The organism is Deinococcus murrayi DSM 11303, from assembly GCF_000482805.1.
GTDB lineage: Bacteria > Deinococcota > Deinococci > Deinococcales > Deinococcaceae > Deinococcus > Deinococcus murrayi.
Genome location: NZ_AXWT01000026.1, coordinates 1 through 47,736 on the forward strand (window position 1 = coordinate 1; position 47,736 = coordinate 47,736).

Consider the following 47,736-nt stretch of genomic DNA (forward strand, 5'->3'; position numbering starts at 1 on the left):
AATGGTTCCAACAGCAGTCCGCACGCGGACTGCAAGTGGATTAGTGTTGACCCATGCCCGTTCGCATGGCTTGTTTGGTCCGCAGACCTTCACGAGTCTGGAGCCAGTCGGGGTGACCAGCCGCTCGTACCACCCTGTCAGGTGGCCCTGCTCTCGCTCTTCTTCGCCTGTCATGCTGCCCGCCTCGCTTGAGGCTCAGAAAAGATACACCCCTCCCCCAACTCTGTCAACTACCCCCCGCCCGCCTCCTGACCATGTCTGAAGAACCCGCGCCAGGACGGGCATACTGGGGCATGTTCAGCATCGAAGCTGCCGAAATCACACTGGTGCGGTTGCCGCTGAAGTTCCGCTTTGAGACCAGCTTCGGAGTGCAGAGCGAGAAGTGGGTGCCGCTGCTGACGCTGCATGGTGGGGGCGTGTCGGGCCTGAGCGAGGGCACGATGGAACCCGCCCCGCTGTACCGCGAAGAGACGATGGCCGGAGCGCTGGCGCTGCTGCGCGAGGTCTTCTTGCCCCGCGTGCTGGGCCGGACCTTTGCCAACCCGCAGGCGCTGGAGGCGGCCCTTGGCCCCTTTCGGGGCAACCGCATGGCCCGCGCGATGGTGGAGATGGCGGCCTGGGACCTGTGGGCGCGGACGCTGGGGCTGCCGCTGGGCACGCTGCTGGGGGGTACGAAGACGGAAGTCGAGGTGGGCGTGAGCCTGGGCATTCAGCCGGACGAGGCCGCAACCGTCGAGCTGGTGCGGCGACATGTCGAACAGGGGTATCGCCGCATCAAGCTGAAGGTGAAGCCGGGGTGGGACGTGGCCCCCGTGCGGGCGGTGCGCGAGACCTTTCCCGACATCCGCCTCACGGTGGACGCCAACAGTGCCTACACGCTGGCCGACTCCGGGCGGCTGGCCGCGCTGGACGCCTACGACCTGACCTATATCGAGCAGCCCCTCGCCTGGGACGACCTCATCGACCATGCCGAGTTACAGCGGCGGTTGCGCACGCCCCTGTGCCTCGACGAGAGCGTGACGAGCGCCGCCGACGCCCGCAAGGGGCTGGCGCTGGGGGCCGGGCGAGTCATCAACGTGAAGGTGGCGCGGGTGGGAGGGCACGCCGAGGCGCGGCGGGTGCACGACGTGGCCGCGAGTTTCGGTGCTCCGGTGTGGTGCGGCGGCATGTTGGAGAGCGGCGTGGGCCGAGCACACAACATCCACCTCTCGACGCTGCCGAACTTCGCACTGCCGGGCGACACCAGCTCGGCGAGCCGCTACTGGGACACGGACGTGGTGAACGAGGCGCTGGAGGCCAGGGACGGCCTGATGCCGGTGCCCGCCGGACCCGGCATCGGGGTGACGCTCAACCGCGACTTCGTGGCGAGCCGGGCCGAGTTGCACGAGGAGTGGCGGGCTTGAGGGGGCGGGCTTTCACCGTCCGGGACGTGACCGACCCCTGGGCGATGCGGGCGCTGGAGGCCGTGCAGGTGGCGGCCTGGGGCTACGCCGACCGCCAGGTGCTTCCCGCGACCATGTTCCGCATCGGGGCGCACACGGGAGCGGTGGTGCTGGGCGCGTACCCGGAGGACGACCCGGAGACGCCCTTCGGCCTGGCCTACGGCTTCCCGGCGCTGCGGGGCGGCGAGGTCTGGCACCACTCGCACCTGCTGGCGGTTCACCCCGACTGGCGCGGGAGCGGGGCTGCCGTCGCCCTGAAACTCGCGCAGCGGGAGCGGGTGCTCGCCCAGGGCCTCACCCGGATGACCTGGACCTTTGACCCCCTGGTCGCCCGCAATGCCCGGCTGAATCTGGGCAAGCTCGGCGCGCGGGCGGTGAGCTACCACCCGGACTGGTACGCCCTGGGAGAGTCGCGGGAGACGGCCTTTCCCGCCGACCGCCTGATGGTGGAGTGGGACCTCACCCGGCCCCCGCAGGAGCGGCCCGCGCCGGGGCCGGAGGGCGAGGTCGTGCTGGAGGGGCAGGGCGGCCTCCCCAGCACCCCGCGCCCCGACGCCGACGCCCCACGCCTGCTCGCGGAGGTGCCGACCCACACCGAGTGCTTGCCGGAAAGCGAGCGGCTGGCCTGGCGGCTCGCGCTGCGGGCGGCGCTGGGAACCTATCTGGAGCGCGGTTACGCGGTGACTGACCTGGCGCGGGAGGGCGAGCGGGCCTTTTACGTCCTGACCAAATAAAGACGGGCACCCCGCAGGATGCCCGCCCAGAAGCGCTGACCCTCAGCGCACGGCGTTGAAGAAGGCGACGTCGCTCACCCAGTCCTGCTGGGGAATGGGTTGGGTGACCGGGTTGACGACGATGCTCAGGGCCTGAGCGAGCTGTTGGCTGCCCTGGGGCTGCACGGTGGCGAAGGCCTGGCCTTCCTGGAAGGAGCTGAGTTCGGAGAGGTTGAGGGGACGGCGGCTGGCGATGACGAGGACCTTGTTCAGCCCGGCGGGACCGCCCACATTGAAGACGAAGTTGTCGTTCGCGGCGGGAAAGGTCCGCACCTCGCCCCGGCGGACAAAGTTGCTGCCGCCCAGGCGGTTGGGCAGAATCTGGTCAACCGTCCCGTCAGGGCTGAGGCAGAACAGGTAGACGTAGGCGTTCTCGTTCACGCTGACCGAGAGCCGAATACGCTCGCCGATGCGGTAGGTCGGGGTGCGAGTGCCGCTGGGGTCGCGGTCTACCCAGACGCGGGCCTCCAGGGTGGTGGGCACCGGGTTGACGATGATGCTTTGGGTGCTGAGACGCGGCGCAGCCTGCGCGGGCAGGGCCAGGCTGGAGAACACGGAAGCGGTCAGGGCGAGGAGCAAGGCGGGCTTCTTCATGGAGTCTCCTGGCAGGGAAAGCGGGGCGGAACTGTCCGTCCAGGTCGCGCTTTTCCAAGCTGCTGGCTTCAGCGTAGGCCCCCGCCGCTGACGGAGCGTGAACCCCCGCTGACGGAACGTGAGGAGGGTTGCCTTTGATTCTCATAGACTTCCGCAAATCAGCAAAAAGCCGCCCGGAGGCGGCTCTGGTGGCAGGGATACTAGGATTCGAACCTAGACAAACAGATCCAAAATCTGTTGTGCTGCCGTTACACCATATCCCTAGGTCTCGGCGCGGCCCCAGAGGTGGGGCGCAGTGAAGTATAGCCACGGCCAGCGCGAAGGGTCAACCGCCCGGCGCGGCGGAAGGCACCTTCTCCACCACGGTCAGCCCCGCGAACTTCAGCAGCAGCCGCTTTTGGCCCACACCGGGGAAATACACGAGCACCTCACGGCGGTCCCCGGCGTGGAAGCCTTGCAGGAACACGCCCTCCCCGAACTTGGCGTGGCGCAGCCGCAGTGGCTCGGTGCGGCTCACCGCCCGCTGTAGCTCGCGGCTGGGGATGCCCAGGCGAGCGCTGACTTCGGGGAGCGAGAGGCCGTGCAGGTCCAGCAGCTCGCGTGCTCGCAGCGGCCAAGAGGGGGGCAGGGCGGGCTGAGCCGGGAGGGTGACTGCATCGGGTACAGGGGCGGGGGCGGGCACCCGCTCGACGCCCAGCAAGGCTCCCAGAAAGGCGCGGGTGGCGGCCTTGTCGGTGGGCCGCCGCTCGCCGCTGGCGAGAAAGGGGCTAAAGCAGCGGCTCACGGCGATGCACTCGTAGCAGCCGTGCCCTTCCTGGCAGCAGGTCTTGGCGGCGAGGTCGAGCGAGCGCCGCAGCAGGTCGTCCATGCTCTCGAAAGCGCGGCGGCTGACGCCCAGCCCCCCGACCCAGTCGTCGTACAGGAAGAAATAGTTGTCGCGCTCCTGCCGGAAGGCCCCCGCGAGGTCGTTCTCGTCGCAGGCGACCCGTTCGGGCGTCACCTTGTGCAGCAGGTGCTTGAGGGTGTGGGCGACTGCCGTGGGCTTCTCGGTGGCGCGGGCGTCCACTCCGACTTCCAGCGCCGAGGTGCGAAAGGGGGGCAGTTCGAGGGGTTCGTCGTAGAGATGCTCGGAGAGCTTGTGGTCTTGCATGCGGTCCTGGATGCGGCCCCCGCAAGCGCGGCAGACCCGCTCGCTGGGGTCAGGCACCCGGTCGCAGCCGGTGCACACGCGCTCGAAGACCTGGCGCATCATCATGTAGCCCGCGTAACGCCGCCGAATGATGACCTCGCCGTGGCGGTAGGCGAGCGGCCCCCGGCGCACCCACTCCCCCATCTTCACCGGGCTGACCTCGATGGCGTACAGCCCGCGCGTGAAGAGGTTGGCAGCGTCGAACTTCTGCACCAGAATGGCGGTCCCGGCAGGGTGCGCCTCCCAACGGGTGACCTTGTAGCCCTGGCCGTCGAGGGTGAAGATGGCCCCCTCATGCTTTTCGGTGAGGGCGTAGTGCTGGCTGGGGGACTCCAGCGGGGTGTCGAAGGCGCGGGGTCCCTTTTGCGCCCAGTCGGTTTCCTCAATCACCGCGAACTTGGCGCTCCCCTCGCCGCGCAGGTTCCAGTAGCGCGGTCCCGGAGAGAGGTCCGCCGGAAGACCCGCCGCCCGGCATTCCTCGTTGGCGCGGGCGCGGTGGCGGGGGGCGAGGTAAGGATTCTCGGCCTCCACGACCGCTTTTTCGATAGGGCCGGTGACGAGTTCGCGGAAGTTCTCGGCGTTGGAATAAAAAGCGTCCACGGGTTGCGGCACCCCCTGCTCGTTGAGCGCGGGGAGATACAGCACCAGGCCCGGCGCGACCCGCCCGGCCCGCCCCGCCATCTGCCGAAAGGCCATGCGCGAGCCGGGATAGCCGTCGATGATGACGACCTCCAGGTCACCGATGTCCACCCCGGCCTCCAGCGCGTTGGTGGCGAACATCACCCCACTGCTCGCGCGGCGAAACTCGGTGAGGCGGCCTTCCCGGTCGGAGGTGCCCGCCATGTAGAGGTGGACATGCGAGCGGTTCAGCGGCTGCGCCCGGTAGGTCGAGTACAGCCGCGCCGCCCGCGAGCGGCCCCGGAAAAAGGCGAGTATTTTGAGGTTCCGCTGGATGCTCGCGCTGACCACCGCGTCCCAGAAGCGCCGGGGCTGCCCCCGGTGGTCGGCGAGGTAGTAGCGTTTGCCGTGGCGGGCCGCTCCCGACTCGCTGACTTGGGTGGCCTCCACGCCCACCAGCTCGCGGGCAAACTCGGCGGGGTTGCCGATGGTAGCGGTCGAGAGGACCACCTGCGGAGTGGCCCCCAGGGCGCGGGCCAGCCCCAACAGCCGCCGCAGCATCCCGGCGACCTCCGACCCAAAGCCGCCCCGGTAGGTGTGCGCCTCGTCCAGCACGAGGAAGGAGAGCCGCCGCAGGAAGTCGCGCACGCGGGGGTGGGTCAGCGACCAGTGCAGCTTGTCGGGCGTGGCCGTGACCATCCGCACGTCGTCGCGGAAGACCTCGCCGGGCTGCGCCGCGCCCTGAAAGGCGGCGATGTCCCACCCGAAGCCGCCGCGCTCGCGGAAGGCCGCCAGCTTGTCCCGCTGGTCCTGCCCCAGCGCCACCAGGGGGTAGACGAAGAGGGCGGTCGCCCCCGAATCACGCTCCAGCCGCTCGAAGACCGCCGGAAAAAAGGCCCCCGTCTTGCCGCTCGCGGTGGGCGTGGTCAGGATGACGTGCTCGCCATCCCGCATCCGGCGGTAGGTCTCGGCCTGGTGGCTGTAGACCTCCGGAAAGCCGAAGCCGCGCTGCACGGCGGGGGACCAGCCCAACGCGGTCGCCTTCACGGTGCGGGCGGGGGCGGGGTCCTCCTCGTGCAGCAACACCGCGCCGTCCCCCAGAATGTCGCGCAAGAACCCCTCCAGTCGGGCGTAGGGGGAGCGGACGGGCAACACGCTGTTCAGTGTAGGGCGGGGAGGGCCGCGCGTGGCAGCCGAGGTGACGATGTGGAGCCTGTGCGAGAAGACGCGCGGCCTAGGACGGGGCGCAGCAATGGTGGCGCGCAGTGGAGTGGACGCCTGAAACTTGCGGCAACGCAACGGAGCGCCGTCCTAGCATGGGGCATGGACCCCACCTCCCGCTCCTTCGACGACGCCAAACGCCTGGGTGATGCCGGGGAGGTCGCCGTCGCGCGGCTGCTCGCCCGGCACCGGGAGGCCCTGCCCTTCCGCGACGGCACGCCCCTCGCCTGCGTGGTAGTGCGGGTGGACCATAGGGTAGGCCGCGCCGTGAGCGAGCAGGTGCTGGGGGTGGAGGTGCGGCTGGAACCCCGCCCACAGCAGGAGCAGGTTTACGGCGATCTGGAACTCTGGAGTCAGGGGGGGGAGAAGCGCACGCTGGAGGTCAAATCCGAGCAGTACGCGCTGGCCGACTTTCCCGCGCCAGCAGGCAGCCGCCGGACAGAGAACGTCGCCTTCGAGACGCATGACCTGATCTCGCCGCAGGCCTACGAGCAGCTCTGGGTGCGCGGCGCGCGGCGGGGTGGGAGGCTGCCTCCTCCACCCGGCACGCTGGCGTTCGGCACTCCGGCGGTCCCGGAGTGGTTCACCCGCGAGGGCGGCCACCTGCGCACCCGGGCCGACTGGCTGCTGCACCATTTCCAGCCCAGCGGCCTGGGCGTGATGCTCTCGCTGGGCCGCATCCGGCAGGCCCTGCACGCGGGGGAGCTGCCTGCGCCCTGGTACGCCTCCTGCACGCTGACGCGCGGCAGCCAGGCCCGCTGCCTCACGCCCGGCGGCGAGGGCATCAAGTACTATACGGTCGGCAAACTGCTGAACGTGGCGGAGCTGGAGCGGCGCGAATATGCGCGGTTGTACGTGTAGGCCCGCCTTTCCGGATCGCATCACCCGCCCTACATCACGCTGTCACTGTCCCGGATTAGCAGCGGCGCGTCAAAGGCCGCCGGAAGCCACTCGCGCTGGGGGTGCATCGCCCCCGGCGGGCAGGAGCGCACGCAGGCCATGCAGCCCGTGCAGGCGGCGAGGTCGAGCAGGAGCCGTGCGCCGCCCTCCGGCTTGAACTCGCGGGTGATGGCTTCGGTCGGGCAGACGTTGGCGCAGACCGGGCAGTCGATGCACTTCTCGTCCACCAGGGGCGCGGGCCAGACGACGGGCGCGTCAGAGGCGGGCGCGGGCACCAGCGAGCGCCGCCGCCAGCGCCACTCCTCCGGCACGCGCTCTTGCGGGACGCTCCAGTCCACGAAGGGCAGCGGGCGCTGGGGCAGGAGGCCCGCGACCTCCTGCCGCCCGGCCCGGAACAGGGCAGCAAAAGCCCCCCGGCGGCTCACCCGGCCCGCCCGGTCGCGGTCACCAGGGGTGGCGGGGCGCACGGTGACCACGGCGGGGCGTCCGGTGGATTGGCGCAGGACCTGGGCTTCCTCGACCACGCGGGTGAGGCGCTCCGGCACGTCGGGCGCACCCACCGGGCAGCCCGTGCAGTTGCCGTGCAGCAGGGTCAGCGGGGTGCCCCAGGCCCCGGCGGCGGCGACTACAGCGGGGGTGACCCGGCCCAGGCAGGTGAGCGCCGGACCGCCCGCCCCGCTCTGCGAACAGGTGAGGGTGGCCTCACCGTCCGGACTCTGCCCCCCCTCGCGCACGCTGCCCAGCGGCGGGGTGAGGTCGTATTCCAGCGCTCCCGACGGGCAGACCTGCACGCACAGGCCGCAGCCCGTGCACCGGGCAGGGTCGATGGTGATGCGGTGCTCCTCCAAGGCAATCGCCCCATGTGGGCAGATCGCGTGGCAGGCGTCGCAGCCCCCCACCGCTTGCCGTTCCAGCAAGCAGCGCGGGGCCGTGTAGCGCGGCAGTTGGTCGCCGTACTCGCCCAGCCGCTCCAGCACCCCGCTTAACATGCGCGGAGTCTAGCGGGGGGAAGCCGGGACAAGTGGGGCGGGAGTCTCGGTGAGCCGCTCGCTCACCGCCCGCACGACCTCGGCGGGATGGGTCCAGTGCAGCTGGTGGCCGCCGTCGGGGAGGAGGTGGAGCTGCGCTTGCGGCAACGAAGCCGCGAGGGGGACCGCGTGGCTCTCCGCCGGGGTGAGACGGTCATGCGCCCCCGCAAGGACGGCGGCAGGCACGTGCAGCGCCGGGTAGCTCGGCTTCAGCGCCGCGAGTTCGCGGGCCAGGGTGCGGTTTTCCCAGGCGAGGGCGTGCACCTGTCCCCGGCGGCGCGAAAAGGCCAGCATCATCGCGTGCCACTCTGGGGGGATGGGTGCGGGATGAAAGGCCCGGCCTCCCTCCAGCCACGCCACCGCCCGGCCCAGCGGCAGCAGCAGCACCCGCGTGAGCAACGTCTCCAGCACCGGAATGAGCGGCACGTAGGCCAGGGGCCGGGTCAGGCCGGGCACCGGGTAGGCCGTGGGCGACACCAGCACCAGCCCGCGCACCCGCCCCGGAAAGCGGGCCGCGAACGCCAGCGCCACCGCCGCCCCGTAGGAGTGGCCCAGCAGCAGGGCGGGTTCGCGCACCTCCAACGCGTCCAGCACCGCCGCGAGCCGCCGCACATTGACCTCCACGGTCACGGGCGTGCCGGGGCGAGCGGGCGTGTGGCCGTGGCCGGGGCGGTCGGGGGCGATGAGGCGGGCATGGGGCGCGAGCTGGTCCCACAGCGGCGAGACAGGCCAGTCGAGCGCCACCCCGTCGCTGCCGTGAATCAGGACAACCGGGGGCGCGTCCCCTCCCCCGCCCTCGATGACGTGGGTGGGGCCGTCCGCGAGCGGCAGCACCCGCCCGCGCGGGGGATAGCGCCGCTCATGGTGCCGGGTCCGCAGGGCGGTCAGGACCGCGCCCAGCGCCAGCCCCGCCGCGAGCAGGCCGCGGCTCATGCCCGCCGGGTGGGCACGCGCAGGGTGATGTAGAGGATGCCCGCCAGCCCCACGAGCACCCACGTCACCTGCCCCACGAGGACCGGAATGCGCGTCAGGCTGAAGCCCACCGCGAGCGCGATGGAGACGCTGGCCACCCACTTGGCCCGCAGCGGCATCCCCCGGCCCGCCCGGTAGTCGCGCACGAGGTCGCCGACTACGGGCCGCGAGAGCAGCCACGCTTCCCACTTCGGATTTCCACGGGCGAAGCTGGCCGCCGCGAGCACGAACCACACCGTGCCGGGCAACCCCGGCAGCACCAATCCCAGAAAACCCAGGCCCGTGAGCACGAAGCCCAGCGCCACCCACAGGGGCCGAACCGGGGATACGGGCGGAGGCGTCATGAGACCTAGGGTAGGACAAAGGGGCGGGAAGCGGTTGTGGCCTCCCTTCAGATTCACCGCTGTGGGAACGGCCCGCGCCGGGCAGGGAGGAGCGAGCAAGGGCCAAGCCCGGCTGACCTCCCCCTCACCCCAGCCCCACCCCTGGGGATGGACAATGGGGCCATGCTCGACAACATCTTTGACACCGTGCGCCGCGGGGCCGAGCGGGTGCAGCGGCGGGGCGAGGAAGTCGCCCAGAGTGCGCGGCTGCGGGTAGAAGTCTTTACCCTCACCCGCGAACTCGACACCCTGTATGCCCGGTTGGGCCGCGCCTACCACGCCGGGGCGGACGCCGCCATCCTCGCCGGGATTCAGGAGGAGCTGCGCCGGGTCGACGAGGAAATCAGCGCTCGCGAACGTCTCATCGCCGAACTCTCGGCCCAGGACGAGGAAAGCGTTGAGGCGGGGCGAGTTCCCCGTGAGGAAGCGGAAGCCCCCGCCACGAATCCCAGCCCCGCGAGCGGCGAGGCGGGGTCCGGCCCCGACAACCGCCCCGACTTCACGACCGACCGTGCGGGCGCAGCAGAGCCGACCATTCCCGACGCGATGCCCCGGCCCGACGAACCCTCCCGCCCGTCCTGAAGCCCGCAAGGAGGCTGCCCACGCTTGGAAGGTGGGCGGCTTTTTCTTGGGACGACTACAGGTCACGCCGACTGAAGCGCCACATCGCCAGCCCGATTGCCAGCGCCGCGTAGAGGGCCGCCCACAGCACCATGCCGGGCGCGATGGGGTCGGTGCTGAACAGAGGATTGGCCCCGCGGCTGGCCGCGCCGAGCTGGCGCAGCACCTCTGGCTGGAGGTGGTAGGTCGCCCCCAGCCACAACGAGTTGGTGGGCATCAGCACCGAGGCGACCCGTCCCAGCGTGAGCAGGGTGGGGCTGTCGGAAAAAGAGCCGATGGCCGTCAGAATGCCCCCCGCGAAGCCCGCCCCGTACAGCACGAACACGCCGATGCCGTTGGCGAGCGTGGTAAAGAGGGTGCTCCCCAGAACGGTCAGCGCGGTCAGCAGCGCGACCGCGAGCAGAATCAGCCCCACGGCGGGCAGGGCGTCGGGCGGCACGTAGCCGGTGAGGGCCGCGATGCCGCCCAGCAGCGCCGCGCTGACGAGGGCCACGTACCCCACATTGACGAGCGTAAAGCCCAGCCAGCGCCCCGCGACCAGCTCGGCGCGGCGGATGGGCCGGGCCAGCACCGACTGCATCACCCCGTTTTCCACGTCGGCGCTAACCGCCCCCACCGTCGAGAGCACCGCCATCAGCGACCCCAGGAAGAAGACGAGGTACATCCCGAACAGCGCCGCGTACATGATGGGGATATTCGCCGCGCCCGTCGACGAGCGGCTCTCTAGCCCCGCGTCGATGGCCCGCTGCGCGAGGGTCCCCTCCAGCCGCCACACCCCGTAGAGGTAAAAGCCCACAAAGGCGGCGGTGAGCAAGAGCAGCACGACGACCAGCCGCTTGCGCACCGCCTCGCGCAGCGAGAGTTCGGCGATGAGAAGGGCCTTACGCACGGGCCACCTCTGGGGCGGACGCCGGGTGGTCCATCAGGTCGAGGAACATCGTCTCCAGGTCGGGGCGACGGGGGTTCAGGGTGTAGAGCCGCGCCCCGTGCTCGTGAATGGCGTCCGCGAGAGCGGGGAGGATGTCCTCGCGCCCCACCCACAGCTCCAGCGCAGCGCGGCCCGGCACGTTCTCATCGATGTGGCGCACCTCCGCGAGCCGCGCGAGGGCCGCGCGCAACTCGGCGCTGAGGGTGTCCACGACCACCTCCACCGGAACCACCCCCCCGGTCAGCTCGCGCAGGGTGCCCTGGCGCAGCACCCGTCCGGCCTTGACAAAAGCGACCCGGTCGCAGACTTGTTCGACCTCCGCGAGCAGGTGCGAGTTCAGGAAGACGGCCACCCCCTCGCCGCGCAGCGCCTCGATGATTTCGCGCACCTCCACCCGCCCGATGGGGTCGAGGGCGGAGGTCGGCTCGTCGAGAAAGACCAGCCGGGGCCGCGCCAGGATGGCCGCCGCCAGCCCTGCCCGCTGAAGCATCCCCTTGGAGTAGCCCCCCAGCGCCTCGCGCCCGCGCCCGGCGAGGCCTACCCGTGCCAGGACCTCCGGCACCCGCGTCCGCACCTCCGCCGCCGCCAGCCCCGCGAGCCGCCCGTGGAAGGTCAGGAACTCCTCGCCGGTCATCCAGGTCTGAAAGCGGAACTGTTCAGGCAAGAAGCCCAGCTGCGCCCGTACGCCGGGGTCATCGGGCGAACCGCCCAGGACGCGAACCTCGCCCCCGCTGGGCCGCACCAGCCCCAGCAGCATCTTGACGGTGGTGCTCTTGCCCGCCCCGTTGGGGCCGAGAAAGCCGAAGACCTCGCCCTCCCCCACCGTCAGGCTCAGGCCGTCCACGACCGCCCGGCCCCGGTAGACCTTGCGCAGTTCCCGCGTTTCGATGGTGGCGCTCACGGCCCCAGCATAGGGGTGCCCGGCGCGCCCACGCGTGCGCCGAAAGACGGACCTCCCCCGCCGCTTCCCCCAAGGGGACGCAGCAGCGTGGTGAGAATGTGAGGTCTCAGCAAGAGGGAGTGAGGCAAACTACTCCATATGAAACCGTCTTCTGCTCTTCCCGCGCTGCCGGACGCGCCCGCGCCGTTACGCGCGGCGCTGGAAGAGGCGCATGACGAACCAGCGCGGGCCGCGGCCCTTCTCGCGCTCGCCCGGCACTACCGCGAGCACACGCTGGATACGGCCCAGCAGCTCGCGCAGGCGGCCCTGGAGCTGGCCTTGCCGCTGGACGACCCCGCCCTCGTGGTGGACACACTGTCGGTGCTGGCCTCGATTGAGGAGGGCCAGGGCCTCCACGAATCCGCCTTTGACCACCTCGCCCTCGCCCTCGATCTCGCCCGCACCCACGGCCTCGACGACTTGCGCTCGCGCGTGCACAACGTGCGGGCCATCGTGCGCCTGACCGCCGGGGACCTGACCGGAGCCAGGCGCGACTTCTTGGAAGCCCAAACCCTCGCCCGCGCCTCCGGCGACCCGCTCGACCTGGCCAATATTCACGTCAACCTCGCCTTTTTGGAGCAGCACGCGGGCCGCGCTGCCGAAGCGCTGCACCAGCTCAACCTGCTTGAAGAGCTGCTGAGCACGGCCCCAACGGACGTGCGGCAGTTGATGGCCCCCTACCTCCACGAGAACCGGGCAGCGACCTACCTGGGGCTGGCCCGCCGCGCCCACCTGCGGGGCCGCGCCGACGCGGGGGCCGAGGCCCGTGGGCGGGCGTGGGCCGCGCTGGCCGCGACCTGGGCGGCCCTGGAAGAAACCCCCTCGCGCATGATGTCCCTGGTGCTGGAGGCCCATACAGCGCGGCTGCACGTGCTCGAAGGCGACCTTGACCGGGCGCTGACCCACGCCCAAGCCGCCATGCGCCACCACCGGGAAGCTCGGCAGCGCTCCTACCTCGACGCGCTGCTGGCGATGGCAGAGGTGCAGGCGGCCAGGGAACAGCTCGGTGCCGCGCACGAATCTTACCGCGAGGCCCTCGGCATCGCCCGCGAGCAGGGACGACACCGCGATATCCAGCATCTGCTGCGGGCCATCGCCGAGCTGCACGAGCGGGGCGGCGACCTCGGCTCGGCCCTCGCCGTCACCCGCGAGGCGCTCGCCGAAGCCGACACCACTCTGGAGCGGCTGGCAGCCATCGAGCAGCGCCACGACGACCTCTTCCGCGAGCTGCGCCTGGCCCGCGCTCAGGCCCGTGACTGGAAAGAAAGCGTGCGCCACGCCGAAGAGCAGGCCCGGCACGACGTGCTGACGGGCCTGCTCAACCGCCGGGGCCTCCACGACCGCCTCCTCGCTCTGCCGGAGGGAAGCGGACCACTGCTCGTGGTCTTGATGGATATCGACGACTTCAAGGGCATCAATGACCGCCACTCTCACGCCGCCGGCGACGAGGCGCTGCGGGCGGTCGCGGCCCGGCTGAGAGAAGCCGCCCCCCCAAATAGCTTGCTGGTGCGCTGGGGCGGCGAGGAGTTTCTGCTGCTTCAGCCCAACGCCGACCCCAGCGGGGCCTACGCGATCGTCGAGGGCCTGCGCCGTGCCGTCGCCGAGCACGACTGGCCCACCCTGCCGCCGGGCTTGCGCCTGACCCTCAGCGCCGGGTACGCCTTTGCGCCCACCCCCGCCGAGGCCGACGTGCGGGCCGCGACCGAGCAGGCCGACGAGTTCCAGTACCGGGCCAAACGTGCCGGGCGCAACCGGGTCTGCCCCGCGCCCTCCTCCTCCATTCCGGCATAGGCCAGCGCCCGAACTCAGCGGCTCAGAATCTCGTCGATGCGCGTGACGACGTCCTCCGGGAGGCGCACGCCCGCCGCCTTGACGGTGTCTTCAATCTGGCTGACGCGGGTCGCTCCGGTGATGACGCTGCTGACCCCCGGCTGGCGCAGAATCCAGGCCAGCGCGAGCTGCGCCCGCGTGAGGCCGAGGTCATCCGCAATGGGCTTCAGCTCGCGGACCTTTTGAATGTTCTCGTCGGTCAGGAAGTTCTTGCCCCAGTTTTCGTTCTCGGTAAGGCGTGCGCCCTCCGGGCGGCCCTCGTCGTACTTGCCTGTCAGCAGGCCCATCGCCAGCGGACTCCAGACCACCAGGCCGATGCCCGCTCCCTCGGTGTAGGGCAGAATCTCGCCCTCGACCCGCTCGCGCCGGAGCATGGAGTATTCGGGCTGCTCGGTGACGGGCGCGTGCAGGCCGTGCGCCCTGGCAAACTCGACCGCCTGGGCGATGCGGGCGGCGGGCCACATCGAGGTGCCCCAGTACAGCGCCTTGCCGTCGCGGATGACCTGGTCAAAAGCCATCACGATTTCTTCCATGGGCACGCTGGCGTCATAGCGGTGGGCGAAGTAGATGTCGAGGTGGTCGGTGCCCAGGCGCTTCAGGCTGCCGTCGATGGAGTGCAGGATGTGCTTGCGCGACAGCCCCCGGTCATTCACGTCGTCGCTCATGGGCCAATAGACCTTCGACGAAATGACCAGCGTATGCCGGGGAAACTCGCGCAGCACGGCCCCCATCAGCTCCTCCGAGCGGCCCCGCGCGTACACGTCGGCCTGGTCGAAGAAGTTCACGCCTTCCTCGTAGGCTTTGGTCACGATGTCCCGCACCATCGTCTCGTCGTGGACCGAGTGCCCGAAGGTGACCCAGCCGCCCAGCGAGACTTCGGAAACCTTGAGGCCGCTTTTGCCGAGATTGCGGTATTCCATGCCGGGTACTTTACGGTGTAAAGCGGAACGTCCCCCTAAGATGGAGACGCGGTTAAGAAGACCCCCGTCGTCGCCGCTGGTCCGCGTACCACTGCGGCTGCGTGCCATCGAGGTCGGTGAAACCGTAGAGGTCCGCGAGTTCGCCCACATCCAGAATCTGGCCGGTGTGACGCATGACCTCTGGGTCAGCGGCCAGAGCGACTATCCCCCGCGCCGCATAATGCGGCGTCTCGGTCTGCCCGGCGAGTTCCTGCTCGGTGTGGTGCTGAAGCATCAGCTCGGTCCGCATCCACCCCGGCGCGACGCCCACCACCACGATGCCCTTTTCGCGCAGCTTGTGGGCCAGCGCGTACACCAGACGGTTTTTCGCCGCTTTGCTCACCTCGTAAGGGAGCCAGCCGGGCGGTTCGTCGGTGTGCCAGGTCGTGGAGACGATCAGTCCGTAGCCCTGGGTCCCCATGACGAGCTTCAGCGCCAGCAGGCTGGTCAGGAAATCGCTGTACGCCCCCGCCAGCAGCATGGTACACAGTGGCTCCAGGGGTTCGTCCCAGACCTCCGGGCCGCCGCCCGGTGCCGCTCCGCCCTCGTGCGCTCCCCAGGCGTTGTTGACAAGCAGGTCGAGCCGTCCGTGCTGCCCCGCGATGTGGCGAATCACCGACTCCACCTGTGTGGGGTCGGTATGGTCGCACCTGAGCGGAGTGACTGCACCGCCCGCCACGCGGATAGCATCGGCGGTGTCGTCCACGGTGGTCTGCGGCAAGGCAGGCTGGGTGCTGTGCCTGCGGGTGCTGCGGGCGGTGACGATGACGTGGGCACCCGCTGCCGCGAGTTCCAGCGCGACCGCCCGGCCCAGCCCACGTGATGCGCCAGTGACGAGCGCCACCCGGCCCGCCAGCGGTTGGCTCACCCCTGTCGCCGCGTGTCCCCAGTGCCCCCCGCGCCCTCCTCCAAGGAGATGCTGGCCGAGAGCACCACCTGGTCACCGCGCTGCTCGACCTCCACGTTGCTGCTCCCCGCCGGGAAGTAGCGCTTCACGACCTCCAGCAGGTCGTTTCTCAGCGCATCCACCTTGCCGGGGGGAATCTGGGCGCGGTCGTAGGCGAGCACGAGTTCAAGGCGGTCTTTGAGGGTCTCCTTGGAGCGGCGGCCCTTCATCCAGGAAAACATTTCAGGCCCCCCCGAACAGGCGGCGCAGCACCGCCAGGAAACCCCGGTCTTGCTCCAGCTTGGGGTAGGGCACGTCCTCGCCCCTCATGCGCCGGGCGGTGTCCATAAACGCCTGCCCCGCCTGCGACTTGCCCAGCACGGCGGGTTCACCCACGTTGGTGCTGACCAGGATGCCGTCGTCTTCGGGGATGATGCCGATGGGCTTGACCCCCAGGATTTCGAGAACGTCGGCCTCCGAGAGCATGTTGCCGCTCGCGACCATCTTGGGGCGCAGGCGGTTGATGACGAGGCGAATCTCGCGGACCTGCTGGGCTTCGAGGAGGCCGATGATGCGGTCGGCGTCGCGCACGCTGGAGACTTCGGGGTTTACGACGACGAGCGCGCCCTCGGCGGGGGCAGCGGCGGTCTTGAAGCCCGACTCGATGCCCGCGGGCGAGTCGATGAGAACGCGGGTAAAGCCCTCCTCTTCCAGGAGCTGCCGCACGACGCCCTTAAAGACCTCCGGGTCAAGGGCGTCCTTGTCGCGGGTCTGGGAGGCGGGGAGGAGGTGCAGCGACTCGACGCGCTTGTCGCGGATGATCGCCTGCGAGAGGCGGCACTTGCCCTCCAGCACGTCGACGAGGTCAAAGACCACGCGGGACTCTAAGCCCATCACCACGTCGAGGTTGCGCAGCCCCACATCCACGTCAATGACGACGACCTTCTCTCCGAGTTTGGCGAGGGCCGCCCCGATGTTGGCGGTGGTGGTGGTTTTGCCCACTCCCCCCTTGCCCGATGTCACGACGATAACCTTGGCGTTCATTGGGGCCGAGTCTAGCAACTCTGCCCCCGCGTACCCGGCGGTGTGACGTCTGCCCTACCCTCCGGGGAGGCGGCCCTGTACACTGCCCGGTTGAGTCTTGCGCCCGGCGTGCCCCCACGCAGCGGCGCGCCCCCGCGTGGAGGAACCCCCGATGACCGTACTCAACCCGCTGCCCGACGCGGCAGCCCCCCAAGTCACGCCGCCGAAAGTCGGCTTTATCAGCCTGGGCTGCCCCAAGGCTTTGGTCGATTCCGAGCGCATCCTGACCCAACTGCGCGCCGAGGGCTACGAGGTGGCCCCCAGCTATGAGGACGCGCAGGCCGTCATCGTGAACACCTGCGGCTTTATCACGCCCGCCGTCGAGGAATCCCTGAGCGCGATTGGCGAGGCGCTCGACGCCACGGGCAAGGTCATCGTGACCGGGTGCTTGGGCGAGCGCCCCGAAAAGATTCTGGAGCGCCATCCCAAGGTGGCCGCCATCACCGGGTCGGAGGCGGTGGACGACGTAATGGCGCACGTGCGCGAGCTGCTGCCCCTCACGCAAGACGCCTTTACCGGGTTGCTGCCCGTCGCCGCGCCGGGGATGCGCCCACAGGTGCCCCTGCCAGAGCGCGAGGCCACCCGCCACGGCGACGTGTTTGCCCCCTCAGTGCGGCTGACGCCCCGGCACTACGCCTACGTGAAGATTGCGGAGGGCTGCAACCACACCTGTGCCTTTTGCATCATTCCCAAGCTGCGCGGGCGGCAGGTGAGCCGCGACGCGGGGGCCGTGTTGTACGAGGCGTTCCGCCTGGTCGCAGGCGGCACCAAGGAAATCATGGTGATTTCGCAGGACACCTCTGCCTACGGGGTGGACCTGCGCTTCCGCGAATCGGAGTTTCAGGGGCAGCAGGTGCGGGCGCACCTCACCGACCTCGCCGTGAAGCTCGGCGAGATGGGTGCGTGGGTGCGGATGCATTACGTCTACCCGTACCCGCACGTCGACAACATCGTGAGGCTGATGGCCGAGGGCAAGATTCTGCCCTACCTCGACGTGCCCCTTCAGCACGCTTCGCCCAAGATTCTGCGGCTGATGCGGCGGCCCGGCGGGGGCAAGCAGCTCGACACCATTCGGCGCTGGCGCGAGATTTGCCCGGACCTCGTCATCCGCTCGACCTTTATCGTGGGCTTTCCCGGCGAGACGGAAGAAGACTTTGAGGAGCTGCTGACCTTCCTCGAAGAGGCGCGGCTTGACCGGGTGGGGGCTTTTCCCTATTCCGACGTGGAGGAGGCGGACGCGAACGGGCTGCCGCAGCCGGTGCCGGAAGAAATCAAGCAGGAGCGCCTCTCCCGCTTCATGGAAGTCGCCCAGCGCATCAGCCGGGAGAAGCTCGCCGAGAAGGTGGGCCGGGTGATGGACGTCATCATTGACGACTTCAACGACGACGAGGGTGACGCCCCCGGAACGAAGCTCATCGGGCGCACGAAGGGCGACGCCCCCGGCATCGACGGCCAGGTCTACCTGTACGCGGGCGACTTTGCCGGGCAGGTGAAGGTAGGCGACATCGTGCAGGCCCGTATCGAGGACAGCGATGAATACGACCTCTACGGCGAGGTCGTCGCCCGCCCGGAGTGGAGGCCCAACGTGCCGCAACTGGGGCACGTTGGGCGTCATTGAGGGGGCCACCCCGCAACTTCAGCCCGGCATCCCCTCCCCCAGCAGGTACCGAATCACGTCCTGGGCGGTATAGCCCGGCCTCCACCCGCTGAGCTTGACGAGGTCGTCGCCGCTCGTGAGCAGGGGCCGCTCGACCTCACCGCCCTTCTGAATCTGGGCGTAGCCCGCGTCCGCCATCAGCGCGTTGCACAGGCACTTGCGGCCCACCGTCTCTTGCGGCTGCCCGCCCTTGCGAACGTAGTCCGCGACGGGTTCGGCGGCGCAGCGCAGGCCCACCCTGTCGCCGTCCCAGTAGGCTTCGCGCAGGTAGCCGATGTCGCAGACCCGCCGCCGGGCCACGTATTCCTCCGGCTCGGAGAGGGTGCCTTCCAGGCGCACCACCTTGAAGGGAAACCCGGTGGGCGAGGCGAGGGGGTCGGTGTACACGCTGGCCTGGCCCTCCCGCACGGCAGCCAGGGCTTGGGCGCGGGTTTCCGGGCGCAGGCCGCTCTCGGCGCAATAGGCGAAGAGGGTGCCCACCTGAATCCCGGCAGCCCCCTCGTCCAGCGCCCGCCGCAGCGCTTCCGGGGAGCCGCTGCCCCCCGCCAGCCAGAACGGGAGGCCGATTTTGCGCATTTCAGCGAGGTCAGCGAGGTCGCGCTCGCCGTAAATCGGCTGCCCGGTCTCGTCGTAGGTGACCTGGCCCCGCGGCGGCGCGTTATGGCCCCCGGCGGTCGGCCCCTCAATCACGAAGCCCTGGATGCTCCCGGTCGCCTTGCGGGTCAGCACCCCGGCGAGCACGTGCGAGGAGATGATGGGGTAGAAGTTCGGGCGCTTCAGCCTCACGCCCCCGAAGCCGTAGTCGGCGGGGTCGAGGGAGAGGGGCACGCTGGGGGAGGGGCCGTCGCCCTTCACGTCCACCCGGAAAGCCCCCGCTTTTCCCTCTGCAAAGGCGTCGAGCACCCCCGGAATCTCGCGGGGAATCCCGGCCCCCATGATGACGGTATCCACCCCTGCGAGCATCGCCCCGTACAGGGCGGGCATGGTGTGCAGGTGCAGCTTGGTGAGCAGGTTAAGGCCAACCGGGTTGCCGTGCCCCTCGCGGGCCAGCCAGACTTCCGCGAAGCTGCCCAGAATGGCGAGTTCCCAGGCGGGCTGCTGGTGGCGCAGGGTGGGCAGCGGCACGCGGGCATAGGGCTGGCCGGGCGCTCGCCCCCCCTCCAGGAAATACTTGGCGATGGCCTTTTGTGCCCGCTCCTGGTCGGGAAACTGAGCGAGCGCCCGGCGAATGTGGCCGCCGGGGTCGCCGTCTTGAAGGCGGCGCACGAGCAGGTTGTCGATGCCCGTACCCGACACCACGCCGAGCTGTCCGGTGCGCGACACGGCCCGTGCGAGTTCCCAGTTCGAGATGGCGACGCCCATTCCCCCCTGGATGATGCGGGGGAGGGCGGGGGGCGGCGAGGGAGAGACGGCAGAGGGGAGGGGCAGAGTGGTCATGGGCATCTCCAGGGAGAAAAAAGGCAACAAAGGGGGCAGAATCTCCGCCCCACTCTGCACCGGAAGTGCCCCCCACCCGCCCCGGTCTGAACGCGGTCAAAGGGCCGGAGCCGGGGCGGGTGCAGACTCCTGTCATACCCCGGCCCCTAGACTTCCGGGGTGAGTCTCGACCTCCTCTTCGTGGTGTTTGCTGGCGTGTTCGGCCTGCTGGTGGGGTCGTTTTCCAATGTGCTGATTCATCGGCTGCCGCGGGGGGAGAATGTCGCCTTTCCGCCCAGCCACTGCCCCGCGTGTGCCCACCGCCTCGCGCCCCGCGACCTCGTGCCGGTAGGGTCGTGGCTCAGCCTGGGCGGGAAGTGCCGATATTGCCGCGCTCCCATCAAAGCCCGCTATCCGGTGGTCGAGGGGCTGACGGGCGTGGGGTACGCGACCATCGCCGCGCTCTACCCTCCCGCGCTGTACGGCGGGGCCACGCTGGGCCTCTGCGTACTGTTCACGCTGCTGCTGGTGGCGAGTGCCATCGACCTCGACACCTTTACCATCCCCGACGAGCTGACGCTGCCGGGGGTGGCGCTGGGCGTGGGCTTCAGCTTTCTGAATGCGCGGGTGGGGGCGGGCGGGGGCCTGGGCCTGCCGACCCCCGCCGAGGCCGTGCAGGGGGCGCTGCTGGGCGCGGGCCTGCTGGTGACCATCGACCTGCTGGGGTCGTGGGTGCTGCGGCGCTTCCGCGAGCGGCGCTACCCGGAAATGCCGGTCGGCTACCAGCAGATTGCCCTCGCCCTGCTCGTGGGGGCGTGGGCGGGGCCAGGGTGGGGGGGGGCGGCGGCGGTGCTCTCGTCAACCGCGAATCTACTCGCGCGGCGGGCCATTCGGGTGCCGGAGCTGCTCACGCTGGGGGGCCTGCTCGTCAGCGTGCTCCTGGGGGGGTCTGGCTTTGGCCCCGGCCTCATCGTGATGGTGCAGGGTGCCCTGGCCGCCGGGGGTGCGGCAGCCCTCCTCGCGGGTGTGTACTGGTGGCTGCGCGGGGACGATGCCGACGAGGACGCCCCCTTCGACCCCGCCGCGATGGGCTTCGGGGACGTGAAGCTGGCCGCCGTGATTGGGGCCTTCCTGGGCTGGGAGCGGCTGCTGGTCGCCGTCGTGGTCGCCGTGGTCGCGGGGGCGCTGCTGGGGCTGGTGCAGCTCGCCCTCCAGCGCGAGAACCGCCTCAAGTTCGGCCCTTACCTGGCGCTGGGCGCGGTGGTCGCCTTGATTTGGGGCGGGGCGGTCGTAGAGGGTTACCGCACGATGCTGGGCCTGTAGCTGGAGGGGTGAGAAAGGCTCAGCCGCGCCGGGGAGGCGTCACCAGCGCCTCTTCTTCCTCTCTGGGGGGCTGGGCCTGCGCTCCGCCTCGGCGGGGGCGCGGCCCGGTGGGCACGGGAACGCCGGGGCCTTCTTCGCCCTCGTCACGGCGGCGGGGTGGGCCAGGGCGCAGTTTCCCGCGCCGGAGTCCACCGAGTCTGTCCAGCAGTGCCCGAATCGAGAATCTGGTCATGGACCACCGTACCTGGCCCCGTCCCCCGGCGTCTCCCCCTCCCCTTCCATTTGCCCCTGTGCGGTGGGAAGTTGTGGACGGGCCACCACCGTCACCCGCTGGCGCTGGCGCAGGCCCACGAAGCCCACGTCGGCGCTCGCCGTGACCGTGACCCCGGCGGCGTTTGCGGCGTCCTGCGCGGCCACCTGCACAAAGACCTCCATGTCGCGCACGACCGGGTGCCCCACGAAGGCATCGACGTAATGGTCGAGGCTAAACAGCTCCAGCAACCGCTCTCCCGCCACGTAGCGCAGGGAGAGGGTCGAGCCGGGAGCCGGATTGCGCGTCTTCGGGCAGAGTTCGGGCAGCTCCAGCACGTGCTCGACGACCGTGGGGAGGCTCGGCCTCGCGTTGGCGATGGTCCGCAGCCGCTCGGCGGGGTGCTCCATCAGGCTGGGGCGCGGACGAGGAAGCGCACCCGCAACGCAAAGAGGGCCGCAATCGCGTACTTAGCGAGGATGTCCGCGAAGATAATCTGCGCGATGTCACGGCTGCTCAGGTCGCCGTAAAAGGCCAGCAACGTGAACAGGACCGAATCCAGCGGCACGCTGACCGCGTTGCTGGCGAGGACACGGGTCCACCAACTCTGCCGCAGCAGGCGCTGGTAGACGGCGGTGTCGGCCAGCTCGCCCACCAGAATGGCGAGAAAGGACGCGCCCACGAAGCGCCACGGCGTGTCGGTGAGGACTGCCGCCCCCGTGTTGACGAGCAGGGCGAGCGCGATGGCGACATAGACGGCCCGTAGGCCCCCCGCCCGGTGAATCCGGTCGCGCAGGGTGAACACGGCGGCGAAGAAGATGGTCCCCACGCTGAGCAGCCCGAACACGGGCAGGGGGATGAACTGATTCAAGGTCAGGTTGGCGAGCAGGATGCTCAGGGCATACAGCGCGGTCAGGATGATGACCGGGCGGCCAACGACGGGATAGGTCATGGCATTCCTCCAGCCGCAGCGACAGGACAGGTCACGGGCCAGCGCCCAGGGTAGCAGTTCCGCCCGCTGTCAAAAGGCCGCCGAACGCTCCAGCGGCGGCGTCAGCGGTCTGGCCCCCAGCGCCCGCACCAGCCGGAAAAAGGCCAGGTCGTGTGCCGGACTCGTCCAGGCGGGCGACTGCACGAGCAGCAGGGCCGTGACCTCGGCGGGGTCGGGCCAGCGCAGGCCCCGCGCCAGGGTCACCCGCTCGCGCACGTCCGGGGGCAGCAGCGGCGTGACCTCACCCCAGGTGCGCTCCAGGTCGTACCCCTCCGCGACGGGCAGCCCCGCGTGCCAGTCGGGGTAGAGGCAGGTGTACCCCCCCGCCCGCCCCGCCGCCAGCGCCAGCCCCGCCCAGTTGCCGGGCCGCACCCGCGCCCGGTCCCCGCTGAGGCTGGCGAGGTCGTGGTGACTGTCCACGTTCAGGACCTGGGCACCGGGAAAACCCGCGAGCCAGTTCCAGGCGTCTGCGTGGGTCAGGGTGACGTGGGTCGGAATCCCGGCATACCGTTCCAGCGCCTCCCAGCCGGGATACAGCGGAAAGTCAGCGGCCAACGCGGCCCAGCCCCCGCCGCCGCGCCTCTGGGCACGCGCTCGCCACGCCTCCACCCGGTCTTCCTCGCGGTCGCGACTTCCCCAGATTGGCGCGTCGAAAACGAGTTCGCGGGTGCCGGAAAAGGCGTCCCAGTCGACCGAGAGCAGCAGGGGCGCGGCGGGCATGGGCTGAGGGTACCGTGCTGCTCTCTCCTGGGCCGCCCTATCCTGGGCCGCATGAGTCACCCCCTTAAGCTGCTCCTCATCGTGCCCCACCCCGACGACGAGGTGTACGGGGCCGCCGGAACCCTGATGGACTTTCTGGAAGAAGGCCACCCCTGCGGGTTGGTCACCCTCACCCGCGGCGAGGCGGGGCGCACCCTGGGGCTGGCCGCAGGACCCGAAGAACTCGCCCGAATGCGGGCCGCCGAACTGCGGGCCTGCCTCGACGAGATTGGCCTGACCACCCACCCCGGCAGCGTCCACGAGGGGCACGCCTTTCCCGACAAGGCCCTACAGGGCCAGCCCCTGGGGACACTCGTGGAAGTCGCGCGGGAGGCGCTGACCCGTTTGCGGCCCGAAATCGTGCTGACCTTTCCCCCCAACGGCAGCAACGGCCACCCCGACCACGTGACCACCCACCGGGCGGTGAGGGCCGCGTGGGAGAGCCTGCCGCCCGGCGAGCGCCCCCGCCTGTGGTACTACGCCAGCCCCACCCCCCCGGAACGCGAGGACCTGCGGGCAGCGTGGCTCGCGCCCAACGTGCGCCGGGACGTCACGCGGCACGTGACCCGCAAGCTGCGGGCCATCGGGTGCCACCGCAGCCAAGCGCTCAGCACGGTGGATTTCCTGCGCAAGTTTCCAGAGCGCATCACCGAAGAGACGTTTTACGAGGTAGGCGCGTAGGCCCAGGGAGGGCAAGGGCACTCGTGCGGATTTCCTCCAGAGAGTCGCCCCCGCAAGGAGCAAGAAGGGTCAGATTGAGAGAACCCCGCACTTCGCTCAGGGTGACCTGGGGACGTCTCAGGGGGCGAAGGTGCGGGGGTCGGGGGCCTCGGCGCAGGTGGCCGGGGTGAGGTCGTACCAGCCCAGAGGCCGCAGGCTACGGCCACAGGCGGCGAGGTAGGCCTCGGCATAACGCTCTGGCCACTGCTCCCACAGTTGACGGTGGTAGGCGCTCAGGCCTTCGAGGGACGAAGCCCCCAACTGGAGATACAAGCCCGCTGCGCAGTGGCCGTACTCGTGGGCCGCGACCCGCACGAGGTCGTGCCGCGACAGCGCCGGGTCGATGTCCACCACGCAGCCCCAGGCAAAGGGCGCGGTCAGGGTGTACCCCGCGTAGGGCGTGTCCCCCCGCCGCGCCAACGCCCCCGGTGTTACCCAGCGCCAAGTGACGGTGACCCCGTGGACGGCGGTGCTCCACTGGGCAGCGTCGCGCGGAGTGCTCACGAAGGTGCAGCCCGATAGCAGCGGGGTCAGCAGGGACAGGGACAGGAGCCAGCGCCTCACGCGAACGTCACCGCAGTGTCTTGCTGATGAGGCTGTTGGTGTAGAAAGTGCTCGCCTTGGTTCCGGCGGGGAGGCTGCCCTGTGCGACGAGGGCGGCGACCGCCTTGGCCCAAGCGGCGGGGTCGCTCGCGCCCAGGCCGTTCGCCCGCGTGTAGGCGCTTTGCATCAGCGGCACGCTGGCCCGCAGCACCTCCAGGCTGCCGCCCCCGGTGCCAAAGACGGGCTGGGCGACCCGAAAGGCCCGCGCCGGGTCGCCCACCGTGAACTTCAGCCCCCGCTGCGAGGCCCGCACGACCCGGCGGGCGAGGTCGCCCCTCAGGGTCTTGTCCAGGGTGATGAGGCCCACCCCCACCATCGGGTAGGCCGCCGAGAGGTCGAGGGTATAGACCCGTTCGCCGGACTGCCGCAGCCCCACCACCTCGTTGTTGAGGTATCCCACGGCGGCATCCACCCGCCCCGCCCGCACCGCTTCGAGCTGGGTAAAACCGATGGAGGCCAGCCGCACGTCCCGGCCCTCGCGCAAGCCTGCCTCGGCCAGCAGGGCGCGGGTGGCGGCGTAGCTGCTGCCAAAGGTGCCGGGAATGCCCAGCGTCTTGCCCCGGAGGTCCGCCGGGCGGCTCAGGGGCTTCGTGCTAAAAATCGTCACGGGCGACTTCTGATACATCGCCATGACGTAGCGCACCGGGGCGCCCTGGTTGCGGGCAAAGACCGCGTCCTCCGGGTCGCCCACCACAAAATCCAGTTTGCCCTGAAGGAGCAGCGGCATCAGTTCGGAGACGTAGCCGTGCTGAAACTTCACGTTCAGGCCCTCGGCGCGGTAGTAGCCCAGCTTGTCGGCCACATAAAAGGGCGTGAACTGCACGTTGGGGATATACCCCAGCCCGATGGTGACGCTTCGGGAAGCCCCCTGCGCCGACGCCCCACCAGCGGCGAGCAGCGGGAGCAGGAGGAGGAGGGCACGGGCACGCTTCATGGAGGCGAGTATAGGGCGGCGCTCCGCTCGGCTCAGAAACAGAGCCGACGTTTCTGAGGGCTGCCCCCCCGGCCCACCTCCACACGCCACGCCGCCCCGACGGGACACCCCGGCAGGGCCGACTATGGCAGCATACGTGCATGGATTTGAACGCCTGGCGGCCTGAGGACACGGCGCGGCGCCTCTCGATCATGGGCGCGAGCAGCCTGGGAACGTTCTTGTGGGTGGGCTTGTGGCTGGGGTCGGGCTTTAACCCGCTGCTGGCCCTGCTGCTCGGCGCGGCAGCGGGGGTCATCATTCACCTCATCGCCTACCCGATTTTGCGAGCGCTGCTGCGGCGCGGCGGCTAAGGGCGACACAGAACGAGGCACCGCTGGGGTGCTAGACTGCGGGGTACGCCTGCGGAACGCGGCGGAGGCAGCCGACTTCCGGCTCCCCCGCGACCCAGGGAAAGGACCCCCATGACCGACGACACCAAGCCGCAGCTCACGGAAGGCGCGGCCACGACCGAGACCGCTGACCAGCTCTCCGCCGACCAGACCCCCGCCGAACTGCGCGATATCCTCCCCGAACTCGCGGGCGAACCCGACGAGGACCCGGTGCTTGACGCCCAGGAAGCCCAGCAAGAAGGCTGGAGCGCTGAGGCCGACAGCGCCGAAGACGATGAGGAAGAGTACATCGACGCGGACGACCTGCTGGAGCTGCTCGCCGAGATGAAGGAAATGCTCGAGACCCAGAGCAAGGAAATCCGTGGTCTACGCCGCGAGATGCGCGAACTGCGCGAAAGTCAGGGCTTCCAGGGCGGTCAGGGCGGCTTCCGGCCCCGCGAGGACCGCGGCGGCTACCAGGGCGGCGACCGGGGCTTCCGGCCCCGCGAGGACCGTGGCGGCTACCAGGGCGGCGGCGACCGGGGCTTCCGGCCTCGCGAAGACCGCGGCGGCTACCAGGGCGGCGGCGACCGGGGCTTCCGGCCTCGCGAAGACCGCGGCGGCTACCAGGGCGGCGGCGACCGGGGCTTCCGGCCTCGCGAGGACCGTGGCGGCTACCAGGGCGGCGGTGACCGGGGCTTCCGGCCTCGCGAGGAGGGCGAGCAGACCTTCCGCCCGCGCCCCCGCGTCGACCGCGGCTGGGGCAACAAACGCCGCGATGAGGAATAAGACGGACTGACAGCAAAAAGGGCCGGGAGGAGCTTCCCGGCCCTTCCCCTTATGAGGGGTCAGCTTCCCTACGCCAGCCAGCGTTCCAGCCAGTTCAGGTACTCCTCCAGCCTCTTGACCCGGCGGTCGGGGCGGCCAGAGCGCGAGAGTTCGTGGTCCTCGCCGGGAAAGCGCACGAAGCGGGTGGGCACCCCGTGCAGGTGCAGGGCGGCGTACCACTGCTCGGCTTGCTCTATCGGGCAGCGGTGGTCGAGGACCGAGTGGACAATCAAGGTGGGCGTCCGCACGGCCTCCACGTACTTCAGCGGACTCATCTCCCACAACTGCCCCGCGTCTGCCGAACGGTGAAAGTTCAGGCCGAGTTCGTCGTCCCAGAAACGAAGCCCAATGTCCGAGGTGCCGCCAAAGGAAAGCAAGTTGCAAATCGAGCGGTCGGTGACCGCCGCCCGGAAGCGGTTCGTGTGTCCGGTGAGCCAGTTCGTCATGTAGCCGCCGTAGCTGCCGCCCATCACGGCGCTGCGTTCGCCGTCGAGCCGGGGGGACGCCTCCAGGCAGCGGTCAAAAAAGGCCAGCAGGTCGGCCATATCCACGCTGCCCCAGCGCCCGTAAATCGCAGAGGCCCACGCCTGCCCGTAGCCCGCGCTGCCGCGGGGGTTGCTGTAGCACACCCCGTAGCCCCGCGCCGCCAGCAGTTGAAACTCGTGGGTAAAGGCGTGCCCGTAGGCGGTGTGCGGCCCCCCGTGAATGCTGAGCAGGGCGGGCACCCGCGCCTCGCCGTCCGGAAGCAGCACCCAGCCTTCGCCCTCCTGCCCCTCCTCGGTGGTGAAGGTCACCCGCTGCGGAGCGCGGGGGGCAAAGGGCAGCGCCGCGCCGAGGTCGGTCACGGGCTGCCCGTTCAGCTCGACTTCCGGAAAGCGGTCGGCCCGCTCGCGGATGAGGGCCACGCCGCCCCCCCGCGCGGTAAAGGCGGGAATGACCCCTTCCGGGTCGTGGTCCTGCGGCGTGACCGCTCCGTCTAGCCCCACCCGGAAGAGGCCACATGAGCCGCCCACCGTGCTGCTGAAGAGGAGGGTCTGGTCGTCCACCCAGGTGGGCAGTGTGGGGAAGGCCCCCACGTGGACATCGCCCCCCACGAGGTTGCCGACCGGGAAATCCCAGCCCTCGTCCAATCGCCGCCACTCGCCCCCCGGCCCGCAGAGGAAGAGGTGGGCGTCTTCGGGACTGCCCTTGCCCTGGGGGCGGCCCACGATCACGAAGCGCTCGCCGTCCGGGTGCGGCACGACCGCCCCCACCGCCGAGTTCCAGCGGGTGAGCTGCTCGCGCTCGCCGCTGTGGGCGAGGCGGTAGACCTCCTGCCGCCACTGGGCCGCGTCCATCTCGCCCTGAGAGGAAATCAGCAGCACGCCGGAGCTGTCGGGCAGCCAGGCGTAGCCCGCAATCTCTACCTCCGGGGCGTGCCATTCCTCCAGCCGCTCGGCGGCCACGTCGTAGCGCCACAGCCGCGCGGGCCGTTCGGGCAGCCAGTCGCGCCCGTTAAAGCGGTAGCGCGGGCGGGTGAGCACGCGGGCTTCGCCGCGCTCGTCTCTGAGGTCCTCGTCGTCGGCAGTGCTCAGGAACGACAGAAAACGCCCGTCCGGACTCCACTGCACGTCCTGCACGGGATTTTTGAAGTGGGTGAGCCGCCGGGCTTCCCCGCCCCCCAGCGGGAGCCAAAAGAGCTGGCCCTTCTCGCCGCCGCCCGCGCGCACGAAGGCGAGCGCCCTGCCGTCCGGCGACCAGCGGGGCGAGGAGTCGCGGGTTCCCTCCGCGTGGGTGACCCGCCACGCCGCCTCGCCCTCCCCCGCGAGCCACAGCGCCGAGCGGTAGCGCGGTTTGGGAAAGTCAGGGTCGGGGTTGCGGGGGTCTTCTTCCTCCACCCGCGTGAGGACGTAAGCCACCCGCCGCCCGTCCGGGCTGACCTGGGGGTCCGAAGGAAACTGGAGGGCAAGCAGGCTGTCGGGACCGGGAAGCGCCGGCGTGGGTGGGGTCATGCCGCAGTCAAGCACAGCCCGCGCCCGCCCGTGCAAAGGGATGCTTCTCCTCATGAGACCGCCCTCAAGGCTCTGCTGAGTGCCCGGCATCGTCCGTCTCAGGTCGCCCGGCTACGCTACCCATACCGGACGTTCCGGGATGTTGTCCATCCGCCCTTCCCCGGCGGAGGCTGTTGCCGTCTTCTTCTCTAGGAGGCTCTCCATGCAGGAACTGTCATGCACCTGGGTGCCGGGCACCCTCGATGTCGTGCGGGTGCGCCTGCGCCCCGGACGGCCCGCACAAACGGCGAGTGCTGGCTCTGCGGCTGCCCCCAGCAGCACCACCACCACCACCATCGAACTCACGAGCACCCGGCTGGCCCGTATCTTCGGGCCGCGGGCACTTGATGACCTGTATCTCAAGGGCCGCGCCACCGTGCAGGCAAGTCCGCAGCAGCTCGCGGCGCTGACCTGAAGCTGCCGTGATACAGAGCGGGCGCTATAGCATGGGCCGCATGGTGTCCCTGCCTCCGGCCCCGGACCTCGCCGCCCTGCTGGAGGACCTGCGGGTCCTCACCGAGCTGGAATCGCCCTCCACCGACCCCGGCGCCATTGCCCGCGTGATGGACGTGGCTGAAGCCTGGGCGCTGGAGCTGGGCGGCACGGTGCAGCACCTTTCCGGCGGCACCCGGCGCTTTGCCTTTGGGGAGACGGGCGCGGCCCGGCCCCTGCTGCTGCTCGCACACGCCGACACGGTGTGGCCGCATGGCACCCTGCGGGCAATGCCCTGGCGGGTGGAAGGCGACCGCGCCTACGGCCCCGGCACCTACGACATGAAAGCGGGGCTGGTGGGGGCCTTTCATGCCTTGCGGACGCTGGCGGGCGGCTGGCCCCGCGGCGGGGTGGTCCTGTTGCTGACGCCCGACGAGGAAACGGGCAGCGCGAGCAGCCGGGAGCACATCGAGGCCGCCGCACGGGAGAGCCGCGCGGCCCTGGTCCTGGAGCCGCCCGTGGCCGACACCCACGCCCTGAAGGTGGGCCGCAAAGGGGTCGGCGACCTGCACTTGCACTTCCGGGGGGTCGCCTCACACGCGGGCAACAAGCCGGAGGAGGGCGCGAGCGCGATTACCGAGGCCGCTCACGCGGTCCTCGCGGTGCAGGCGCTTGCCCGCCCGGAGCTGGGCACCACCGTCAGCGTGGGGCGCATCGCCGGGGGCGGGGCCATCAACGTGATTCCGGCAGAGTGCTCCCTCGACGCCGACGTGCGGGTCGCGACCCTGGCTGAGGCCGACCGGGTGATGGCGGCCCTGGAGGGCCTGGAGCCGCGTGACCCCCGCGTGACCCTGACAGTGACGGGGGGCCTCAACCGCCCGCCCTTCGAGCGTGGCCCCGGCACCCAGGTCCTGTTCGAGCAGGCGCAGGCAGCGGCCCGCGAGCTGGGCTTCGAGGTCACGGGCGAGGTCGTCGGAGGCGGCAGCGACGGCAACTTCACCGCGCCGCTGTGCCCCACCCTCGACGGGCTGGGTGCCCCCGGCGACGGGGCACACGCCGCCCACGAGCACGTTCGCCTCGACCGCTGGCCCGCCCACGTGCAGCTCCTGACCCGGCTGATGCAGGGGCTGTGATGTTCGGCTTTCTGCGCCGCTCTTCCGCCGGGCATCCCCTGGTGCGGCAAGACGACCCCAGCACCTTCCGGGTGCGGGTCCGCACGCACCGGCACGGCGAGGTCGTCGAGGTCCGCTTGACCAAGGCCGCCCACATCGGCGCGGACGACGGGGGCGGCTACGTCTTTCGCAAGGCCGTGGTCAGCCCGCAGCACTTCGACCGGGGCGAACTCGTCGTGCGCTTTGATGGCCGCTACCGGGTCATCGGGACCGAGGCCGAGGGCCTGGACTTCATCCCGGTCGCCGAGTGGGAGGACTGACCCTCCTCCCGCGTTTGTGCTCCGCCGACTCCCCCCACATCCCCTAACCCCCCTGGCACCGGAACGCCCCCGAAAGGCTGTGCCCCCACCGTCACGGACATGAAGTTCCCCACCGGCGGCCCCCGCACCGCGCCGCGCCGCGCCCTGGAACCGGGAGCGCCGCGGCTCCTGCGGCTCCTGCTGCCATAAGCACACTCAGCCGGAGTGCTGGCCGCTGGCCGCTGGCCGCTGGTCGCTGGCGGCTGGCCGCTCTAGGCTGCCCCCATGCGCGCCCTAGAAACCTGCCTTTACGTCGACGACCTGGACCGGGCGGAAGCCTTTTATTCGGGGGTGCTCGGCCTCCCGCTTTACAGCAAGGTCGCCGAGCGGCACCTCTTTTACCGGTTGGAGGAGAGCATGCTGCTGCTGTTTCATCCCCAGGCGAGCGCCCAACCCGGCGACGTACCGCCGCACGCGGGAAAACCGGGCGGACACGCCTGCTTCGCCGTGGCGCGGGAGGAAACGGACGCCTGGCAAGCGCGGCTGGAAGCTGGCGGCCTCACGATCACCCGCTACGCTTGGGGCGACCGGGGCGAGAGCTTGTACTTTCATGACCCCGCCGGAAACGTGCTTGAACTGGCCCCCGCGAGCATCTGGGGCTTCCCGGCGTGACCCTGCCACCACGAGCTGGAACGGCTGCCCAGCGCGTGTCAGCCGTTGCAGGTACCCTCCGGCAGCGCCGTGGGTGGCGCCACGGCCACGTTGCCGTTCGCATCGACCGCTACATCGAGCTTCAGCTTGAAGCTGAAGTTATCGGTTGGCCCCTGACTGATAAGCCGCACATGGACCTGGCCGCTGGCCTGAGCGGGGAGACCCCCCGCCGCGAGATCCAGGGTCGCTTTGCCGTTGAGCGCGGCGCGGTAGAGGCGTCCGGCTTCGGTGCGGCCCCCGAAGTTCTGGAGGTTGACGTTCAGCCGCGCGGTTGTCCCGGAAGCGTCGGTCCGGACCTGTCCGACGAGGTGCACGGTGCCGCTCAGGACCACGGTCTCGCCGGGGGCACAGGGGTTGGGCACGCCCAAGGTGACGGGGACCCGCAGGTTGACGTGGGTGGGGGCCACCGCCGAAGCGGCGCCGAGCGAAGCGAGGGCCAGCACAGCGAATCGGTGGGACATGGAAAGTCTCCTCCCTTGTTGCAGGGGATGGACCGCGCGGCGTTGTGGGGATATCCACCTGTCAGCGTAGGCTCCACGGTTCCCCGCCGCGTGATGGACACTCCAAGCCCGTACGCTCCCTTTCCTCATCCTGCCGTCAGCCTCAGCGGGGGGGACGCCATAATCGGAGCCATGCCCCGCCCCCTGCGCTTTTTGCTGGTCCTCCTCCCCTTCCTCTTGGCGTCGAGCGCGGCGCAGCCCCGTCCTCAGGAGGCCGGGCGTGAGGCTTAGGCCCTGGCGCTCGGTGCTGTACGTACCCGGCGACCAGCCCCGCGCCCTCGAAAAAGCCCGCACCCTGGGGGCCGACGCGGTGATTCTGGACCTAGAGGACGCCGTCGCGCCCGAACACAAGGACGCGGCCCGCGAGAACGTGACTGGGGCGCTGCGGACCCCGTGGCCCAGTCCGGTGCTCGTGCGGGTCAACGGCCCCGGCACCCCCTGGGCCGAGACTGACCTCGCGTGGGTGCGGGGGGCGGGGGCAGACGGCCTGGTCCTCCCCAAGGTGGAGGACACCGCCGCCCTGCAGGGCCTCCCGCCCGGCCTGCCCCTCTGGGCGATGGTCGAAACCCCCCTGGGCGTGCTGCGGGCCGCCGAGATTGCCGCCGCTCCCGGCGTGGCGGGCCTCATCGCGGGGGCGAACGACCTTGCCCGCGCCCTGCGGACCCGCCCCGACCCCGCCCGAACGCCCCTGCTGCCCGCCCTCTCAGCGGTGGTGCTCGCCGCCCGCGCCTTTGGCAAGGTGCCGCTGGACGCCGTTTACAACGACGTCCGCAACCTGGAGGGCTTTGAGCGCGAGTGCGAGCAGGGCCGCACCCTGGGCTTTGCGGGCAAGACCGTCATTCACCCCCAGCAGGTTGCCGCCGCCAACCGCGCTTTTGGGGTGTCGGAGGCGGACGCGCAAGCGGCGCGGGACCTCATCGCGGCCTGGACCGCAGCCAGGGCAGAAGGCCGCAGCGTGGCCACCTATCGGGGCGCTTTGGTCGAGGCCATGCACGTCGAGGAGGCTCAAGAAACGCTCGCCCTCTGGGAGGCGACCCGACAGGACCAACCCCTCGCCTAGCGCCGCGGACAAGCAGGGGCCTGCCGAAAGATTGCTTCATCTCAATAAAAAAGCTTACTATGATTAAGCCATGCCTCCCTCCCTGACTGACCGCGAACGCGAGTTGCTCGCGCTGATACGGGAAGCCCCGCTGAGCACCCCGGAAGAACTCGCTCGGCGGCTGGGCACCTCGCGGGGGGCGGTCAATGTGCACGTCAGCAACCTCATTCGCAAGGGGGCGCTGCTGGGGCGCGGGTACGTGCTCGCGCCGGACGCCTCTCCCTGGGTGGCGGTGGTCGGAGGGGCAAATGTGGACCTCAAGGCCCGTACCCTCGCGCCCGCCATGCCCGGCACCAGCAACCCCGGCACGGTCACGCAGGCCCCCGGCGGCGTGGCCCGCAACGTCGCGGAGAACCTGGCGCGGCTGGGCGTAGACACTCGCCTGGTTGCGGCGGTGGGCCGCGACCCCCAGGGTGAGTGGCTGCTGGCCGAAACCGAGCGGGCTGGGGTGGACGTCCGCTCGGTGCTGCGCGCCGACGGACCAACCGGGACATATGCGGCGGTCCTCGACGACCAGGGCGAGCTGCTGCTGGCCGTCGCCGCGATGGGAAGCATGGACGCTTTGACGCCTGCCGCCCTGCGGGAGCGCCGGGGCGTGCTGCGCGGGGCCGCTTGGGTCGTCGCGGACGGCAACCTGAGTCCGGAGACCCTCACGCACCTCCTCGCCCTGTGTGCCGAGGCAAGCGTGCCCGCAGTCTTTGAACCCGTCAGCGAACCCAAAGCGGCGCGGTTGCTGCCGGCGCTGGAGGCGGGGCTGGCCCCCCACATGGTCACCCCGAATGTCGGGGAACTGGGGGTGCTGCTGGGCCAAGCGGTGCCGAACACGGCGCAAGCCCTGCGGGAGGCCGCGCAGGCACTGCACGCCCGCGGCATTCACACCGTGTGGGTGCGCCGGGGCGAACGCGGCAGCCTGCTCTCCTCGCCGGACGGGGTGGCCGAACTCCCCGCTCTGCCCGCTGCCGTCACCGACGTGACGGGCGCGGGCGACGCGATGCTTGCCGCCTTCCTCGCGGCGCGGTTGAGCGGGGCGGGACCGGAGGAAGCCGCGCGGCACGGCCACGCCGCCGCCGCCCTCACCATCGAAAGTCCGCACACCGTCTCCCCCACCCTCACGCCCGCCGCGGTGCGCTCGCGCCTCGCCGGGGCCTGACCCCCTCCTCAGGAGTTTCCATGCCCAGCTCTTTTTCCCTGCGTCCCGCCGTCGCCGCCCACACCGACCTCCACCCCGAAGTGGCGGACGCCCTGGCGAGCGGTCAAGCCGTCGTCGCCCTGGAAAGCACCATCATCAGCCACGGGATGCCCTATCCCCAGAATGTCGAGATGGCGCGGGGGGTGGAAGCGGTTGTGCGCGAACACGGGGCGGTGCCCGCCACGATTGCCGTGCTGGGCGGACGGCTCAAGGTGGGCTTGACCCCCGACGAGCTGGAACTGCTCGCCACGGACCAGAACGTGCAAAAAATCAGCACCCGCGACCTGCCCGTTACCGTGGCGCTGGGGCAGCACGGGGCGACCACGGTGGCGTCCACCATGCGCGTCGCGTCACTGGTGGGCATTCGGGTCTTTGCCACCGGGGGCACGGGCGGCGTGCACCGGGGGGCGGGCGAGACGATGGACATCAGCGCCGACCTCACCGAACTCGCCCGCACCGACGTCTGCGTCGTCAGCGCCGGGGTCAAGAGCATCCTCGACATCGGCCTCACGCTGGAGGTCCTCGAAACCCAAGGGGTGCCCGCCATCACGCTGGGGGCAAGCGAGTTCCCCGCCTTCTACTCACGCCGCAGCGGATTTGCCTCGCCCCTCACCGTCGCCTCGGAAGCCGAGGCCGCCCGCGTCCTGCACGCCAAGTGGTCCCTGGGCCTGACGGGGGGCGTGCTGCTCGCCAACCCCATTCCCCAGGAGGCCGAGATTCCCACGGAGGAGATTGCGCCCCACATCGAGCGGGCGCTCGCGGACATGGCCGCCCTGGGGCTGACGGGCAAGGAGACGACCCCCTACCTGCTGGGCCGCCTGGTGGACATCACCGGGGGCCGCAGCCTCGCCGCCAACATCGCCCTGGTGCGCCACAACGCGGCGGTGGCCGCACGGGTGGCTTCGGCTTACGCAGCGTTGCAGGAGTAGCTGCCCCCCCCTGGCGGCTGTCCTTGCCTCAGGAACGCGCTGCCATTCGCCTCGAAGGGGGGTGGTAGGCTCGGAAGCGGTATGGACGCATATGACGTGTTGGTGATTGGGGGCGGTCCTGCCGGGTACGTGGCCGCGATTCGGGCCGCGCAGCTCGGCTTCCGGGTGGCCTGCGTGGACGCCTTCGAGCGCGGCGGCAAGGCCAGCCTCGGCGGCACCTGCCTCAACGTGGGCTGCATTCCCAGCAAAGCGCTGCTGGACTCCAGCGAACGCTTCGAGATGATTCGGCACGACGCCGCCGAGCACGGCATTCAGGTGGAGGGTGCCCGCCTGGACCTGGCCAAGATGCTGGGCCGCAAGGAGAGCGTGGTCGACAAGCTCACGGGGGGCATCGCCTATCTCTTCAAGAAAAACAAGGTGACGAGCTTTCACGGCCTGGGCCGCCTGGTCCGCCAGGACGAGGGCGGCTGGGTCGTCGACGCCGCCGGGACCGAAGTCGTCGCCCGGCATGTCATCGTGGCGACGGGGAGCAGCCCCCGCGAACTGCCGCTGGCCCCCTTTGGCGGGCACGTCGTGGAAAACAGCGGAGCGCTCGCATTTGAGGCGGTGCCCGGCCAGCTCGGCATCATCGGCGCGGGCGTTATCGGTGTCGAACTCGGCAGCGTGTGGCGCCGCCTGGGGGCGCAGGTCACCATCCTCGAAGCCCTTCCCGGCTTCCTGATGGCCGCCGACGAAGCGGTCAGCAAAGAGGCCCTCAAGCAGTTCCAGAAGCAGGGCTTGGAGTTCCACTTCGGCGTTCAAATCACTGCCGTCACGCCCGACGAGTCCGGCGTAACCGTCACCTACACCGAAAAGGAACAGGAGGTGACCGCCCGCTTCGACAAGCTGATTGTGTCCATCGGGCGGGTGCCCAATACGGCGGGGCTGGGTGCTGAGGCAGTCGGCCTGGAACTCGACGAGCGCGGCTTCGTGAAGGTAGACAGCCACTACCGCACCAACCTGCCCGGCGTGTATGCGATTGGGGACGTCATCGGGGGGGCCATGCTCGCACACAAGGCCGAGGAAGAGGGCGTGGCCCTCGCCGAGACCCTCGCGGGGCAGGCCGGGCACGTCAACTACGACGTCATCCCCTGGGTGATTTATACCTCGCCGGAAATCGCCTGGGCAGGCCTCACCGAACAGCAGGCGAGGGACAAGGGCCACACGGTCAAAACCGGGCAGTTCCCTTTCAGCGCCAATGGGCGGGCGCTGGGACACGGTGACCCCCGCGGCTTCGTGAAGGTCGTCGCCGACGCCGACACCGACCGGATTTTGGGCGTCCACATGGTCGGCCCCAACGTCTCCGAGCTGATGGGCGAGGTGGTCGCCATCATGGAGTTTGGTGGCAGCGCCGAGGACCTCGCCCGCACCGTGCACGCCCACCCCACCCTCTCGGAAGTGGTCAAGGAAGCCGCCCTGGCCGTCGACAAACGCGCCCTGCATCTGTAAGCCGCTGGGGGGGTGGGCGCGGCATCACCCCCCCCGCTTGACGAATGTGGCCGCGCCCGTTATTCTCCTGTGCGTGCCGGAAACGGCGCCCCTTGAAAGGCAGCGAGCGGAGGCCACCAGCCAAAGCGAACTGAAGTGGTGTGGCCCCATCGTCTAACGGTTAGGACACTACCCTTTCAAGGTAGCGATACGGGTTCGAATCCCGTTGGGGTCACCACAAACGAAAGCTCCCGCCCTTTGCGGCGGGGGTTTTTGTTTCGTTATGGCCCGTCTCGGCGCACATTCCTGCACTTTTTCTCAAGTCGTCGCCGCGGGGCGCGTGGAATCATCGGGGCATGAAAGCCATCATCCCCGCCGCAGGCCTGGGCACCCGCCTGCGTCCCCTCACCTATACCCGCCCCAAGCCGGTGCTGCCGGTGGCGGGAGCGCCCATCATCGTGCACGCGCTGCGGACCCTGCTGGCCGCCGGAATCACGGACATCGGCATCATCGTCTCGGACGCCACCCGCACCGAAATCGAGCAGACACTGGAACAGGCCCCCGGTGCTGGCGTCACCCTCATTGACCAGCACCAGCAGCTGGGGCTGGGGCACGCTGTCCTCACCGCCCGCGAGTGGGTGGGGACCGATGACTTCTGCGTGTACCTGGGCGATAACCTCTTTGAACACGGGGTGCGGCCCTTTATCGAGCGCTTCGAGGCCGAGCGGCCCGCCGCCGTGATTGCCCTGGTCGAGGTGGCCGACCCCACCGCTTTCGGGGTGGCCGAACTCGATGGCGACCGCATCATCCGGCTCGTCGAAAAACCCAAAAATCCCCCCAGCAAGATGGCAGTGGCGGGTCTGTACTGCTTTACCCCGCAGGTCTTCGAGGTGCTGGACGGGATGCCCCCCTCGGCCCGCGGCGAATACGAAATCACCGACGCCATTCAGGGCCTCGTGGAGCGCGGCGAGCGGGTGCTGGGGCAGCGGGTGGAGGGCTGGTGGAAGGACACGGGCCGCCCCGCCGACCTGCTGGACGCCAACCGCCTGCTGCTGGAGCAAATCACCGCCGACATCCAGGGCGAGGTGGAGGATTCGCGCCTCACCGGACGGGTCATTGTGCCCGCCTCGGCGCGGGTGGTGCGCAGCAAGATTGTGGGTCCGGTGCTGCTCGGCGAGGGCGTGGTCATCGAGGACGCCTACATCGGCCCCTTCACCAGCGTGGGGCCGGGCAGCGTCATCGCACGGGCCGAGGTCGAACACAGCGTGGTCGATGCCGAGGCCCGCATTGAGGGCGTGCATACCCGACTGCAAGACTGCCTGATAGGGGTGCGGGCGCAGGTCCGCGGCGGACGCACCGTGCCCAGCACCCACAAGCTGACCCTCTCGGACGCCAGCATCGTCGAACTGGCCTGATACCTGACCGTGCCCCGCCCCCCGTGCCGCGCTGAGGGCGGGCCTATCATGGGCCGATGAACGACACCCCCCGCATTCACCTGGGGACCCTGCTGCGCCGCGAGGCCGACGCGCACGCCGAGGGTCAACTCGACCACCTCACCTACGAGCAGGGCGGCGAAGAGCAGCGCCTGAACTTTGCTGAACCTGCCCCCTACGAGATTGACGTCAATCCGCTGGGCGGCGGCGAGATGTACCTTCAGGGCGAGTTTTCGCCCACATTGGTCATGGAGTGCGCCCGCTGCCTGCGCGAGATGCCCGTGCCGCTCGAGCTGCGGCTGGGCACCCTGCTGCGCTACGACCCCGCCGTCACCGTGCCGCACCTGGAAGAAGCCGAGAGCGGCGAGGAGGTGCTCGTCTTTGGCGACCCCGACCTCGACCTCAGCGCCTACCTCGCCGAGACGGCGCTGCTCGCGGCCCCGCTGACCGTGCTGCACGCCCCCGACTGCCTGGGCCTGTGCCAGGTGTGCGGCCACGACCTCAACGAGGGGCCGTGCGAGCACAGCGCCCGCGTGCCCGTCGAAGCCATCGATGACCTGCTGGGCACCCCGGAAGGCACCGTCCACGCCCGGCAAAACCCCTTTGCCGAGCTGCGTGACCTGAAGCTGCCGGAGGGGCACGAGTGACCGAGGAGCGGAAAGCCCCCGCCCTCACCCACTTCCAGGGCGGCAATGCCCACCTCGTAGACGTGACCGCCAAGCCGCTGACCGTCCGCACCGCCACCGCCGAGGGCTGGGTGCGCCTGCCGCCGGAGGCCCGCGCCGCCCTGGAAGGGGGCCGCACCCCCAAGGGTGACCCCCTCGCGGTCGCGCAGCTGGCGGGGCTGGCGGGCAGCAAGCGCACCGCCGACCTCGTCCTGCTGTGCCACCCCATCCCCCTCACCGGGGCAGAGGTGAAGGTCACCCTAGAGCCGCCGGGAGTGCGGGTCGTGGCGACCGTCCGCACGACCGCCCCGACGGGGGTCGAGATGGAAGCCCTGACCGCCGTCACCGTGGCGGCCCTCAACGTCTACGACATGCTCAAGTCGAGCAGCCAAGCGCTGAGCATCGAGGGAGTGCGCCTGCTGCGCAAGACCGGGGGAAAGAGCGGCGACTACTTCGCCCCCGGTTTCCTCCCCGACACGGAAACCGGAACGGTCCCCCCCGCGTAAGGAGAAGCAGATGGGGACGGCAGAGCGCCCAGAGTGGCTTGACCTGCTGCGCCGCGAGGCCGACGGTGAACTCACCGGGGCCGAGCGGGCGCAGGTCGCCGCCTTGTCGCGGGACCCTGAGTTCAGGCGGCTGCGTGCTCACCTGACCCGCACCGAGACGCTGCTGCGCTCCCTAGAGCCGCCCCCTCCCGCCCGCCCCCTGGCCCCCGGCCTCGCGGCGGACATCGCCTGGAGTGCGGCGCTGTCTGCACCTCCCTCACCCGCCCTGCCTCGCCCCATCGCCGCCGAAGTCGCCTCGGCGGTGGCGCTGTCGGCCCGCTTGGAGACCCCTCCCCCCTCCCCCCACCCCCGGTCGGTGGCCGCTGCCGTCGCGAACGAGGTGGCCTGGAGCGCGGCCCTGCGCGCTGACCCGGCCTTGCCCGTTTCGCCCGGCAAGGTGGCGGCGGCAGTGACGGCCCGCATCGCAGCGGAGCGGCGGGGGGCGGAACCCACCCCGCCCTCACCCCGTCCCCACAACCCGGCGCCCACCCTGCTGGTGGGGGGCTTGCTGCTGGGGCTGACCCTGCTGGGGGTCACCGAAGCATGGCCGGGCCTCGCGGCGGGGGCCGACGTGCTGCGGGGGCTGGTGGCGGGCCTCTCGCCCCTGGTGGGGCTGGGGCTAGGGCTGCTGCTGCTTGTCAGCGCCCTGGTGGTCTGGAAGCCCACCCCCGCCGTGCAGCGGCTGGGGGCCGGGGGCTTTGTACTCTCGGCGGCGCTGACCCTGCCGCCCCTCTACCAGGCGGCGCAGCACAGCGGGGTGACCCTGGGCCAGACCCGCACGGTGGCCGGACCCGTGGCGGGCAACGTCATCGTGGTCGGCGGGGACGTACAGCTTCTGCCCAGCGCCCGCGTGGGGGGCGAGGTCGTGACCCTGTTTGGGGACGTGCGCCGCGCTCCTGGGGCCGAGGTGCGTGGCCAGGTGCATGCCCTGCTGGGACGAGTCCCCGGCGACGCGACCGCCCAGCAGACCCCGCCCCCCACCGGGCTGGGGCTGGCCACCGCCTCCGCCTTCCGGCCCCTGCTGGGCTGGCTCGGCGGGGCGGCATGGGGACCCATCTTCCTGGCGCTGACGGCAGGAGCACTTGGCCTGCTGTTTGCTACCGGAGCCGCGCCCCTGCTCGCCCGGCGGCAGCGCCACGCCCCGCTGCGGACCCTGGCCCTGGGGGTGCTGGCCCTGGCCGCCCTGCTTGGCCCGGCCCTCGCCCTGGCGCTGAGCGGGCTGCTCGTGCCGGGGCTGTTTGCCGTCGCCGCCGCGTTCCTGCTGGTGGCCACAGGCCTCAGCGTCAGCGCCTATGACGCTGGGCGAGCGGTGGCCTGCCGCCTCCGGCTCCCCCAGCCCGACGCGCTGGGCAGCGTGCTCGGCCTGGGGGGAGTAGCCCTGTGCCTCACCCTGCCGCCGCTGGTACTGGTGGTCGCTCTGGTGGGCGGGGCCTGGGGCGCGGGAACCTTGCTCCTTACCCGCGGCGGCGCGGACGCCGGGCACAGCCTGACCGCCTAGCCCACTGACCAAAACCCAAAAGGTGTGGCCCCAGCGCCGCGAGTTAGGACAACAGCGGAGCCGGGGCGCTGCTTGCCCCGGCCCGGCGTTGTTGAGCTGGGCGTCAGCCCAGGATGCGCTTGAGGTGCAGATAAATCTCGTACCAGTCGCCCTTGTCGCGGGGCCGCTTGCCACGCAGCTCGATGCGCGACAGGGTTCGAATCCAGTCGGGCGTGAGCTGGGCACCCAGCGTGGGGTCAGCGACCAGGTCGGCCAGGCCCTTGGGCAACGCTCCCTCCGTCGAGTCGCCGTAGAACTCGACACCCTCCAGCAGGTCGTGGACCGTGATGGCATACGCGCTCGCCAGCGTCTGAAGGGTCTCCAGACTGGGGTTGGTGCGGCCCCGCTCTAGGTCGCTGAGATAAGGCACGCTGATGCCCGCGCTCTCAGCGACGTCCTTGAGCCGCAGCCCGCGTTCGCTGCGCAGTTCGCGGAGCCGTTCATGCAGTTTCATCGTTCACCTCCTTGGCTGCGGCGGCGCACCCCCCTGGCCGGGCGGCGGTCTCGCCTGGAACGCCCCCCGCTTCCGGGCAGGCGGGTGGCCCGTGCACAGAACCGGACGTTCCCAGCCGGAGTGTAACACCGCCCCCCGATACGGTCAATACAGAATGAAGGCACGCTCTTCTTGCCTCTGCCGAGGGGGACTGCTAACATCAGGGCCACTGTTTGGCTGCCGTCCGAGCCTGCCTCGCCCCTGTTTCGCCCACCCGCCCCAGGAGGGCCTCATGCGTGCACTTGACATCATCGCCGCGAGCATTCGCAGCGGCCAGGCCCATCCCACCACCGTTCTCAACACCCTGATTGAGGCCGAAAATGAAGGAGGCCTGGGAGCCATTCGGCAGATTGAGCGGCACCTGGCGGTGGGCTTGCAAGCGCTGGAGGAGCGCCAGCATCCCCACAGTCCCCTGGCCCAAGCGTGGCTCAAAGCCACCCGCGCCTACCTGGTCACCCAGGCCGAGCGCCGACACGCCGTCTGACCCCCTTTTCCCTGCCGCTGCCCCCCGGCCCGGCCTGGGGGGGTTGTGGGGAAGCCCCTTGGCTACTGCCAACGCTCCCGCTCTTCGGGGGCCTCGCCGGGCAGCCCCAACAGCAGGGGCCGCACCTCTCCAATGAGGTAGAGGCTGCCGCAGACGGCAGCGCTGCTGCCCGGCGGCAACAGGGCGAGGGCCTCAGCGGGCGACCCAGCGAAGCGCACGGGGAGGCCGGTAAAGTGGGGGGCCAGCTCCTGCGGCGAAAGCGCCCGTGGGCTGAGGCGAGCGCGGGTCAAAATCACCTCCGCGGCGACCTCCCGCAGCGCCGAGGCCACCCCAGCCACGTCCTTGCCGGAGGACGCTCCGAAAACCAGCGGCAGGGGCGCGGCCCCCAGGCTGCGGAGCGCGGCAGCGAGGGCCTGCGCTCCTGCCGGGTTGTGTGCCCCGTCCAGCAGCACCCGCCCACCCCGCCACGGCACCACCTCCAAGCGCCCCGGCCAGACCACCCCAGCCGCCCCCGCCCGAATGGCCGCTTCGCCCACCCCCAACCGCCAAGCTGCCGCCGCCGCGAGCGCCGCGTTCGCGGCCCCGTGTTCGCCGAGCAGCGGCGTTTGAAGGTCCAAAGCCGCGCCGGGCAGCTCGACCCGGAGCGTCCAGCCCGCCCAACCCTGCGAGCGGGCCTCCACCTGCACCTCGCGGCCCAGCGCCCACAGGGCGGCTCCCTGGCCCTCCAGCTGGGGCCACAGGGCGGGCGGCACCCCGGTGACCGCCGGGCGACCGGGCCGCAGGATGCCCGCCTTTTCCGCGGCTATGGCTTCTAGGGTCTCCCCCAGAATCTCGGTGTGGTCGAGCGCCACCGTTGTGATGACGCTCAGGACCGGCTCCAAGGCATTGGTGGCGTCGAGCCGCCCCCCCAGCCCCACTTCCATCACGGCGACTTCGACTCCGGCCTCCGCAAAAAGGAGTGCTCCCAACGCGGTGACAATCTCGAAGAAGGTCGCCCCCACCGCCTCAGCGTGGGGCCGCACCCGCCCCAAGGCTTCCTCAATCTGCGGCGCGGGGCACTCCTGTCCGCCCACCACAAACCGCTCCGAAAAGCGGGTGAGATGCGGACTCGTAAAGAGACCCGTGCGGGTGCCGGAGGCCGTCAGCATGGCCGCGAGCGACGCTGCCGTACTGCCCTTGCCGTTGGTGCCCCCCACGAGCACGGTTTGAAAACCCCGCTGGGGAGAGTCCAGCCGGGCCAGCAGCGCCCGCACCCGCTCTAAGCCGGGATGCATTCCAAAGCGCTGCTGTGCGAACAGCCAATCGAGTTCATTCATTCCGGCAGCATAGGCTCACGCCGTCGCCAGGCTTAGCTCTGCGGGGTGAAGTAGGCTTCCAGAACGGGCACAATCTGCTTTTTGCGGCTGATGCGGTCTCCGAGGTCAGCCCGGTTGCCCTGCGTCTCCACGCCAAAGGCGTCCCTAAGGACCTTCGCCTCGGTCGCCGAAAGCACCAGTGTGGTGTTGTGCTCGCGCAGGATGTCCACCACCGAGAGCAGCACCCCGCTGAGGCCATCTTCGGCCCGCGCCCGGTCCATCGCCTCCAGCAACTCGGCCTGACGGCCCAGCACGTAGCCGGGGTTGGTGGTCTCCACCACACCGATGCCCCAGGTCTGCACGCCCTGGGGATGCGTCGCCTCACCAAAGGGGAACACCTTGTAGTCCATTCGCAGCAGCGTCTCGGCGGGCGTGTCGCCCAGGTCGCTCTTGGCCGCGAACATTGCCAGGGCGTAGGCTTCCACGTCCTCTATCCCCGCCACGGGAGCCAGCACCTCCACCGCCTGGCGGTCACGGTCGGTGGTGGTAGGGCTGCGGAAGTGGAGGGTGTCGCTCAGAATCGCACTCAGCATCAGCCGGGCGTCTACAGCTTCCACCTCCAGCCCCGCTTCTCGGTGCAGCGCCAGCAGGATGGTCGCCGCGCAGCCCACCGGCTCGAAGCGCAGGTAGGCGGGCTGGGCCGTCGTCAGGTCCCCCAGCTTGTGATGGTCAATCACCCGCGTCACCGTCAACTCGTGCAGGTTGGCCACCGACTGAGCGCTCTCGTTGTGGTCCACCAGCGCCACTGCGGTCCCGGCGGGCAGCTCTGGCAGCAGCTCCGGGGCCTCTACCCCCGCTTCCCGCAGCACGTAGGGCGTCTCGCGGTTTAGCTCGCCGAGGCGGTACGCCCGCGCCTCTACGCCCAGCCGGGTCAGCAGCCGGGCATACACCAGGGCCGAGGTGATGGCGTCGGTATCGGGGTTGGTATGTCCGAACACAGGCAACATGAGCCGATTCTAGCGGGCAGCACAACAAAAAGAGGACCCCGAAGGGTCCCCTTGTTCCTGCGCGGGCAGGCTTAGAAGTTGAAGTTGTAGCTGACGCGGAAGCCCTGGGCGACCGAGGTCTGGTTGGTCGTGGTCTGGTTGGGGGTCAGGTTGGTGTAGCGGAACAGACCGTAGTTGGCGGTCAGGCCGCTGAAACCAAGCTGCGCGTAGATGCCGTCGGTCTTGCCGCTCGCCCCACCGCGACCAGCGTAGATGTTGTTGGAAGCGGCGTTGAAGGCGTTGTCCGCAACACCCACGTTGACAGAAGCCACATTGTAGCCCTGGTAGTACGAGTAACCAACTCGGGCCGTCGCACTGGGAGCCAGGAACTGGTTAAAGGCCACGCCCACCTGACCCAGCAGCTCGGTGGTGGACCCATTCTGAACGCCGAAAGCCGTGCCAGTGTTGGTGATGCGGTTAACCGCGTTGGCGTACAGGCTGGGCTGCAGGGGCAACTCCGTCAGGGTCGCCGTGCTGAGGCGGATGCCGTACTTGACGGTGTTCTCCGACTCGTCCACGTTGTTCACGATGTTGCGGTCCGTCCGGAGCTGGTAACGCACCAGCGGCTGCAAGGTGATGCCCGCCACGGTGGTCGAGTAGTCCGCGTAGGCGTAGAACTCATTGAGAGGGTCGCTGTAGAAGTAAGCGTCGCCCACCGTGAAGTTCAGGTTCCGGACGAGGGCGTTTTCAGCCGAGCCGTTGTGGCTGAGCTGCACGCCGAAGGTGCTGGTCATCGGACGGGGCACGCCCGCGATGCCCATCCCCGCGTTGCCGAGGTTCGTGGCGCTGCGAACAGCGTTACCGCCGACCGTAGCGTTGTTGTAGAAGCCCACCAGCTCCAGCGCACCAAGCTTGGCGCCAGCCTTCACACCGAAGCCGGTCGTGCGGGTACCACCGCCGTAAGGCGTGTAGGTATCCCCATAGGCCCCCAGAGCCACCGGGCCAAGGTTGGTGCCCAGCGCCGCACCGAAGCCGGTCTGATTGGGAGCGTAGGGCATGGAGTTGGTCACCATCATGCCCGCATTCTCGGTGCCGTCCACCGCAAAGTCAGGGTCCACCGTGCGGTAGTTCACGCCGAAGGACGCGATGCCCAGGTTGGCGCGGGCTTCTGTGTAGAAGGCCTTATCGCCGTTCGTGAGGTAACCCTGGAAGTTGCCCGCCAGGAAGTTATTCGCGGGGACGTTGAGGGCGCTGATAACACCTTCACCCTTGAGGCTGATGCCGGCGACCTGTGCGCTGTAATCCAAGCCAAACGCCGTACGGTTGCCCTGAGCGTACGACACACCAACCGTGCTGGTGGCAGAGGGCTTCACAGCCGCGCGCACGCCGTAGTAGTTCACGGCTGCCGACGAGGAACCACCGATGGCGGCGTTGGTGCTGCTGCCCGTCACCGCCGTAATGGTCGGACGGAACGGCAGCGTGGTCGCTTCGATGGTCGCCACGATGCCAGGTCCAGTCAGGCCATCGGTGTTGTTGAACAGGTAATCGCTGAACTTAAAGGCATTGGCGGTCGTGTTATACCGAACGGTAAAGGCCTGGCCGTTGATGGTGCCCGCGAGGTTGGCATCACGGAGCTGAACCAGGTTAGGCACCCCACTGACCGTAGTCAGCCCAAAGTTCAGCCCCGCGCTGGTCACCACGACGCTGCCCGTCGTCGTGCGCAGGTTGGTCGCACGGATGCCAAAGGTGATCGTGCCAGAACGGTTGTAGTCGGCTGCAGTATCCGGCGTAGTGACGTCCGCATCACCCAGAATGCCACTCACTGGGGTACGGGCCGTCAGTCGGCTGACGTCGAAGTTGTCCGTGCCCGAAACCAGGTTCAGGCGACCGAAACCAGAGGTCAGGCCACCCACCACGCTGAAACGCGGCGCATTCTCCAGCGTCGTCACGCGGTTGGCCACGCCCGTCACGCGCTGATCGACCGCCGTCACGCGGCCCGCGAGGTTGTCGAAGTCGCTGCGGGTCACGAAGTCGGCCTGGGCGGTTTCGACGGCGCTGACGCGGTCCTGGAGGTCCAGGATGTCCTGGTTCAGCAGCACGGTCAGCTCGTTGAGAGCCGTGATTTGGGCGGCGTTGTCGTCGATGTCGCCGCGCAGGGTGTCGTACTCGTCGGCGCGGGCCGTGAGTTCTTCAATCTGGGCCTGAATCGCAGCGATAGCGGCAGCATCCCCATTGGCGGCGGCAAGCGCCTCAACGCGGGCTTCCAGACGGGTGAAGTCGTCGCGGCTGACCGCGTTCTCTTCGAGGTCGCTGACGCGAACGCCCAGCGCGGTCAGGTCAGCAGCGAGTTCCTGAATGGCGTTCTGGAGCGCCGTCAGGGTCTCGGTGTTGTCGATGGTGACCGTGCCCGTGCGGATCTGGTCGAGCAGGCGGGCGATGATGACGGCAGCCTCATAGCGGGTCAGATTCTGGGTGCCGCGGTAGGTACCGTCGGGGTAGCCCAGGATGATGCCCTGGCTGACGAGGCGGTCGATGGCGTCCTTGGCCCAGTGACCGGCGGGAACGTCGGTCAGCGTGGACACCTGGGGTGCCGTCGCCGGAGCGGTGGTCTGCGCCGCCGCCGCCCCAAAGGACAGCGCAGCAGTCAGAACGAGCAGGCTCTTCTTCATAAAACCCCCAAAACGTCGCGCGAGACCCGCAGCGGGCACTGTGATAGACGGTGGGGCGAGTTGCCGAGTTTCCTCTCCCGGTGTAGGCCGCCTTCCGCGTTTCTGCGCGCAACCTGACGCCCTGTGGCCTAAGACCTCAGAAAGTCAGATCAACGGGATGATACCCGCGTGAAGAAGTATGGGTCAACCCTGAGACGCCAGTAAAGCAGTAGAAATCTGCTCAAGACACGGGTTTCTGACGCAATGGTAAAGACAGCCGGGGCTTGAAAATCTTTTTTATAAGCTGCGGGCAGCAGGCGAACCCCCCGGCAGCGGTTGCTGGCTCGTCTCCAAGGCTGCCAAAAACCAAGAGGGGACAGCCTTTGGAAAGTAGCCTTCCGCCCAAGCTCTGGCCCATTCGGCAAATCGGCCCTCCTCGATGGCTGCCCGCGCCCGTTCCACCAAACGGTGGAGATAGCGGAGGTTATGGAGGGAGAGCATTCTGGGAGCCAGCATCTCCTCAGCACGCACCAGGTGGGCCAGGTAAGCACGGGTATAGTGCCGGCAGGCATAGCAGTCGCACTCTGGGTCCAGCGGTTCCAGCTGCTGCCGCGGCGCACTGGAGTTCATGTTTAGGCGGCCCCGGTCTGTCAAGGCATAGCCGAAGCGGCCCGTCCGGGTCGGATAAACGCAGTCAAACATATCCACGCCTAGGGCGATGCCCGCGACCAAATCCTCTGGATGCCCTACCCCCATCAGATATCGAGGCTTTTGCTCGGGCAGTCGCTCTGCGGTAAAGGCGACGATGGGAAACATCTCTTCTTTCGACTCGCCCACCGCCAACCCGCCGATGGCAAACCCTGGCGTGCCAAAAGGCAGGGTCTTTTCTAAGCTCAGCTCACGCAGGTCGCAGGAGATGCCCCCTTGCACAATCGCAAACAGCGCCTGGTCCTCCCTCGTTCTCGCCGCCTCACAACGTTCGAGCCAACGAACGGTTCTTTCGAGGCTGCGGCGGACATAGTCCGGCTCCGCTGGAAAAGGAGGGCATTCGTCGAATGCCATGATGACATCCGCCCCTAGGGCTTCTTGAACGGCCATACTTCGTTCGGGAGTCAGCACCACTTTGCTGCCGTCCAGATGGCTCTTGAAGGTCACGCCCTCTTCGGTAATCTTACGCATGTGGCCCAGGCTCATGACCTGAAAGCCTCCCGAATCTGTTAAAAAAGGACCGGGATATGCCGTAAAACCTGGAAGCCCCCCGTGGGCCGCCACCAGCTCTGGCCCAGGCCGCAACATCAGATGATAGGTATTGCCCAGAATCATCTGAGAGCCGACCTCCTTCAGCTCCTGGGGGCTGATGCCCTTCACTGAGCCTTGCGTTCCCACAGGCATAAACATCGGGGTTTGCACTGTCCCATGTGGAGTACGAAAGGAAGCCGTTCGCGCACGCCCATCACGGGAGAGAATCTCGAACTCAAACACTTGCCTATCTTGCCGCATCTGGCGCGCGGCAAAGGGAAGCGTCCCGCAACACACAACAAAAACCCCCCCACCGGAGAGGTGGGGGGGGTTGAAGTGGAGCGGGAGACGAGATTCGAACTCGCGACATCTACCTTGGCAAGGTAGTGCTCTACCAGCTGAGCTACTCCCGCGTTGTGTTGTCAAG

General features: G+C 69.6%; 48 protein-coding genes and 3 tRNA genes. 24 read left to right on the top strand and 27 right to left on the bottom strand.

Annotation, left to right across the window (positions count from 1 at the left end; all coding sequences use genetic code 11):
- The first annotated feature begins 293 nt into the window (after positions 1-293).
- The gene (menC, locus tag H565_RS0106475) at positions 294-1,403 is read left to right on the top strand and encodes an o-succinylbenzoate synthase (protein ID WP_027460327.1); all 1,110 of its coding nucleotides are present in this window, start codon (positions 294-296) and stop codon (positions 1,401-1,403) included.
- 44 nt (positions 1,404-1,447) lie between these two features.
- Positions 1,448-2,176 carry an acyl-CoA acyltransferase gene (locus tag H565_RS0106480; RefSeq protein ID WP_051363455.1) on the top strand — a complete coding sequence of 243 codons (729 nt, stop codon included), beginning with the start codon at positions 1,448-1,450 and terminating at the stop codon, positions 2,174-2,176.
- Positions 2,177-2,218: 42 nt separating this feature from the next.
- Here the strand turns inward: H565_RS0106480 and H565_RS0106485 are convergent, their stop codons facing one another.
- The 3 genes from H565_RS0106485 to H565_RS0106495 all read right to left on the bottom strand — a co-directional run bounded on the left by H565_RS0106485 (position 2,219) and on the right by H565_RS0106495 (position 5,771).
- Positions 2,219-2,809 carry a DUF4384 domain-containing protein gene (locus tag H565_RS0106485; RefSeq protein WP_027460329.1) on the bottom strand — a complete coding sequence of 197 codons (591 nt, stop codon included), beginning with the start codon at positions 2,807-2,809 and terminating at the stop codon, positions 2,219-2,221.
- A gap of 189 nt (positions 2,810-2,998) precedes the next feature.
- Positions 2,999-3,072 (bottom strand) — tRNA-Gln (locus H565_RS0106490).
- A gap of 62 nt (positions 3,073-3,134) precedes the next feature.
- Positions 3,135-5,771, bottom strand: a complete 2,637-nt coding sequence (locus H565_RS0106495) for a DEAD/DEAH box helicase (protein ID WP_027460330.1) — start codon at positions 5,769-5,771, stop codon at positions 3,135-3,137.
- A 168-nt stretch (positions 5,772-5,939) separates the two neighbouring features.
- Here H565_RS0106495 and H565_RS0106500 point away from each other — a divergent pair, with 168 nt between their 5' ends.
- Positions 5,940-6,698 carry a hypothetical protein gene (locus tag H565_RS0106500; RefSeq protein WP_027460331.1) on the top strand — a complete coding sequence of 253 codons (759 nt, stop codon included), beginning with the start codon at positions 5,940-5,942 and terminating at the stop codon, positions 6,696-6,698.
- A gap of 29 nt (positions 6,699-6,727) precedes the next feature.
- Here the strand turns inward: H565_RS0106500 and H565_RS0106505 are convergent, their stop codons facing one another.
- Genes H565_RS0106505 through H565_RS0106515 form a run of 3 tightly spaced genes read right to left on the bottom strand, consistent with a single transcriptional unit; the run spans position 6,728 to position 9,081 of the window.
- Positions 6,728-7,726, bottom strand: coding sequence for a 4Fe-4S dicluster domain-containing protein (locus H565_RS0106505; RefSeq protein ID WP_027460332.1), 999 nt, complete (start codon positions 7,724-7,726; stop codon positions 6,728-6,730).
- 9 nt (positions 7,727-7,735) lie between these two features.
- On the bottom strand, positions 7,736-8,698 hold the full coding sequence (locus tag H565_RS14530) for an alpha/beta fold hydrolase (protein ID WP_051363452.1): 963 nt from the start codon (positions 8,696-8,698) through the stop codon (positions 7,736-7,738).
- Positions 8,695-9,081, bottom strand: coding sequence for a YbaN family protein (locus H565_RS0106515; RefSeq protein WP_027460333.1), 387 nt, complete (start codon positions 9,079-9,081; stop codon positions 8,695-8,697). The genes H565_RS14530 and H565_RS0106515 overlap by 4 nt, the downstream gene beginning before the upstream one ends.
- A 162-nt stretch (positions 9,082-9,243) precedes the next feature.
- Between H565_RS0106515 and H565_RS15690 the strand changes: the two genes are divergently transcribed.
- Positions 9,244-9,702, top strand: a complete 459-nt coding sequence (locus H565_RS15690) for a hypothetical protein (protein WP_051363453.1) — start codon at positions 9,244-9,246, stop codon at positions 9,700-9,702.
- 55 nt (positions 9,703-9,757) lie between these two features.
- Here H565_RS15690 and H565_RS0106525 read toward each other — a convergent pair whose 3' ends face one another.
- Positions 9,758-10,630 carry an ABC transporter permease gene (locus H565_RS0106525; protein ID WP_027460334.1) on the bottom strand — a complete coding sequence of 291 codons (873 nt, stop codon included), beginning with the start codon at positions 10,628-10,630 and terminating at the stop codon, positions 9,758-9,760.
- Positions 10,623-11,570: an ABC transporter ATP-binding protein gene (locus H565_RS0106530; protein WP_027460335.1), complete on the bottom strand. Its 948-nt coding sequence runs from the start codon at positions 11,568-11,570 to the stop codon at positions 10,623-10,625. Before H565_RS0106530 ends, H565_RS0106525 begins: the two co-directional genes overlap by 8 nt.
- Positions 11,571-11,708: 138 nt before the next feature.
- Here H565_RS0106530 and H565_RS15695 point away from each other — a divergent pair, with 138 nt between their 5' ends.
- Positions 11,709-13,400, top strand: a complete 1,692-nt coding sequence (locus H565_RS15695) for a GGDEF domain-containing protein (protein ID WP_027460336.1) — start codon at positions 11,709-11,711, stop codon at positions 13,398-13,400.
- 14 nt (positions 13,401-13,414) lie between these two features.
- On the opposite strand, the gene H565_RS0106540 is transcribed toward H565_RS15695, so the two are convergent.
- From H565_RS0106540 to minD, 4 genes are read right to left on the bottom strand one after another with little or no spacing between them, the layout of a single operon-like run.
- Entirely contained in the window at positions 13,415-14,359 is a 945-nt protein-coding gene (locus H565_RS0106540; RefSeq protein ID WP_027460337.1) for an aldo/keto reductase family protein, read from the bottom strand.
- 52 nt (positions 14,360-14,411) lie between these two features.
- Positions 14,412-15,266, bottom strand: a complete 855-nt coding sequence (locus H565_RS0106545; RefSeq protein WP_027460338.1) for an SDR family NAD(P)-dependent oxidoreductase — start codon at positions 15,264-15,266, stop codon at positions 14,412-14,414.
- A complete protein-coding gene (gene minE / locus H565_RS0106550; protein ID WP_027460339.1) occupies positions 15,263-15,526 on the bottom strand; it encodes a cell division topological specificity factor MinE in 264 nt (87 codons plus the stop codon). Before minE ends, H565_RS0106545 begins: the two co-directional genes overlap by 4 nt.
- A 1-nt stretch (position 15,527) precedes the next feature.
- Complete coding sequence (gene minD / locus H565_RS0106555) at positions 15,528-16,328, bottom strand: septum site-determining protein MinD (RefSeq protein WP_027460340.1); 801 nt, start codon at positions 16,326-16,328, stop codon at positions 15,528-15,530.
- Between the two features lie 151 nt (positions 16,329-16,479).
- Here minD and rimO point away from each other — a divergent pair, with 151 nt between their 5' ends.
- Positions 16,480-17,985: a 30S ribosomal protein S12 methylthiotransferase RimO gene (rimO, locus tag H565_RS0106560; RefSeq protein ID WP_027460341.1), complete on the top strand. Its 1,506-nt coding sequence runs from the start codon at positions 16,480-16,482 to the stop codon at positions 17,983-17,985.
- Positions 17,986-18,003: 18 nt separating this feature from the next.
- On the opposite strand, the gene H565_RS0106565 is transcribed toward rimO, so the two are convergent.
- Positions 18,004-19,461, bottom strand: coding sequence for a nitronate monooxygenase (locus H565_RS0106565; protein WP_152550658.1), 1,458 nt, complete (start codon positions 19,459-19,461; stop codon positions 18,004-18,006).
- Between the two features lie 159 nt (positions 19,462-19,620).
- Between H565_RS0106565 and H565_RS0106570 the strand changes: the two genes are divergently transcribed.
- A complete protein-coding gene (locus tag H565_RS0106570; RefSeq protein ID WP_027460343.1) occupies positions 19,621-20,763 on the top strand; it encodes a prepilin peptidase in 1,143 nt (380 codons plus the stop codon).
- A 19-nt stretch (positions 20,764-20,782) separates the two neighbouring features.
- Here the strand turns inward: H565_RS0106570 and H565_RS16335 are convergent, their stop codons facing one another.
- From H565_RS16335 to H565_RS0106585, 4 genes are all read right to left on the bottom strand, one after another.
- The gene (locus tag H565_RS16335; RefSeq protein WP_157468905.1) at positions 20,783-20,995 is read right to left on the bottom strand and encodes a hypothetical protein; all 213 of its coding nucleotides are present in this window, start codon (positions 20,993-20,995) and stop codon (positions 20,783-20,785) included.
- A complete protein-coding gene (locus tag H565_RS14550; RefSeq protein ID WP_235204244.1) occupies positions 20,992-21,423 on the bottom strand; it encodes a hypothetical protein in 432 nt (143 codons plus the stop codon). Before H565_RS14550 ends, H565_RS16335 begins: the two co-directional genes overlap by 4 nt.
- The gene (locus H565_RS0106580; protein ID WP_027460344.1) at positions 21,423-21,965 is read right to left on the bottom strand and encodes a VUT family protein; all 543 of its coding nucleotides are present in this window, start codon (positions 21,963-21,965) and stop codon (positions 21,423-21,425) included. The genes H565_RS14550 and H565_RS0106580 overlap by 1 nt, the downstream gene beginning before the upstream one ends.
- A 69-nt stretch (positions 21,966-22,034) precedes the next feature.
- Complete coding sequence (locus H565_RS0106585; RefSeq protein WP_027460345.1) at positions 22,035-22,709, bottom strand: hypothetical protein; 675 nt, start codon at positions 22,707-22,709, stop codon at positions 22,035-22,037.
- A gap of 66 nt (positions 22,710-22,775) precedes the next feature.
- On the opposite strand from H565_RS0106585, the gene H565_RS0106590 reads away from it, so the two are divergent.
- On the top strand, positions 22,776-23,444 hold the full coding sequence (locus H565_RS0106590) for a PIG-L deacetylase family protein (protein ID WP_034405809.1): 669 nt from the start codon (positions 22,776-22,778) through the stop codon (positions 23,442-23,444).
- Between the two features lie 117 nt (positions 23,445-23,561).
- Here the strand turns inward: H565_RS0106590 and H565_RS0106595 are convergent, their stop codons facing one another.
- Positions 23,562-24,047 (bottom strand): hypothetical protein, encoded by a 486-nt coding sequence (locus tag H565_RS0106595; RefSeq protein ID WP_027460347.1) that lies wholly within the window; start codon positions 24,045-24,047, stop codon positions 23,562-23,564.
- Between the two features lie 7 nt (positions 24,048-24,054).
- A complete protein-coding gene (locus H565_RS0106600; protein ID WP_027460348.1) occupies positions 24,055-25,020 on the bottom strand; it encodes an ABC transporter substrate-binding protein in 966 nt (321 codons plus the stop codon).
- A gap of 140 nt (positions 25,021-25,160) precedes the next feature.
- Between H565_RS0106600 and H565_RS0106605 the strand changes: the two genes are divergently transcribed.
- Positions 25,161-25,370 (top strand): hypothetical protein, encoded by a 210-nt coding sequence (locus tag H565_RS0106605; RefSeq protein WP_027460349.1) that lies wholly within the window; start codon positions 25,161-25,163, stop codon positions 25,368-25,370.
- Between the two features lie 111 nt (positions 25,371-25,481).
- Positions 25,482-26,177, top strand: coding sequence for a hypothetical protein (locus H565_RS0106610; protein ID WP_027460350.1), 696 nt, complete (start codon positions 25,482-25,484; stop codon positions 26,175-26,177).
- A 68-nt stretch (positions 26,178-26,245) separates the two neighbouring features.
- Here the strand turns inward: H565_RS0106610 and H565_RS0106615 are convergent, their stop codons facing one another.
- Complete coding sequence (locus tag H565_RS0106615; RefSeq protein ID WP_027460351.1) at positions 26,246-28,207, bottom strand: S9 family peptidase; 1,962 nt, start codon at positions 28,205-28,207, stop codon at positions 26,246-26,248.
- A gap of 202 nt (positions 28,208-28,409) precedes the next feature.
- On the opposite strand from H565_RS0106615, the gene H565_RS0106620 reads away from it, so the two are divergent.
- The 4 genes from H565_RS0106620 to H565_RS0106640 all read left to right on the top strand — a co-directional run bounded on the left by H565_RS0106620 (position 28,410) and on the right by H565_RS0106640 (position 30,761).
- Positions 28,410-28,661, top strand: coding sequence for a hypothetical protein (locus H565_RS0106620; RefSeq protein ID WP_027460352.1), 252 nt, complete (start codon positions 28,410-28,412; stop codon positions 28,659-28,661).
- A gap of 40 nt (positions 28,662-28,701) precedes the next feature.
- Complete coding sequence (locus H565_RS0106625; protein ID WP_034408617.1) at positions 28,702-29,811, top strand: M20 family metallopeptidase; 1,110 nt, start codon at positions 28,702-28,704, stop codon at positions 29,809-29,811.
- Entirely contained in the window at positions 29,811-30,110 is a 300-nt protein-coding gene (locus H565_RS0106630) for a hypothetical protein (protein WP_027460354.1), read from the top strand. Before H565_RS0106625 ends, H565_RS0106630 begins: the two co-directional genes overlap by 1 nt.
- Before the next feature lie 264 nt (positions 30,111-30,374).
- Positions 30,375-30,761, top strand: coding sequence for a VOC family protein (locus H565_RS0106640; protein ID WP_027460355.1), 387 nt, complete (start codon positions 30,375-30,377; stop codon positions 30,759-30,761).
- Between the two features lie 38 nt (positions 30,762-30,799).
- On the opposite strand, the gene H565_RS14555 is transcribed toward H565_RS0106640, so the two are convergent.
- Positions 30,800-31,261 carry a hypothetical protein gene (locus H565_RS14555; protein ID WP_027460356.1) on the bottom strand — a complete coding sequence of 154 codons (462 nt, stop codon included), beginning with the start codon at positions 31,259-31,261 and terminating at the stop codon, positions 30,800-30,802.
- A gap of 259 nt (positions 31,262-31,520) precedes the next feature.
- Between H565_RS14555 and H565_RS0106650 the strand changes: the two genes are divergently transcribed.
- The 9 genes from H565_RS0106650 (at position 31,521) to H565_RS0106690 (ending at position 40,125) form a co-directional block, all read left to right on the top strand.
- Positions 31,521-32,360 carry an HpcH/HpaI aldolase/citrate lyase family protein gene (locus H565_RS0106650; protein WP_027460357.1) on the top strand — a complete coding sequence of 280 codons (840 nt, stop codon included), beginning with the start codon at positions 31,521-31,523 and terminating at the stop codon, positions 32,358-32,360.
- A gap of 70 nt (positions 32,361-32,430) precedes the next feature.
- Positions 32,431-33,549 (top strand): carbohydrate kinase, encoded by a 1,119-nt coding sequence (locus H565_RS0106655; protein ID WP_027460358.1) that lies wholly within the window; start codon positions 32,431-32,433, stop codon positions 33,547-33,549.
- Between the two features lie 20 nt (positions 33,550-33,569).
- The gene (locus H565_RS0106660) at positions 33,570-34,517 is read left to right on the top strand and encodes a pseudouridine-5'-phosphate glycosidase (protein WP_034408623.1); all 948 of its coding nucleotides are present in this window, start codon (positions 33,570-33,572) and stop codon (positions 34,515-34,517) included.
- An 81-nt stretch (positions 34,518-34,598) separates the two neighbouring features.
- Positions 34,599-36,005 carry a dihydrolipoyl dehydrogenase gene (gene lpdA, locus H565_RS0106665; RefSeq protein ID WP_027460360.1) on the top strand — a complete coding sequence of 469 codons (1,407 nt, stop codon included), beginning with the start codon at positions 34,599-34,601 and terminating at the stop codon, positions 36,003-36,005.
- Between the two features lie 142 nt (positions 36,006-36,147).
- A tRNA-Glu gene (locus H565_RS0106670) sits at positions 36,148-36,222 on the top strand.
- Between the two features lie 118 nt (positions 36,223-36,340).
- Positions 36,341-37,399: a glucose-1-phosphate thymidylyltransferase gene (locus H565_RS0106675; RefSeq protein ID WP_027460361.1), complete on the top strand. Its 1,059-nt coding sequence runs from the start codon at positions 36,341-36,343 to the stop codon at positions 37,397-37,399.
- Positions 37,400-37,455: 56 nt separating this feature from the next.
- A complete protein-coding gene (locus H565_RS0106680) occupies positions 37,456-38,064 on the top strand; it encodes a YceD family protein (protein WP_027460362.1) in 609 nt (202 codons plus the stop codon).
- On the top strand, positions 38,061-38,588 hold the full coding sequence (moaC, locus tag H565_RS0106685) for a cyclic pyranopterin monophosphate synthase MoaC (RefSeq protein WP_027460363.1): 528 nt from the start codon (positions 38,061-38,063) through the stop codon (positions 38,586-38,588). Before H565_RS0106680 ends, moaC begins: the two co-directional genes overlap by 4 nt.
- Positions 38,589-38,598: 10 nt before the next feature.
- Positions 38,599-40,125: a bactofilin family protein gene (locus H565_RS0106690; protein WP_027460364.1), complete on the top strand. Its 1,527-nt coding sequence runs from the start codon at positions 38,599-38,601 to the stop codon at positions 40,123-40,125.
- A gap of 103 nt (positions 40,126-40,228) precedes the next feature.
- On the opposite strand, the gene H565_RS0106695 is transcribed toward H565_RS0106690, so the two are convergent.
- Entirely contained in the window at positions 40,229-40,618 is a 390-nt protein-coding gene (locus H565_RS0106695; protein ID WP_027460365.1) for a helix-turn-helix domain-containing protein, read from the bottom strand.
- Between the two features lie 271 nt (positions 40,619-40,889).
- Here H565_RS0106695 and H565_RS0106700 point away from each other — a divergent pair, with 271 nt between their 5' ends.
- On the top strand, positions 40,890-41,141 hold the full coding sequence (locus tag H565_RS0106700; protein WP_027460366.1) for a hypothetical protein: 252 nt from the start codon (positions 40,890-40,892) through the stop codon (positions 41,139-41,141).
- Positions 41,142-41,203: 62 nt separating this feature from the next.
- Here the strand turns inward: H565_RS0106700 and H565_RS0106705 are convergent, their stop codons facing one another.
- From H565_RS0106705 to H565_RS0106725, 5 genes are all read right to left on the bottom strand, one after another.
- The gene (locus H565_RS0106705) at positions 41,204-42,457 is read right to left on the bottom strand and encodes a bifunctional folylpolyglutamate synthase/dihydrofolate synthase (protein ID WP_027460367.1); all 1,254 of its coding nucleotides are present in this window, start codon (positions 42,455-42,457) and stop codon (positions 41,204-41,206) included.
- 32 nt (positions 42,458-42,489) lie between these two features.
- Positions 42,490-43,443 carry a manganese-dependent inorganic pyrophosphatase gene (locus tag H565_RS0106710; protein ID WP_027460368.1) on the bottom strand — a complete coding sequence of 318 codons (954 nt, stop codon included), beginning with the start codon at positions 43,441-43,443 and terminating at the stop codon, positions 42,490-42,492.
- A 71-nt stretch (positions 43,444-43,514) separates the two neighbouring features.
- Complete coding sequence (locus H565_RS0106715) at positions 43,515-46,091, bottom strand: S-layer homology domain-containing protein (RefSeq protein WP_027460369.1); 2,577 nt, start codon at positions 46,089-46,091, stop codon at positions 43,515-43,517.
- Positions 46,092-46,367: 276 nt separating this feature from the next.
- A complete protein-coding gene (gene tgt / locus H565_RS0106720) occupies positions 46,368-47,570 on the bottom strand; it encodes a tRNA guanosine(34) transglycosylase Tgt (protein ID WP_034408633.1) in 1,203 nt (400 codons plus the stop codon).
- 76 nt (positions 47,571-47,646) lie between these two features.
- Positions 47,647-47,722 (bottom strand) — tRNA-Gly (locus H565_RS0106725).
- Positions 47,723-47,736 lie beyond the last annotated feature (14 nt).

What these genes read in the sequence shown, in the direction of transcription:
- menC (WP_027460327.1), top strand. Translation starts at nt 294, where the DNA reads ATGTTCAGCATCGAAGCTGCCGAAATCACACTGGTGCGGTTGCCGCTG.
- H565_RS0106480 (WP_051363455.1), top strand. Translation starts at nt 1,448, where the DNA reads ATGCGGGCGCTGGAGGCCGTGCAGGTGGCGGCCTGGGGCTACGCCGAC.
- H565_RS0106485 (WP_027460329.1), bottom strand. Translation starts at nt 2,809, where the DNA reads ATGAAGAAGCCCGCCTTGCTCCTCGCCCTGACCGCTTCCGTGTTCTCC.
- H565_RS0106500 (WP_027460331.1), top strand. Translation starts at nt 5,940, where the DNA reads ATGGACCCCACCTCCCGCTCCTTCGACGACGCCAAACGCCTGGGTGAT.
- H565_RS0106505 (WP_027460332.1), bottom strand. Translation starts at nt 7,726, where the DNA reads ATGTTAAGCGGGGTGCTGGAGCGGCTGGGCGAGTACGGCGACCAACTG.
- H565_RS14530 (WP_051363452.1), bottom strand. Translation starts at nt 8,698, where the DNA reads ATGAGCCGCGGCCTGCTCGCGGCGGGGCTGGCGCTGGGCGCGGTCCTG.
- H565_RS0106515 (WP_027460333.1), bottom strand. Translation starts at nt 9,081, where the DNA reads ATGACGCCTCCGCCCGTATCCCCGGTTCGGCCCCTGTGGGTGGCGCTG.
- H565_RS15690 (WP_051363453.1), top strand. Translation starts at nt 9,244, where the DNA reads ATGCTCGACAACATCTTTGACACCGTGCGCCGCGGGGCCGAGCGGGTG.
- H565_RS15695 (WP_027460336.1), top strand. Translation starts at nt 11,709, where the DNA reads ATGAAACCGTCTTCTGCTCTTCCCGCGCTGCCGGACGCGCCCGCGCCG.
- H565_RS0106540 (WP_027460337.1), bottom strand. Translation starts at nt 14,359, where the DNA reads ATGGAATACCGCAATCTCGGCAAAAGCGGCCTCAAGGTTTCCGAAGTC.
- minE (WP_027460339.1), bottom strand. Translation starts at nt 15,526, where the DNA reads ATGTTTTCCTGGATGAAGGGCCGCCGCTCCAAGGAGACCCTCAAAGAC.
- minD (WP_027460340.1), bottom strand. Translation starts at nt 16,328, where the DNA reads ATGAACGCCAAGGTTATCGTCGTGACATCGGGCAAGGGGGGAGTGGGC.
- rimO (WP_027460341.1), top strand. Translation starts at nt 16,480, where the DNA reads ATGACCGTACTCAACCCGCTGCCCGACGCGGCAGCCCCCCAAGTCACG.
- H565_RS0106565 (WP_152550658.1), bottom strand. Translation starts at nt 19,461, where the DNA reads ATGACCACTCTGCCCCTCCCCTCTGCCGTCTCTCCCTCGCCGCCCCCC.
- H565_RS16335 (WP_157468905.1), bottom strand. Translation starts at nt 20,995, where the DNA reads ATGACCAGATTCTCGATTCGGGCACTGCTGGACAGACTCGGTGGACTC.
- H565_RS14550 (WP_235204244.1), bottom strand. Translation starts at nt 21,423, where the DNA reads ATGGAGCACCCCGCCGAGCGGCTGCGGACCATCGCCAACGCGAGGCCG.
- H565_RS0106580 (WP_027460344.1), bottom strand. Translation starts at nt 21,965, where the DNA reads ATGACCTATCCCGTCGTTGGCCGCCCGGTCATCATCCTGACCGCGCTG.
- H565_RS0106590 (WP_034405809.1), top strand. Translation starts at nt 22,776, where the DNA reads ATGAGTCACCCCCTTAAGCTGCTCCTCATCGTGCCCCACCCCGACGAC.
- H565_RS0106600 (WP_027460348.1), bottom strand. Translation starts at nt 25,020, where the DNA reads ATGAAGCGTGCCCGTGCCCTCCTCCTCCTGCTCCCGCTGCTCGCCGCT.
- H565_RS0106605 (WP_027460349.1), top strand. Translation starts at nt 25,161, where the DNA reads ATGGATTTGAACGCCTGGCGGCCTGAGGACACGGCGCGGCGCCTCTCG.
- H565_RS0106610 (WP_027460350.1), top strand. Translation starts at nt 25,482, where the DNA reads ATGACCGACGACACCAAGCCGCAGCTCACGGAAGGCGCGGCCACGACC.
- H565_RS0106615 (WP_027460351.1), bottom strand. Translation starts at nt 28,207, where the DNA reads ATGACCCCACCCACGCCGGCGCTTCCCGGTCCCGACAGCCTGCTTGCC.
- H565_RS0106620 (WP_027460352.1), top strand. Translation starts at nt 28,410, where the DNA reads ATGCAGGAACTGTCATGCACCTGGGTGCCGGGCACCCTCGATGTCGTG.
- H565_RS0106625 (WP_034408617.1), top strand. Translation starts at nt 28,702, where the DNA reads ATGGTGTCCCTGCCTCCGGCCCCGGACCTCGCCGCCCTGCTGGAGGAC.
- H565_RS0106630 (WP_027460354.1), top strand. Translation starts at nt 29,811, where the DNA reads ATGTTCGGCTTTCTGCGCCGCTCTTCCGCCGGGCATCCCCTGGTGCGG.
- H565_RS0106640 (WP_027460355.1), top strand. Translation starts at nt 30,375, where the DNA reads ATGCGCGCCCTAGAAACCTGCCTTTACGTCGACGACCTGGACCGGGCG.
- H565_RS14555 (WP_027460356.1), bottom strand. Translation starts at nt 31,261, where the DNA reads ATGTCCCACCGATTCGCTGTGCTGGCCCTCGCTTCGCTCGGCGCCGCT.
- H565_RS0106655 (WP_027460358.1), top strand. Translation starts at nt 32,431, where the DNA reads ATGCCTCCCTCCCTGACTGACCGCGAACGCGAGTTGCTCGCGCTGATA.
- H565_RS0106660 (WP_034408623.1), top strand. Translation starts at nt 33,570, where the DNA reads ATGCCCAGCTCTTTTTCCCTGCGTCCCGCCGTCGCCGCCCACACCGAC.
- lpdA (WP_027460360.1), top strand. Translation starts at nt 34,599, where the DNA reads ATGGACGCATATGACGTGTTGGTGATTGGGGGCGGTCCTGCCGGGTAC.
- H565_RS0106675 (WP_027460361.1), top strand. Translation starts at nt 36,341, where the DNA reads ATGAAAGCCATCATCCCCGCCGCAGGCCTGGGCACCCGCCTGCGTCCC.
- H565_RS0106680 (WP_027460362.1), top strand. Translation starts at nt 37,456, where the DNA reads ATGAACGACACCCCCCGCATTCACCTGGGGACCCTGCTGCGCCGCGAG.
- H565_RS0106690 (WP_027460364.1), top strand. Translation starts at nt 38,599, where the DNA reads ATGGGGACGGCAGAGCGCCCAGAGTGGCTTGACCTGCTGCGCCGCGAG.
- H565_RS0106695 (WP_027460365.1), bottom strand. Translation starts at nt 40,618, where the DNA reads ATGAAACTGCATGAACGGCTCCGCGAACTGCGCAGCGAACGCGGGCTG.
- H565_RS0106700 (WP_027460366.1), top strand. Translation starts at nt 40,890, where the DNA reads ATGCGTGCACTTGACATCATCGCCGCGAGCATTCGCAGCGGCCAGGCC.
- H565_RS0106705 (WP_027460367.1), bottom strand. Translation starts at nt 42,457, where the DNA reads ATGAATGAACTCGATTGGCTGTTCGCACAGCAGCGCTTTGGAATGCAT.
- H565_RS0106710 (WP_027460368.1), bottom strand. Translation starts at nt 43,443, where the DNA reads ATGTTGCCTGTGTTCGGACATACCAACCCCGATACCGACGCCATCACC.
- H565_RS0106715 (WP_027460369.1), bottom strand. Translation starts at nt 46,091, where the DNA reads ATGAAGAAGAGCCTGCTCGTTCTGACTGCTGCGCTGTCCTTTGGGGCG.
- tgt (WP_034408633.1), bottom strand. Translation starts at nt 47,570, where the DNA reads ATGCGGCAAGATAGGCAAGTGTTTGAGTTCGAGATTCTCTCCCGTGAT.